Annotated in this window: 58 protein-coding genes and 1 tRNA gene (2 of these 59 running past the window's edge); 26 read left to right on the top strand and 33 right to left on the bottom strand. The window is 40.9% G+C overall.

Going from position 1 to position 57,671, the window contains the following annotated elements; translation table 11 throughout:
* Positions 1–97, top strand: the end of a protein-coding gene (locus BLS32_RS14460; protein WP_091397382.1) for a toxin-antitoxin system YwqK family antitoxin. It extends 335 nt beyond the left edge of the window; only the last 97 of its 432 coding nucleotides appear in the window; the start codon falls outside the window, past its left edge; its stop codon occupies positions 95–97.
* 181 nt (positions 98–278) lie between these two features.
* Here BLS32_RS14460 and BLS32_RS14455 read toward each other — a convergent pair whose 3' ends face one another.
* A complete protein-coding gene (locus BLS32_RS14455; RefSeq protein ID WP_091397379.1) occupies positions 279–1,094 on the bottom strand; it encodes a hypothetical protein in 816 nt (271 codons plus the stop codon).
* Positions 1,095–1,225: 131 nt separating this feature from the next.
* A complete protein-coding gene (locus BLS32_RS14450) occupies positions 1,226–2,467 on the bottom strand; it encodes a glycosyltransferase family 4 protein (RefSeq protein ID WP_091397377.1) in 1,242 nt (413 codons plus the stop codon).
* A gap of 254 nt (positions 2,468–2,721) precedes the next feature.
* Here BLS32_RS14450 and BLS32_RS14445 point away from each other — a divergent pair, with 254 nt between their 5' ends.
* Positions 2,722–3,825 carry a DUF4407 domain-containing protein gene (locus BLS32_RS14445; protein WP_091397749.1) on the top strand — a complete coding sequence of 368 codons (1,104 nt, stop codon included), beginning with the start codon at positions 2,722–2,724 and terminating at the stop codon, positions 3,823–3,825.
* A 63-nt stretch (positions 3,826–3,888) separates the two neighbouring features.
* Complete coding sequence (locus tag BLS32_RS14440) at positions 3,889–4,785, top strand: phosphatase PAP2 family protein (protein ID WP_245699470.1); 897 nt, start codon at positions 3,889–3,891, stop codon at positions 4,783–4,785.
* A gap of 1 nt (position 4,786) precedes the next feature.
* On the opposite strand, the gene BLS32_RS14435 is transcribed toward BLS32_RS14440, so the two are convergent.
* The 7 genes from BLS32_RS14435 to ruvC all read right to left on the bottom strand — a co-directional run bounded on the left by BLS32_RS14435 (position 4,787) and on the right by ruvC (position 9,249).
* Positions 4,787–5,539 (bottom strand): PH domain-containing protein, encoded by a 753-nt coding sequence (locus tag BLS32_RS14435; protein WP_091397744.1) that lies wholly within the window; start codon positions 5,537–5,539, stop codon positions 4,787–4,789.
* 40 nt (positions 5,540–5,579) lie between these two features.
* Positions 5,580–5,945 (bottom strand): MmcQ/YjbR family DNA-binding protein, encoded by a 366-nt coding sequence (locus BLS32_RS14430; protein ID WP_091397373.1) that lies wholly within the window; start codon positions 5,943–5,945, stop codon positions 5,580–5,582.
* On the bottom strand, positions 5,942–6,301 hold the full coding sequence (locus tag BLS32_RS14425; protein WP_091397371.1) for a DUF4260 domain-containing protein: 360 nt from the start codon (positions 6,299–6,301) through the stop codon (positions 5,942–5,944). Before BLS32_RS14425 ends, BLS32_RS14430 begins: the two co-directional genes overlap by 4 nt.
* Positions 6,298–6,699, bottom strand: coding sequence for a GNAT family N-acetyltransferase (locus tag BLS32_RS14420; RefSeq protein WP_091397741.1), 402 nt, complete (start codon positions 6,697–6,699; stop codon positions 6,298–6,300). The genes BLS32_RS14425 and BLS32_RS14420 overlap by 4 nt, the downstream gene beginning before the upstream one ends.
* On the bottom strand, positions 6,692–7,459 hold the full coding sequence (locus tag BLS32_RS14415; RefSeq protein WP_091397368.1) for a cyclase family protein: 768 nt from the start codon (positions 7,457–7,459) through the stop codon (positions 6,692–6,694). Before BLS32_RS14415 ends, BLS32_RS14420 begins: the two co-directional genes overlap by 8 nt.
* Positions 7,460–7,470: 11 nt before the next feature.
* The gene (gene hemW / locus BLS32_RS14410; RefSeq protein WP_091397365.1) at positions 7,471–8,601 is read right to left on the bottom strand and encodes a radical SAM family heme chaperone HemW; all 1,131 of its coding nucleotides are present in this window, start codon (positions 8,599–8,601) and stop codon (positions 7,471–7,473) included.
* A 93-nt stretch (positions 8,602–8,694) separates the two neighbouring features.
* Positions 8,695–9,249, bottom strand: coding sequence for a crossover junction endodeoxyribonuclease RuvC (ruvC, locus tag BLS32_RS14405; RefSeq protein WP_091397362.1), 555 nt, complete (start codon positions 9,247–9,249; stop codon positions 8,695–8,697).
* Between the two features lie 22 nt (positions 9,250–9,271).
* On the opposite strand from ruvC, the gene BLS32_RS14400 reads away from it, so the two are divergent.
* Both BLS32_RS14400 and BLS32_RS14395 read left to right on the top strand, forming a co-directional pair.
* Positions 9,272–10,216 carry a lysylphosphatidylglycerol synthase transmembrane domain-containing protein gene (locus tag BLS32_RS14400; protein WP_091397359.1) on the top strand — a complete coding sequence of 315 codons (945 nt, stop codon included), beginning with the start codon at positions 9,272–9,274 and terminating at the stop codon, positions 10,214–10,216.
* A complete protein-coding gene (locus tag BLS32_RS14395) occupies positions 10,213–11,334 on the top strand; it encodes a glycosyltransferase family 2 protein (protein ID WP_091397357.1) in 1,122 nt (373 codons plus the stop codon). Before BLS32_RS14400 ends, BLS32_RS14395 begins: the two co-directional genes overlap by 4 nt.
* A gap of 165 nt (positions 11,335–11,499) precedes the next feature.
* On the opposite strand, the gene BLS32_RS14390 is transcribed toward BLS32_RS14395, so the two are convergent.
* On the bottom strand, positions 11,500–11,979 hold the full coding sequence (locus BLS32_RS14390) for a hypothetical protein (RefSeq protein ID WP_091397355.1): 480 nt from the start codon (positions 11,977–11,979) through the stop codon (positions 11,500–11,502).
* Between the two features lie 78 nt (positions 11,980–12,057).
* On the opposite strand from BLS32_RS14390, the gene BLS32_RS14385 reads away from it, so the two are divergent.
* Positions 12,058–12,558 (top strand): DUF456 domain-containing protein, encoded by a 501-nt coding sequence (locus BLS32_RS14385; protein WP_091397352.1) that lies wholly within the window; start codon positions 12,058–12,060, stop codon positions 12,556–12,558.
* Between the two features lie 82 nt (positions 12,559–12,640).
* Positions 12,641–13,216, top strand: coding sequence for a hypothetical protein (locus tag BLS32_RS14380; protein ID WP_091397351.1), 576 nt, complete (start codon positions 12,641–12,643; stop codon positions 13,214–13,216).
* Positions 13,217–13,558: 342 nt separating this feature from the next.
* Here the strand turns inward: BLS32_RS14380 and BLS32_RS14375 are convergent.
* The 5 genes from BLS32_RS14375 to BLS32_RS14360 all read right to left on the bottom strand — a co-directional run bounded on the left by BLS32_RS14375 (position 13,559) and on the right by BLS32_RS14360 (position 16,217).
* A tRNA-Asp gene (locus BLS32_RS14375) sits at positions 13,559–13,632 on the bottom strand.
* Between the two features lie 86 nt (positions 13,633–13,718).
* The gene (locus BLS32_RS14370; protein WP_091397348.1) at positions 13,719–14,645 is read right to left on the bottom strand and encodes a DUF58 domain-containing protein; all 927 of its coding nucleotides are present in this window, start codon (positions 14,643–14,645) and stop codon (positions 13,719–13,721) included.
* Between the two features lie 277 nt (positions 14,646–14,922).
* Positions 14,923–15,660 (bottom strand): hypothetical protein, encoded by a 738-nt coding sequence (locus tag BLS32_RS14365; protein WP_091397345.1) that lies wholly within the window; start codon positions 15,658–15,660, stop codon positions 14,923–14,925.
* 2 nt (positions 15,661–15,662) lie between these two features.
* Complete coding sequence (locus tag BLS32_RS18545) at positions 15,663–15,800, bottom strand: hypothetical protein (protein ID WP_170227573.1); 138 nt, start codon at positions 15,798–15,800, stop codon at positions 15,663–15,665.
* A gap of 3 nt (positions 15,801–15,803) precedes the next feature.
* On the bottom strand, positions 15,804–16,217 hold the full coding sequence (locus tag BLS32_RS14360; RefSeq protein ID WP_091397343.1) for a hypothetical protein: 414 nt from the start codon (positions 16,215–16,217) through the stop codon (positions 15,804–15,806).
* Between the two features lie 613 nt (positions 16,218–16,830).
* Here BLS32_RS14360 and BLS32_RS14350 point away from each other — a divergent pair.
* A complete protein-coding gene (locus BLS32_RS14350; protein WP_091397337.1) occupies positions 16,831–17,535 on the top strand; it encodes a LytR/AlgR family response regulator transcription factor in 705 nt (234 codons plus the stop codon).
* Entirely contained in the window at positions 17,532–19,511 is a 1,980-nt protein-coding gene (locus BLS32_RS14345; RefSeq protein WP_091397334.1) for a tetratricopeptide repeat-containing sensor histidine kinase, read from the top strand. The genes BLS32_RS14350 and BLS32_RS14345 overlap by 4 nt, the downstream gene beginning before the upstream one ends.
* Before the next feature lie 52 nt (positions 19,512–19,563).
* Here the strand turns inward: BLS32_RS14345 and trxA are convergent, their stop codons facing one another.
* The 5 genes from trxA to BLS32_RS14320 form a co-directional block, all read right to left on the bottom strand.
* Positions 19,564–19,881 (bottom strand): thioredoxin, encoded by a 318-nt coding sequence (gene trxA / locus BLS32_RS14340; RefSeq protein ID WP_091397331.1) that lies wholly within the window; start codon positions 19,879–19,881, stop codon positions 19,564–19,566.
* Positions 19,882–20,156: 275 nt separating this feature from the next.
* Entirely contained in the window at positions 20,157–20,957 is an 801-nt protein-coding gene (locus tag BLS32_RS14335) for a hypothetical protein (protein ID WP_091397329.1), read from the bottom strand.
* A gap of 5 nt (positions 20,958–20,962) precedes the next feature.
* Complete coding sequence (gene dnaE / locus BLS32_RS14330) at positions 20,963–25,495, bottom strand: DNA polymerase III subunit alpha (protein WP_091397325.1); 4,533 nt, start codon at positions 25,493–25,495, stop codon at positions 20,963–20,965.
* Positions 25,496–25,684: 189 nt separating this feature from the next.
* Entirely contained in the window at positions 25,685–26,056 is a 372-nt protein-coding gene (locus BLS32_RS14325) for an RNA recognition motif domain-containing protein (RefSeq protein WP_091397322.1), read from the bottom strand.
* A gap of 195 nt (positions 26,057–26,251) precedes the next feature.
* A complete protein-coding gene (locus BLS32_RS14320) occupies positions 26,252–26,755 on the bottom strand; it encodes a DUF6252 domain-containing protein (RefSeq protein WP_139171783.1) in 504 nt (167 codons plus the stop codon).
* A gap of 188 nt (positions 26,756–26,943) precedes the next feature.
* Here BLS32_RS14320 and BLS32_RS14315 point away from each other — a divergent pair, with 188 nt between their 5' ends.
* The 12 genes from BLS32_RS14315 (at position 26,944) to BLS32_RS14260 (ending at position 38,078) form a co-directional block, all read left to right on the top strand.
* Positions 26,944–27,525 carry a 30S ribosomal protein S16 gene (locus tag BLS32_RS14315; RefSeq protein WP_091397315.1) on the top strand — a complete coding sequence of 194 codons (582 nt, stop codon included), beginning with the start codon at positions 26,944–26,946 and terminating at the stop codon, positions 27,523–27,525.
* A gap of 14 nt (positions 27,526–27,539) precedes the next feature.
* Entirely contained in the window at positions 27,540–28,064 is a 525-nt protein-coding gene (gene rimM / locus BLS32_RS14310; RefSeq protein ID WP_091397311.1) for a ribosome maturation factor RimM, read from the top strand.
* A gap of 142 nt (positions 28,065–28,206) precedes the next feature.
* Positions 28,207–28,869, top strand: a complete 663-nt coding sequence (locus BLS32_RS14305) for a tRNA1(Val) (adenine(37)-N6)-methyltransferase (protein ID WP_091397738.1) — start codon at positions 28,207–28,209, stop codon at positions 28,867–28,869.
* 216 nt (positions 28,870–29,085) lie between these two features.
* Positions 29,086–30,264, top strand: a complete 1,179-nt coding sequence (locus BLS32_RS14300; RefSeq protein WP_091397307.1) for an acyl-CoA dehydrogenase family protein — start codon at positions 29,086–29,088, stop codon at positions 30,262–30,264.
* 86 nt (positions 30,265–30,350) lie between these two features.
* On the top strand, positions 30,351–31,133 hold the full coding sequence (locus BLS32_RS14295) for a DUF3050 domain-containing protein (RefSeq protein WP_091397304.1): 783 nt from the start codon (positions 30,351–30,353) through the stop codon (positions 31,131–31,133).
* 46 nt (positions 31,134–31,179) lie between these two features.
* A complete protein-coding gene (locus tag BLS32_RS14290; protein ID WP_245699468.1) occupies positions 31,180–31,950 on the top strand; it encodes an SGNH/GDSL hydrolase family protein in 771 nt (256 codons plus the stop codon).
* A 328-nt stretch (positions 31,951–32,278) separates the two neighbouring features.
* Positions 32,279–33,322: a sensor histidine kinase gene (locus tag BLS32_RS14285; RefSeq protein ID WP_091397301.1), complete on the top strand. Its 1,044-nt coding sequence runs from the start codon at positions 32,279–32,281 to the stop codon at positions 33,320–33,322.
* A complete protein-coding gene (locus BLS32_RS14280) occupies positions 33,319–34,014 on the top strand; it encodes a LytR/AlgR family response regulator transcription factor (RefSeq protein WP_091397299.1) in 696 nt (231 codons plus the stop codon). Before BLS32_RS14285 ends, BLS32_RS14280 begins: the two co-directional genes overlap by 4 nt.
* 133 nt (positions 34,015–34,147) lie before the next feature.
* Positions 34,148–34,870, top strand: a complete 723-nt coding sequence (locus BLS32_RS14275; RefSeq protein WP_170227572.1) for a pirin family protein — start codon at positions 34,148–34,150, stop codon at positions 34,868–34,870.
* 99 nt (positions 34,871–34,969) lie between these two features.
* A complete protein-coding gene (locus tag BLS32_RS14270) occupies positions 34,970–35,986 on the top strand; it encodes a T9SS type A sorting domain-containing protein (RefSeq protein ID WP_091397293.1) in 1,017 nt (338 codons plus the stop codon).
* Positions 35,987–36,062: 76 nt separating this feature from the next.
* Positions 36,063–36,572, top strand: coding sequence for a hypothetical protein (locus BLS32_RS14265; protein ID WP_139171782.1), 510 nt, complete (start codon positions 36,063–36,065; stop codon positions 36,570–36,572).
* 108 nt (positions 36,573–36,680) lie between these two features.
* Positions 36,681–38,078, top strand: a complete 1,398-nt coding sequence (locus tag BLS32_RS14260; RefSeq protein WP_091397288.1) for a T9SS type A sorting domain-containing protein — start codon at positions 36,681–36,683, stop codon at positions 38,076–38,078.
* Between the two features lie 68 nt (positions 38,079–38,146).
* On the opposite strand, the gene BLS32_RS14255 is transcribed toward BLS32_RS14260, so the two are convergent.
* From BLS32_RS14255 to BLS32_RS14220, 8 genes are all read right to left on the bottom strand, one after another.
* The gene (locus BLS32_RS14255) at positions 38,147–38,479 is read right to left on the bottom strand and encodes a 2Fe-2S iron-sulfur cluster-binding family protein (RefSeq protein WP_091397285.1); all 333 of its coding nucleotides are present in this window, start codon (positions 38,477–38,479) and stop codon (positions 38,147–38,149) included.
* The gene (locus tag BLS32_RS14250; RefSeq protein ID WP_091397281.1) at positions 38,479–39,531 is read right to left on the bottom strand and encodes an NAD(P)/FAD-dependent oxidoreductase; all 1,053 of its coding nucleotides are present in this window, start codon (positions 39,529–39,531) and stop codon (positions 38,479–38,481) included. The genes BLS32_RS14255 and BLS32_RS14250 overlap by 1 nt, the downstream gene beginning before the upstream one ends.
* A 206-nt stretch (positions 39,532–39,737) precedes the next feature.
* Positions 39,738–39,977 (bottom strand): NifU family protein, encoded by a 240-nt coding sequence (locus tag BLS32_RS14245; RefSeq protein ID WP_091397278.1) that lies wholly within the window; start codon positions 39,975–39,977, stop codon positions 39,738–39,740.
* Positions 39,978–39,994: 17 nt separating this feature from the next.
* Positions 39,995–41,128, bottom strand: a complete 1,134-nt coding sequence (locus BLS32_RS14240) for an Mrp/NBP35 family ATP-binding protein (RefSeq protein ID WP_170227571.1) — start codon at positions 41,126–41,128, stop codon at positions 39,995–39,997.
* 175 nt (positions 41,129–41,303) lie between these two features.
* The gene (locus tag BLS32_RS14235) at positions 41,304–43,736 is read right to left on the bottom strand and encodes an ABC transporter permease (protein ID WP_091397271.1); all 2,433 of its coding nucleotides are present in this window, start codon (positions 43,734–43,736) and stop codon (positions 41,304–41,306) included.
* Complete coding sequence (locus BLS32_RS14230; RefSeq protein ID WP_139171781.1) at positions 43,733–43,921, bottom strand: hypothetical protein; 189 nt, start codon at positions 43,919–43,921, stop codon at positions 43,733–43,735. Before BLS32_RS14230 ends, BLS32_RS14235 begins: the two co-directional genes overlap by 4 nt.
* A 4-nt stretch (positions 43,922–43,925) precedes the next feature.
* Complete coding sequence (locus tag BLS32_RS14225; RefSeq protein ID WP_091397266.1) at positions 43,926–44,636, bottom strand: ABC transporter ATP-binding protein; 711 nt, start codon at positions 44,634–44,636, stop codon at positions 43,926–43,928.
* Positions 44,637–44,777: 141 nt separating this feature from the next.
* Positions 44,778–46,022, bottom strand: a complete 1,245-nt coding sequence (locus BLS32_RS14220) for an efflux RND transporter periplasmic adaptor subunit (RefSeq protein ID WP_170227570.1) — start codon at positions 46,020–46,022, stop codon at positions 44,778–44,780.
* Between the two features lie 155 nt (positions 46,023–46,177).
* Between BLS32_RS14220 and BLS32_RS14215 the strand changes: the two genes are divergently transcribed.
* Positions 46,178–47,533, top strand: a complete 1,356-nt coding sequence (locus BLS32_RS14215; protein ID WP_091397263.1) for a sigma-54-dependent transcriptional regulator — start codon at positions 46,178–46,180, stop codon at positions 47,531–47,533.
* Entirely contained in the window at positions 47,530–48,849 is a 1,320-nt protein-coding gene (locus tag BLS32_RS14210) for a sensor histidine kinase (RefSeq protein WP_091397259.1), read from the top strand. The genes BLS32_RS14215 and BLS32_RS14210 overlap by 4 nt, the downstream gene beginning before the upstream one ends.
* 207 nt (positions 48,850–49,056) lie before the next feature.
* Here BLS32_RS14210 and BLS32_RS14200 read toward each other — a convergent pair whose 3' ends face one another.
* From BLS32_RS14200 to trmB, 3 genes are read right to left on the bottom strand one after another with little or no spacing between them, the layout of a single operon-like run.
* On the bottom strand, positions 49,057–49,386 hold the full coding sequence (locus BLS32_RS14200) for an MGMT family protein (protein WP_091397255.1): 330 nt from the start codon (positions 49,384–49,386) through the stop codon (positions 49,057–49,059).
* A complete protein-coding gene (locus BLS32_RS14195; RefSeq protein ID WP_091397252.1) occupies positions 49,386–50,021 on the bottom strand; it encodes a LysE family transporter in 636 nt (211 codons plus the stop codon). Before BLS32_RS14195 ends, BLS32_RS14200 begins: the two co-directional genes overlap by 1 nt.
* Position 50,022: 1 nt before the next feature.
* Positions 50,023–50,697, bottom strand: coding sequence for a tRNA (guanosine(46)-N7)-methyltransferase TrmB (trmB, locus tag BLS32_RS14190; RefSeq protein WP_091397250.1), 675 nt, complete (start codon positions 50,695–50,697; stop codon positions 50,023–50,025).
* Between the two features lie 93 nt (positions 50,698–50,790).
* On the opposite strand from trmB, the gene BLS32_RS14185 reads away from it, so the two are divergent.
* Positions 50,791–51,861: a glycosyltransferase gene (locus BLS32_RS14185; RefSeq protein WP_091397249.1), complete on the top strand. Its 1,071-nt coding sequence runs from the start codon at positions 50,791–50,793 to the stop codon at positions 51,859–51,861.
* Here BLS32_RS14185 and BLS32_RS14180 read toward each other — a convergent pair.
* Together BLS32_RS14180 and BLS32_RS14175 are read right to left on the bottom strand one after the other, a co-directional pair.
* A complete protein-coding gene (locus tag BLS32_RS14180) occupies positions 51,835–52,878 on the bottom strand; it encodes a sensor histidine kinase (RefSeq protein ID WP_091397245.1) in 1,044 nt (347 codons plus the stop codon). The genes BLS32_RS14185 and BLS32_RS14180 overlap by 27 nt on opposite strands.
* A complete protein-coding gene (locus BLS32_RS14175; protein ID WP_091397242.1) occupies positions 52,879–53,565 on the bottom strand; it encodes a response regulator transcription factor in 687 nt (228 codons plus the stop codon).
* A 182-nt stretch (positions 53,566–53,747) separates the two neighbouring features.
* On the opposite strand from BLS32_RS14175, the gene BLS32_RS14170 reads away from it, so the two are divergent.
* Complete coding sequence (locus BLS32_RS14170) at positions 53,748–56,516, top strand: TonB-dependent receptor (RefSeq protein ID WP_091397240.1); 2,769 nt, start codon at positions 53,748–53,750, stop codon at positions 56,514–56,516.
* Between the two features lie 186 nt (positions 56,517–56,702).
* Positions 56,703–57,671, top strand: the 5' portion of a protein-coding gene (locus tag BLS32_RS14165) for a hypothetical protein (RefSeq protein ID WP_091397238.1). Its footprint extends 240 nt past the window's final position; only the first 969 of its 1,209 coding nucleotides appear in the window; the start codon lies at positions 56,703–56,705; its stop codon lies off the right edge, out of view.

Here is a 57,671-nt window from a genome sequence, read left to right as displayed (position 1 = left end):
CGACTGGTTTTTTTATGATGAAAATGGAAAGCGCATCCGAATTAAAAATTATGTCAACGGCGAATTATCTTCGGATAAAAAAATTGATGGCTTATAATCATGTTGTTTCTTGTTTGCCGTTGGCACGCGTTAAGGATGGAAGCGGCATCCTTTTTTGAGGCACGAAAAAAAGATACAGCGAACAGCCTGGCCCGCAGGGCAACGCCCAAATAAAAAATCCGGCCAAAGACCGAATTTAAACTTTGCAACTTTGCCACTCGAAACTCTAAAACGTTGAACTACTTCATTAATTCAGGAACCGATTTGTAAATGTAATCGGCATGCACGCGCGTAAAATATTTTCCGTATGCCGTGTTGAATTCCTTTCTTTTGGCTTCGTCAGGCATTGCCGCCCTGAACAATTCGCGGTTTTTCTCATTCAGTTTTTCGATATCTCCCATATTGTCTACGACAAAAGTCTCGACCAGTTCGGTATTGTCTGAACCCCAGGCGTGCACCAGCGAATAATAGGATTTTACGAGATCGTTTTTATAGGTTGTCGCGTCAAGGAATTTTGTTGCGAGTGCGCCAAATTCCTTTTCATTGCCATCTTTAGGAAACGCCCAATGGCTTTTTCGAACATAATAAACCATGGCTTTATCTGATTTTGCAGCCGCATTTTTAACGCCAGGCGTGGTTTTGTAAATTTCATCAGAATGGTTTCCGGCATAAAAAGCTTCTTTTTTTTCAAAATAAGCATTTCGTGCTTTTTCATCGGGCCAGGCGGCCATCACCAATTCATCGGATTTTTTTCCTGCTTTTTCAATCGCTTCCCACGATGGATAAGTCGTAATCAAAAGCAGTTCGGAGTTGTCGGCAGTAAAATGGTGCATCAGGACTGTTTGTTCAAGGATAAATTCGTTTTTTTTGGTGACTTTGTCCAAATATTCCTTTTCGAGCGCGATCCAGTCTTTTTGATCGAAATTCAGTTTTTGTAAATTCCAATGCAGGGTCGTTACGGTAACAAAGTTTTGTTTTTGCTCCTGCGCCGCGAGATTGCTGGTCAAAACCAATGCGGCAAATGCTACTAAAAATGTCTGCGTAAATCTTTTCATAATTTCAAATATATTTATTGGTTACTAAAATACGGGTTTGAAATTTGGGGACGAAAATGCCGACAGGGGATTTTAAAAGTACGCTTTTATTCTTTATTTAACTGATTTTCAGAGTTTTATTTTAAATAAAATCAGTTTTTTGAGTTTTTCGCTTCAATCCAACGTGAAAGGTATTTTGTACTTGTCAGCAGATGGTGCTGCAATATGGCTCCGATGAAATTTTGCTGCCGGTGTTTTGCCAGTTTTGACTGGATTTCAGAAATAGCATCGATGAAATTTTTCTCAAAAATATGTTTTGAATAGCGGTTGTTTATGATTGTGATCCCGTTTGATTGCGATTGTTTCCACAGTGTTTCATTTTGGTATAATTCGGCGGCGGCTTTTGCAATTTCCTCGGGATCATTGGCAATTGTTCCGTTCCATGAAAAATTCCCATGCATCGATTCGGCTCCGATTGTAGTGGTAACACTTGGTGTTCCGCACTGCATCGCTTCAATCAGTTTGCCTTTGGCCCCAGCCCCAAAACGAATTGGCGCTAAAACAACGCGTGCCTTTTTTACAACGGCTGTGGCAGATGTCGCTCTTCCGTTGATGTAAAAGTTTTCGAAAGGCTTGTGAAGCTGCAATGCTTTTTGCGATGGATAAGCGCCATAAACCTGAAGCGAAACATCAGGCAACAATTCGTTAATTCGTGGCCAAATGGTTTCTTTTAAATATTGAACGGTGTTCCAATTGGGTTCGTGAAGAAAGTTTCCGATGAAGACAAAATCCTTCCGATCAGAAAAACCGGGCCAGCTTTCTATAACTCGTTCCTTAATTTCATCAACCAAAAAAGGGAGATAATGCAATAGTGAAGCATCGATTTTAAAGTCGTTTTTCAGCAACTCCATTTCGGTTTTAGATATGATCAGCGAAAGGTCACAGCGTAAAATGCTCGCAATTTCCCTTTTTGCCGTATCAGAAAATAAATCATGTGTTGAAAATTCCCGTTTTTCCTTAAATGCCAATTGCCGTGCGAGGCGCAAAAAATGCAAATCTTCGGTATCTAAAATCCGCAAGGCATTTGGGCAATTTTCGGCAACGCGCCAGCCGAATTGCTCTTCGGTCACAAAACGGTCAAACAGCACCATTTGCGGATTCAAGGTTTTTACGAATTCATCAAATGAAGCATCATTCAATACAATCGAAACTTTTCCAATCCCAATCTGAGTGACATCAAAAGCAAATTCGCTGTCGGAAGCGGCGGATGCAAAAATGATCTCACAACCGTTTTGCTGCAACAAGCCGATCAATTGCAGCATGCGGGTTCCGGCCGCAGACGAATTGGGTTCAGGCCAGACCATACCGATAATCAAAACTTTCTGGTTGTTCATCACACTTTTTATACCTGCAAAATAACAGTTTTATATGTGGATTACGGCATGTTTTCGATTCAAAATTACCACCGTAGTAAATGCACAATGCAAATACAGCCAGGCATTTATACCATATTTAATTTTTTGGCGTTACTTTTGTAAGGTCGTAGCCCGATGATTTTCAGGCTAAGGCATCATCAATCACTAATCACCTGTGGCATATCAGTCCCGAACCGTCGGGATTCTATAGCGCCATGGAAAAAAATCAAATCATGCTGAAACAATTCTTCATCCTGTGTTCCGGGGCCGACAAAAATTTGCTCGAAAACTGCTCCGAAGGCGAACAAACCAAATTCTCAGGCATTGGCGCCACCGTTTTCTTCACCGCCGTTATGGCTTTTATCGCGAGTGCTTATGCGCTTTTTACCGTATTTGACAACATTTACCCCGCAATTGGTTTTGGATTGGTTTGGGGATTGTTGATTTTTAACCTCGACCGGTTTATCGTTTCGACCATTAGAAAACGCGACAGTTTTAGTAGTGAATTCCTTCAGGCGACGCCACGGATCGCATTGGCAATCATCATTGCGATCGTCATTTCGAAACCATTGGAAATCAAAATCTTTGAAAAAGAGATCAACACGGTTTTACTGAAAGAGAAAAATGCAATGGCTTTAGCCAATAAAAAGCAGGTCGCCGATTACTTCAAATCCGATCTTGATAAAAACAAAGCCCAAACCGACAGCCTGAAATCGGAAATCACAAAAAAGGAAAAGGAAGTCAACACGCTTTATGAAACGTATATCACTGAAGCCGAAGGCACAAAGGGCACAATGAAATTGGGCAAAGGACCGGTTTTTAAAGAAAAGATCGCAAAGCATGATCTGGCAAAAGCCGAACTCAACGCACTAAGGAAAACCAACCTCGACAAAATCGCATACAACGACAAAAAAGCCAAAACGCTGCAAACCGATCTCGACAAAAAAGTGACCGATACACAACCCATAATCGACGGCTTTGACGGATTGATGGCGCGAATCAATGCTTTGAACAAACTCCCTTGGCTGCCTTCATTTTTTATCATGTTGTTGTTTCTTGCTATCGAAACTTCTCCAATTATTGCGAAACTTTTATCTCCGAAGGGCGAATATGATTTTAAGCTCGAAGATCTCGAAACAGCTCTGAAAGCCACTATTTCTCAGGACAAATACCAGCGGGAACTGCTTGTAAAAACGAGTGCATCGATGCATGATAAAGTCTATGCTGATATTTCTGAAGACAAAAAACTTTACGACCTGCAACGCAGCAAAGCCACCGAATTGCTTGAGCTTCAGGCCGAAAATTTTGTAGCCAAGCAAAAGAAGACTATGCAGTAATTTCTTGAAGCAAAGTGATTAATTCTTACCTTTGGCATTCTTATCCAAAGCAGTAAATATCTAATGCGCAACAGCTTCAAATTCGCTCCCTTTAAGTTATTTTACAGATTTTTTCTGCTCGTTTTATTGCTTTCGAGTTTGCAAAGCACCGCACAAGATACGATTGTCGCAGTGATCGATTCGGTAAAAACCGACAGCATCAATGCTTCGATGTGGAAAAATTTAAAATACGACGGGCGGAATATCTGGGGCGGAATCAAACACGCCTACACCCAGCCTTTCAAATGGCAGAAAAAAGACCTGCTGACTTTTGGCGCGGTCACAACCGGAACGGCGCTTTTGTTTCTTGCCGATGATGAAACGAGTGATTATTTCATGAACCAGGGCAAAGGTGCACCCCGAGACATCAAGCAATTCGGCTGGTATTTTGGAAGCCCGCAAAACAATTACGGCATTACCGGCGGCGTGTATTTATTTGGATTGTTGACCGACAACGAAAAAATCAGGAAAACCGGCGTCTTGTTGATTTCTTCGGCGACCGCTTCGGGAATTATTCAGACTTTCGCAAAAACGATCGTGGGCCGCGGTAGGCCAATCCTTCGCGAAGGCCCGGCTTCTTTCAAACCTTTGTCGGGAAAACCGAGTTACAATTCTTTTCCATCCGGGCATACCGTTTTGAGCTTTACGACCGCGTATGCGATTGGAAAACAGTTTAAAAATCCGTGGATCAAATCTGGAATATACGCCGTTGGCATGGTCGCACCGCTTTCGAGGCTTTGGGCAGGCGCACACTGGCTTACCGATGTGGCTTTGAGTACTGCTTTGAGTGTTGCCGTTGTAGACGGAATTGACAATTACCTCAACAAAGAAAAAAAATACAAAACCGATCCTACTGCCAAAAAGATTTCCTGGAATTTCCAGTTCACCACCAACACGATCGGGATTGCAGGAAGTTTTTGAATTACATGTGGCTTAAGATTTCCTTTTTCAGGTTGTCATATTCGCCTTGTAAAATCAGGCCGTTGTCAAGGAGTTTTTTATAATTCTGCAGCTTTTCGAATAATTCTTCATTTGACAAATCCCCTAAAGATCTTTCTTTTTCAACTTGTGGAAATCCATCCGGATGTTGTTTTTCATCCCGGTAACCGGATTGTGCAACCGGAAGAATCTCGGCAAAGTTGGTTACTTCTTCGGTTTCCATTTCTTCGATCGCTTCGGCTTCTTCGATGATTTCCGGAACTGCAGCTATTGGTGAAACCGGCTCTGGCTGTAAAACTTCCTCAGTTGTAACGACCGGAGCAACATTCGCAAAAGCGCCTTCTTTCAACAATTCCAACTGCTCTTTGGCATACGTATAAATTTTGCGCGCCTGTGTTTTCGGAAGGTAATCGATTGAGACTTGAATGTCGGTTTTGGTTGAAAACGAAAATTCAGAACCCAGGATATTTTCTTTTACGACCGTTCCAACAATATCTTCCCAGGAGTAATCAGTAAAATCCATCGACAAGCCTAAATTTTTGGGCTTGCACATGATGATGCGCTTGTTTGTGAGTACGATGCTGTCTGGAAAAACCGTGATTGCAGGTTTTTTCTGTACGCCAATATATCCGATTTCCTCGTTTTTCATCAGCAAATCGTTGAGTTTTGTCGTGATTTTTTCAATCGCTTTCGGATCTTGCTCTTCGTTCAGGAATTTTTTGATCTGTTCTTTCATGTCGTTTTTAAATTGCATCCAAATTTAATAAAAAACGCAGCTAATGCCCATTTATTTCGTCCTGAATTTTCTTTGTCAGGCTTTTAAAAACCAAATCATACGAATGGTCGATGAGTTTTTTAAGCATCGCATCAGATACATCGCTGTTGATCGCGATTGTGTTCCAATGCACTTTGCTCATGTGGAATCCGGGTTTGATGTCGTCATATTGCGCCCGAAGTTTTTCGGCATATTCGGGATCGCATTTTAAATTGACCGACGGTTTGCCCGATTCCCAGGCGCTTAGCGAAGACAATGCAAACATCTTCCCGCATACTTTAAAGACCAAAGTATCTTCATCAAACGGAAAATGCTCGGTCACGGCGTTTTTAGAAAGGCAGTATTCGAAGTATTGTTGTATGTTCATGATTGTTCTTTTCCTATTTTCCCCAAGTGCGTAAATTGAAATCCGTTTTCATATTTAAGTCCGTAACCAAAAATCCGGTCCAATGAAGCGTGTGAAAATAATATGATTCCAATGAGCTGCAAAGCATTTATTTTCAGATAAATCCCAAGCAGGTAAACCAAAATGGCCAAGCCGCGATGGTGGAATAAATTATAGGAGAAAGCACCGGTTTTATTTCCGAAAGCATATCCGATCATCGAAAAATCAGGCGCGAAAATCAAAGCCAAAAACCACCACCATTGATAATTTAAAAGACTGAAAAGCCAGATTCCAAATACAAACATTCCAAATTCTTCTAACTTAAGCGTTGTTTTCATTTGATTACTTTTTCCATCATTTTTTCGGGATGTGCCAATAATTTAAAGCCGAATTTCTCATATAAAAAATGCGCGTCGGTTGTTGCCAGTCGCCAAATTTTGAGCTGTTGCAATTTCGGATCTTCGAGCATGGCTTTAATTAAAATAGACGAATATCCGTTTCCGCGTTGTTCTTCAGCAATGAAAACATCCATCATATAAGCAAAAACCACATAATCGGTAATCACGCGTGCAAAGCCGATTTGCCTGCCGTCGAGATAAATCCCAAAGCAATGCGAATGATCGATTGTCGTTTGCACTTCTTCAATCGTGCGTCCGGCTGCCCAATAAATATCTTTCAGGAAATTCTGAATAAACGGCACATCAAGCCTGCTTTTATCTGTAGAGATTTCAATCATATTTGTATAAAACGGGTTTGCTTGGGGAAGCGTCATTTTCAAACGAAGCGATTTGCAAATTCAGGAAATAACTGCCATCTGGAATTTCATCCGATACGAAAATTAATTCTGTAATTGTTGCATCCAATCGCGCATCGGCATTTAAAACATCCACATTCGTAACGTTCCAAAAGGCTTTGTGTGCCAGTAATTTTCCTTCGTCACGTTCTTTATCGACACTTGGCAAATCAATCAACAGGTGTTTGATGCCGCTTTCGCGGATGTAAATCGCGGCGGCTTCATCAAGATATGGCGGATTTGTGTTCGAATATTTTCTTGATAATTTCTCGGGATCGTTCGGTAAAGTCCGGATCACAATGGCTTCGGGTGTTTTTCCTTCTAACGCGGCCATAATCTGAATTTTTGTTATCACGTGATTTTCGCCTTGTTCGTAAGGCCGCAGCGTAATGAGTTCTGCCGTAAAGAAAAACGTTTTTAAGCTTTGATTGATGCTGTAAAATTCCTTCGTGATATGTCCGAGACATTCGGTGTGCGTGGCGTGTCCGTGCGGATTGAACTGGATGTTGTTGAAATTGGTAGACGATTTACCTTCGGAAACTTTCCCAATCCAATCGCCAGATTTCACGGGTTCAATTACCGGTTTTTTGAGATACCACGCAATCGGGTTTTGATCTGAATTGGTCAGCGGAATGGAAATGTCAAGCGGATTTGAAAAATCAATTTCAAAATTTTTATTGTTGTGGTGGATCGTTGCTTTCAAGAAATCGGATTTTAATCCAAATTTACCAAAAACAAATCACTTGCAATTCCGTCTGCGAGAAACTTTCCTTTTTTTGTAGTGGTTAAAATGTTATTTTCGATCGAGAGCAATTCGTCCGACAGGAATTTCTGCGCCTGTTCTAACAAATATCCCAGGTATTTTGCCCCGAATTCACTTTCAATCCGACGCAATGAAACGCCCCAGATCGTTCGCAATCCGGTCATGATGTATTCGTTGTAGCGATCTGTAATCGAAAGGATTTCTGCTTCAGATGGCAAGATGTTTTTTTCGATATTTTTAAGATAAATCAAATTGTTTGCGACGTTCCAGCTTCGAGAAATGCCATCGTAACTGTGCGCCGACGGGCCAATTCCGATGTATTTTTTTCCGAGCCAGTACGCCGAATTGTTCTTTGAAAAGTATTTTTCCTTTGAGAAATTCGACAGTTCATAATGTATGAATCCGTTTTGCTGCAAAGTGTCGACTAAAATCTGGAAATGTTCCTGGGCAACTTCGTCTTTTGGTTCTGCGATTTTTCCGGTTTTAATAAGTTTTTTTAATGCAGTTTTCGGCTCGACCGTTAACGCATAACTCGAAATGTGCGGAATGCCGAAACTCAAAGCCGTTTCAATATTGTACTTCCATTTTTCATTGCTCATTCCGGGAATTCCGTAAATCAGGTCGATGGAAATGTTGTCGAAATATTTTGTGGCTAGAGCCAATGATTTTTTGGCTTCTACTGAAGAATGTGCGCGGTTCATCATCACCAAATCATCTTCAAAAAAGGATTGGATCCCTATACTTAAACGGTTTATTGGAGAATTTGCCAATTCAAAAATTCGCGCTTCGGATAAATCGTCGGGATTGGCTTCGAGCGTAATTTCGGGATTTCCGGAAACTTTGTAATGTTCGTAAACGGCATCAATCAAAAATTGCAATTCGGAATTTGTCAAAACACTTGGCGTTCCGCCGCCGAAATAAATCGTTTCAATTATTTCATTTGATTCAGTTTTGCGTAGCTTCAGTTCATTGGCCAAAGCCAAAATCATCGCTTCTTTATTTCTCATGGAAGTCGAAAAATGGAAGTCGCAGTAATGGCAGGCTTGCTTGCAAAAAGGAATATGGATGTAAATTCCGGACATTTTTAATTAGATAATGTGACAATTAGGAAATTAGATATTGAAAATACGCAATTCCGAAAAATTTTCTAATTGCCTCCTTTTCTATTTGCCTAATTATTTCTTCACGCGTTCTTCATTCTGCTTCACAAATGCATCCCAACCCGAATAACTTTTAGCGCCAACGACTTTTCCCGAGTTGAAAAAGTGGCACACTGCAGCGGCCAAACCATCGGTGCTGTCGAGGTTTTTAGGCAATTCTTTCAAGCCGAGCAATTGTTGAAGCATTTTCGCAACTTGCTCTTTACTGGCATTTCCATTTCCGGTGATGGCCATTTTGATTTTTTTGGGTTCGTATTCGGTAATTGGGATCTGGCGCGATAAACCTGCCGCCATGGCAACGCCTTGTGCGCGCCCGAGCTTTAACATCGACTGGACATTTTTTCCGAAAAACGGTGCTTCAATCGCTATTTCGTCTGGATGGTGCGTTTCTATGAGTTCGATTGTCCGTTCAAAAATGACTTTGAGTTTGGTGTAATGGTCGTCGTATTTGGACAGGATCAATTCGTTTAACTGAAGAAATTCCATGTTTTTATTGACCACTTTGATGAGCCCAAAACCCATAATCGTCGTTCCCGGATCGATTCCCAATATGATGCGCTCGTTTGCCAATTTTAATTTGTTATTTTGCGTGATGTTTCGAATTCCCGACAAAGCTAAGCAATTCCTGATTGTGGCGGTCAAACTTTTGGTCGTGGGCGGCGCTTTTTATTTTATCTACAACCAACTCGCGAACAACGATAAACTCGACTGGGAAAAATTCGCGGAAAAATTCCGGGAAAACTGGTCGCTTTTAGGTATTCTTTTTATTTTATCGCTAAGTGTTTTGAACCGTTTTTTTGAGATTTTAAAGTGGCAAAACCTGGTTTCATATTTGCGTCCGATTTCAATTAAAGAAGCGACAAAACAAGTACTAGCGGCTTTGACGGCTTCTATTTTTACACCAAACGGCATTGGCGAATATGCCGGAAAAGCGTTGTATTTCGAAAAATCGGAAACCAAGAGAATCATTTTCCTGAACCTCATCAACAACGGAATCCAGATGTTGTTGAGCACGATTTTCGGAATTTTCGGATTGTTGTATTTTAATGCGAATCATGAAATCATCAAACCGAAAATAGTTGCAGTTATTTTTGGCGTTTTCGTTATTTTGATTCTTGCTTCTTTCATCTTCAAAGGATTTACAATCAAAGGGTATTCGCTTGAAAAATTCATTCATAAAATCAATCAGGTTTCGAAAAAGATTCACCGTAAAAATATATTTTTAGGCATGTGCCGATACTTATTTTTTTCGCATCAATATTATTTTTTGTTTGTAGCTTTTGATGTGCATTTGCCGTATTTCATCTTGATGTCGGCGATTGCTTCGGTATATTTTCTGGCTTCTTCATTGCCGACTTTTCAGTTTCTGGATTTTGCCGTAAAAGGCAGTGTGGCCGTTTTTTTCTTCGGATTGTTGGGCGTAAACGAATGGATCGTTATTTTTATCAGTACGCTGATGTGGTTCCTAAACGTGGTTTTGCCCGTCGCGATCGGCAGTTATTATGTGTTGAATTTTAAACCATCAAGAGCAGCATGATATTTTTAATAGTACTGATTTTCATCCTGATTTATTACGTAACGGTTTTGCAATTGATTTACGGATTTAAGAAAGTGCCTTTGTTTGTTGCCGAAAAATCAACGCCGGAAATCTTTTTTTCGATCGTCGTTCCGTTTCGGGATGAAGCTGAAAATTTGCCCGAACTGCTCGAAAGTTTTAGAAAACTCGATTATCCGGTAGATTTATTTGAACTCATTTTGATTGATGATTTTTCTAAAGACAATTCCGTGCGGATGGTTTATAACTGGCGGATGGCAAACGGAAGTTACCAGGTGACTTTGCTTGAAAATATTAAAATATCCGGTTCACCAAAAAAAGATGCGATTTCAAGAGCAGTTCCGATTGTAAAAAGCGAATGGATTGTAACGACTGACGCCGATTGCGTAGTCAATGCAAACTGGCTGCGGACTTTAGATGCCTTCATTAGAAATGAAAATGTTGCGATGGTTGCCGGATCGGTTTCGTATATACATCCCAAATCATTTTTGCATCATTTTCAGCAATTGGACTTAACAAGTTTGCAGGGCGCAACGATTGGGAGTTTCGGAATGAACTTAGGCTTTATGTGCAACGGCGCAAATTTCGCTTATACCAAATCCTTGTTCCAGGAACTTGGCGGTTTTGGCGGAAATAATAATTTAGCAAGCGGTGATGACGTTTTTTTACTGCAGAAAGCCGTGGCGAAATTTCCTGAAAAGGTGAAATACTTAAAATCAGAAACCAATATTGTTTTAACTAAACCTGAAAATTCCTGGAAAACGCTTTTTAACCAACGCGTGCGCTGGGCTTCGAAAACCGGGTCTTATCAAAGCGTTTTTGGGAAAGATTTGGCTGTGATTGTTTTTACGGCGAATTTATGCTGTACTATGGCTTTTGCCTTATGCCTTTTTTCTAATTTTTGCTGGCTCGAATTCGGGATTTTATTTTCAATTAAATTTTCAATTGATGCTATTTTGCTTTATAAAACGAACCAATTCCTGACTGGGAAAAGGTTGCGGTTTTTGATTCTGGGAAGTTTGTTTTATCCTTTCTTTTGCGTGGCTGTCGCTTTGTATGCAATGTTTGGGAAATATGAATGGAAAGGCCGAAAGTTTTAGATTTCGGTTTCTTATGGAACCTGATGCCATAGCCGCGATTACTTCACTGACTTTTATTTTAATTTGAGTTCAGTGAATGCTTTGCATTTGCAGCGGAAATCCTTTTTGTGCAATGCAATGGAACAAAAAGATTGCAGCGAAAAGCGGGAAATAGCTGCTGAAAAACTACTGTACGTTTAAAATGACCGGAAGGACGAATTGGGTTTTAACCGGAATGCCGCGTTTGAGCGCCGGATGGATGTCTGGAAAATCGACGAGGCGCGTTTTGATGATGCTGTCGATGGCGGCGTGGTTGTAGGAAAGTGAATCGATGCCCTGGGTTTCAAATTCCATGGTCGCGTTTGGCAACACGGTGACTTTGACGTTGATCGTGTCGAGCTTTGGATAGAGTACGCCAAGCGTGTCGATGTTGAGTTTTTGCTGGATTAGTGCGGTCAGATATTCGAAAAAGCATTGTTTTTTTTGTTCTCTATCGGTGATCGAATCGCAGGAAACGACTGAAGGAAATTCGTCGACTTCGTTCCAGTTGATTGCTTTGAGTTCCTTTTGCAGCAAATCCTGTTCAGACGGAACCTGCTTCGGGAAATATTGGCACGAGCCAAAAAGCAGTGGAAAAAGAAGCAGTATCAGGATTTTTTTTCTCATATTCGTCTTGGGAAGCATGCGGTTTTTAAGCGCCTAAAAATACAATTTTAATTTTCAAAAATAGTAAAAAATACTTTTATGGATGTTGCGCTGCTGATTATTGGGTTTGTGTGTATGATTTTGGGGATTCTGGGCAGTTTTTTGCCGGTTTTGCCTGGGTCTGGACTGAGCTGGCTGGGGATTTTGCTGTTGTATCTGACAAATGCGGTTCCGATGAATTACTGGATTTTGGGGATTACTTTATTAATTGCCGTTGTGATCACGGTTTTGGATTATGTGATTCCGGCTCAGGGAACGAAGCGTTTTGGAGGCAGTTCGTATGGCGTTTGGGGGACGAATATCGGTTTGGTCGTTGGGATTTTTGCACCGGTTCCGTTTGGGTTTATCATTGGGCCGTTTGTGGGCGCTTTTGTGGGTGAGCTTATTTACAATTCTACAGATCATAAGCGTGCGCTGAAGGCAGCAACCGGATCTTTTATTGGGTTTTTGGTTTCGGGTTTTGTGCAGTTTGTGGTGGGCGTGGTTTTTTTGGGGCTGTTTTTTTGGGTTGTTTGGGATTATAAATCGGTACTTTTTTAATCACAATGATTGGTTCAAAACACCTTGAAATTTCTAAGATTTACAATTAATTAGAATGGTCAAATAAATAAAACATAAAAATGTGCTAGAAAAAAAACGGCCTATTCTATTTTTACTTGCAATTATAACTTACTCTTGTGGCTGTGTACAAACTAGCCTTACAGAGGGCGAGCTGCAATGGGTCTCAAGCTATAAAAAAGGCGAGCAGATTGTCTTCAAAAGCGATCGTGGAAATGTTGACACGTTAGTAGTTATTGACAAAATAGAATCTTTTACAAATCCTGATTGCAATCGTTTCGGAGTTGGTAAAACACAGCAAAATTTTGTAACGGTTAAGCTTAAACCAAAGGCTTGCAAAAAACGATCATATTGTGACATTCTAATTGATATTAGAAAAGAAAAAGAGGATGAGGAAGCATATTTATTCCTAAGAGTCTACGGTTTAGAATACGCATTCGGTCATGGCGCAGAAAATGACACATTAAATTTGCAAAAAGAAAAAAAATTCGGCTCTGTTTATTATTTTCAAGAAGGGATTAATTGCAAGGGCTATGGATTAAATCATCCAAAATCTTTTCGCTATAACAAGAATAATGGACTTATATCATATGAGAAAAAAGATGGAGAGCTATTTGAGCTTTATAAAAAAATAGAATAAGACGATAACGAATTTCCAATCCGGATAGTCCGATAGCGCGGATTTGCAATTAGTGACTATAAAAAATTAAACATTAAATAGAAAGTTAAAACCCGCTATCGCGGATTTCCAATCCGTGCTCGAAAAGTTAATCAATACAAAAACTTCAAACCCGCCCTAAAAACAAAAAAGCCATCCACAAAAGTGGAAAGCTTTTCATTGGTCTAACTACTAAACCTGAGGCTTTCGCCTCGAAACAACACAACTATTTTGAATGCTTTCCCTTTAAAAGGGAAAAGCATCAGAGGATACTTTTATTGGGCAAAAAAGGTTTCCATCTCTGAAAACCTTCTCCCAATTTAGCGGTCTGGACGGGACTCGAACCCGCGACCCCATGCGTGACAGGCATGTATTCTAACCAACTGAACTACCAAACCTCTGCTTTATTGCGGTTGCAAATATACTACACATTTTGACATCTGCAAACGTTTCTGTAAAAAATATTCATCCTTTTTTTTGACGCTTATCCAAAGGATTGTTTTTCAACCAAATATGTGGTAATAATTTTTTCGAAATTCTCGCCTACGCTCACCGGAACGTACTTTATTTTGTTCTGCGCACAGGTTAAAGCCAATTTTTTGAAGTACTGCGCGACTTGTTTTTCGTATGCTTCTTTGACATTATCGGCAAAAATGTTCACTTCCTCTCCAGATTCGAGGTCGATGAATTTGCGCGGCGCGTTGTCAAAATCAAAATTGAGTTCGGTTTTATTGTCGATCACGTGGAATAAAACCACTTTGTGCTTGTCGTGTTTTAAATGCTGTAGCGCTGTGAATAAAGCTTCTTCGTTTTCTGACTGAAACATGTCTGTAAAAAGCACGATCATCGAACGGCGGTGCATTTTTTCGGCGATCTGGTGCAGGAATTTGATCGTGTCGGTGCTTTTAGACTGCGTTGGGCTGTCGAGCAGGTTTTCGAGCTTGTTCAAAAGCATCCTATGGTGGCGGTCGCTGCCTTTTTCAGGAGCATAATATTCGTAAGTGTCAGAATACACGCTGAGCCCGGCGGCATCGCGCTGCTTTTTGAGCAGGTTCATCAAAACTGCTGAAGCCAATACTGAAAACCCAATTTTATTATGAAAAAACGGTTCGTTGTTTTCAAGTTTTGGATAATGCATTGACGACGAATTGTCGATAATTAAATGACAACGCAAATTGGTTTCTTCTTCATAGCGTTTGGTGTACAAACGGTCGGTTTTGGCAAACAATTTCCAGTCGATGTGCTTGGTGCTTTCGCCGGAATTGTAAACCTTATGCTCAGCAAATTCGGCTGAGAAACCGTGAAAAGGGCTTTTGTGCATGCCTGAAATGAAACCTTCCACGATTTGGCCCGCAAGCAGTTCGAGGTGCGCAAAACCCGAGATCTTTTCTATTTGTGATTCAATCTTCATAAAACCAAAGATATTGAAAGATTGAATGATTAAAAAATTAAAAGCTTCTTAAAAAACGCACGCTTCTGCCCTAGCCCCGATTGCACGGAAATTCTTTTTGCGAAATGCAATGGAGTAAAAAGATTACCTCACAAAATGATAATTTTTAATTTTGTGTTCGGTCAATTCGCTTCGCTCGGGTGTAGGGAAAGCGGAACAAAAGTTTGTTTTGGAAACCAATGCCTGTGCTTCTGAACAAAAAGCCCGGTTTTCACCAGGCTTGATTGTCAACCAAAATTTACAATCGTTTGTATTCGTAAAGTACGGTTGCGGTACCATTTTCTGTACGCTTTGTTGGATAGCCGTCGGCATTGTATTCGTAAACGAAATTACTTACGCAGGTAGTGCAATATTGGCTGGTTCCAACGTTGTTTGCACTTACATCGGGAAACTGAAATTGCCATGGCATCGAACTTTTTACCGCCGGTTTGCCGTCATAATTGGAGCGGTGAAATGTTCCTTCATAAGTTCCGTTTGGGTTTGCTGCGCTTGTGGCGCTGTAGCTTTCGACCTGGGTTACATTTCCGTTTTCAAAAGTGTAGATTTCTTTCCAGCCTTGATTCGTTGGCGCGTAGTTGTAATTATCGGTCACTTTGCTGCCCGCATAAACAAACTGATGCACGCTGTAAATCGTGCCACTGTTGCTTTGTTCAGTCTTTGTGAGCTTGCCTTCGGCATTGTAGAAATATTTCGTAATTGCGGTTCCGGCAACCATTTCAGACAACAGTCCGGCGGCATCATACGTAAAAGTCAGGTGCGTTTCAGGATTAAAATCATTTGCGGTACGGTCGAATGAAATCATTTTGTTGCTTGAATCGTATGCTATGGTTGTGACCAATCCTTCGGTGACATCGTTGATTTTGGTCAGCAGGTTAGCGTGGGTTTCCGGTTGTTTTTGCGCATTGTCATCATCGCTGCTGCAGGATGAAAATCCGATGAAAAGCAATAGAAGCGCAGTGTAAAATGTTGTTTTCATGATTAGTTTTTGTATAAGTTAAATTCGCCAGAAACGGTTCCGGGCTGATTGAGTTCGCCTTTGTTGTAGACTTCGCTTGGTTGTAATTTGATGTTTTTGAACCTGCATTTGATTTCGTTGCCGTTGGTTTCAAAGGTCATTTTTCACGAAGCTTTGTCTGAACTCCAGTCCATTTGATTGTTTGGGGAAACTTCAGAAAACCCGACATAAATGTCTGTTGCAGGTTTTTTGCCTTCGGTCGTGTAATCGCTTTTTTTGATCGTGTAAGTTTTGCCGTCTTCGGGAAACTGATCGGTATTGAAGCTGATCATAAAAACGCGCGAAGGCACAATTTTATCTTTTACGGCAATGATGAGTTCGCCCATAGTTGTGATGCCGCCGCATTCGCCTTCGATGCTCAGCGATTGCTTGCCGCAGCTGAGTTGTATCTTTCCGCGTCCGCTTTGGGCTGTTGCAGAAGTCTGAGCCGCAATCTCATCAACCTGATTTTCAACGGCATCTTCTTTACAGCTTGTCATGAAAATGGCAACCAGGATTAAAAAAAATAGCTTTTTCATAATTGGGTTTTTAAGTTTAACAGGACAAAGTTTCATCGGAAATACTTCTTAAAAAAGCAGCGATCTACGAGCGGGGCTTTAAATAGACAGACAACTTGTGTTAAATGAAAAAGGCCCGAAAACACCAGCCCATGCAGGAATAATCTGTACTTGTTTTAATTGTAGAACAGCTGCGAGCCTGAAAGCAGTCCGTTTGCGCTGTAAGCGGAACTTCCGTAAGAATCAAAATCCATTGGGAGTTGGTAAAATTGACTGTGTATTTCCTTCAACAACGAGTTTCATAGTCCCTGCGACGTCGTAAAATCATCTGCAAGCATTTGGGTTTGTTGCTTGTTGGCACCATATCCAAAAAAAAGCATCTGTAGTTTCCATTTTCGCCAAGGCATTTCCTTCAGCAGCAGCTGTTCCGCCAAAAGTTGTCGTTCTGGTAATAAACTCCCCGTTTTTATATTCAAAGTACTGTCTTGCGATGCAGGCTACGGTGTTGTTGTCTCCAATGCTACAGGAAATGGCCAATGCATTAAAAAACCGCTAATAGCCGAACAGCATTTTAAAATAGACAGGCGTTTGTAAATGTTAAATTTGTTATATATTTGGGTAAGCGCTTGCCAACATGAAAAAATACAATTGCATCATCATCGACGACGACGAGATTGACAGGCTTACTGTCGTTTCTTTTGCAAAGAAGTTCCAGGAACTGCATATTTTGGGCGTGTTTGCTGATGCAGAAGATGCGGGTCCATTGCTTGGAAAAGAATCTATTGACATTTTATTTCTTGACATCGACATGCCTTCCCTAAATGGCCTGGAATTCAGGAAAATGGCAGCCCATGTTCCTGTTTGTGTTTTTATTACGGCACATCCCGAACATGCGGTAGAAAGCTTCCAGCTCGACACGCTCGATTTTATCGTAAAGCCTGTAAAACTGAACCGCTTCACCCAAACGATGGCGCGCATTAATGATTACATGGAACTGAAACTCAAAGCCCAGCTTTTTGAATCGAGCATCGGCGGCGACGTGATCTACATCAAAGAAGGCCATGAACAAACGAAAGTGAAGCTGCACGATATTTTGTATCTCGAAGCTTTGAAAGATTATACGAAAATCGTAACATCTGCCAAAAGGCATTGTGTATTATCTAATATCGGGACGTTATTAAAAGAAGAAAACTTCAACTCATTCATCCGGATTCACCGAAGTTATGCTGTTCAGAAGCAGTATATCAAAAAAATCCTGACGAATGAAGTACTGCTCAACAACGACATTTTAATCCCGATCGGGCGCAGTTATAAAGAAAACCTGAACACTCTTTTATGAAGAAATGGTACTTGTTCCTTTTGTGGATTCCGTTGTTTTCCTTCGGACAAAAAGAAGGACAGGAACTTATTGATTCGTTGTTGACGGTTTTGCCGAAAATGAAGAACGATTCTACGAAGGTCAAAACCTTAAATGACCTTTCGTACAATTACCAATATATCGATCCCAAATCAGGGCAGAAATATGCGAATGACGCATTAACATTATCCAAAAAAATCCGCTGGAATGACGGAATTGCAGAATCTTACCGCAGCCTCGGCATCAATTATTCTGTAGATTCCGATTTTGAAAAATCATTGCTTTATTATGGAAAAGCGCTCAAATCAACATCCAACAAAAAAATCCTCAGCAAAGTTTTAAGAAGCACCGGACTCATTTATACGTATCAAAGCGATTATAAAAACGCCATGGATTTTGATATGCGCGCCCTCAAAATGAGTGAGGAAGTGGGCGATAAAAAAGGGGTCGCTGCAGTTTTATCGAATATCGGGATTATTTATTATGACCTTCAGAATTATAGAAAAGCGATCGAACATTACGATAAAGCCAGGAAAATTAACGAGGAAATGGGCAATAAAGCCTACTTATCAAACAATCTGGGAAATCTCGCGAATGGATATTCTGCGCTGAAAGAATATGACAAAGCCATCGAATATTATAAAAAAGCAATTGTCATTAATGACGAACTTGGCGACATCGGAAACAAATCGATCAACGTTGGTGCGCTTGGAGGCGTTTATTTTAAGCAGAAAAAGTACGATGAAACTTTGGCATACACGCTTCAATCGCTAAAACTCAGCACCGAAATCAATGACGACAGAAACATGGCGCATGCCGAAGCTTTGATTGGCGAAATTTACTATGAAAAGTCAAAGCAAACTAAGAATGAAAAAGTACGTATTGACTATCTCGAAAAAGCCAAAGGCCAGTTTTACAAGGCCTTGCCGCTAGACATAAAACTTCACAACCTTAAGGAGATTTCAACTGATTACCAATCTTTAGCGAATGTCGAAGCCTTATTAAACAATCACAAACAGGCGTTTGAATTGTTTCAGACTGCGGTTTCTTATAAGGATTCGGTTTTCAATGAAGACAGCAAGGAAACGATCAAAAACCTCGAAGACAAACGTGCGATTGAACTCCGCGACAAAAAAATCCAGCTCAATAAAGTCACTTTAGAATCGAAGGAAAAACAGAAATGGTTTTACATTTTCGGGATTTTGCTGTTTGCGATCATCGGAATTTTATTGTTTTACCAAAGTAAAAACCGCAAGAAATCAAACGAAAAACTACAACTTTTAAATTCTGAACTTGACCAAGCAAATAAAGTCAAAGCGCGTTTTTTCAGCATTTTAAACCACGATTTGCGAAGTCCGGTTTCAAGCCTGATCCAGTTTCTGCATTTGCAAAAAGACAGTCCCGAACTGCTGACCAAAGAAAGCCGCATCCGCATGGAAAACAAAACAATTTCCTCGGCCGAAAACCTGCTTGAATCGATGGAAGATCTACTATTGTGGAGCAAAGGCCAAATGGAAAATTTCACGCCGCAATTTAAAAACACTGCCGTTTCAAGCATTTTTGAAGATTTGGACAGGCATTTTGCTTCTATAGAAAACATCAAAATATATTTTGAAAATCCTGAAAATTTAAGCGTGCATACCGATGAGAATTACCTTAAAACCATTTTGCGTAACCTTACCGGAAATGCGATCAAAGCGCTTGAAAAAACACCAAACGCTACAATTATATTAAAAGCTTTCAGACAAGACAACCAGAATTTTATTTTGGTTTCAGACAATGGTCCGGGCGGTACACAGCAGCAATTCCGGGCGCTTTACGACGAAAAAGAAGTTGTCGGCATCAAAACCGGCCTCGGATTGCACCTCATCCGCGACCTTGCAAAAGCGATCAATTCGAAGATCACAGTTGACACCAATCCCGGAAACGGCACCATTTTCACCATTTTAATTCCATAAAAAAAGGCCTGACTTTCGTCAAACCTTCCTTTATTTTGATGCAATCGAATGATTACAATAATGCGTCCAATGAATCAGCGTAAGTCTGTTTTGGAGCCACGCCAACCTGTCTTCCGACTACTTCACCATTTTTAAACACCAATACGGTCGGAATATTTCTCACGCCATATTTTGCTGCGAATTCCTGGTTTGCGTCTACATCGACTTTCCCGATGACCGCTTTTCCGGCATATTCTTCGCTGATCTGGTCAATGATCGGCCCCACCATACGGCAAGGTCCGCACCATGCAGCCCAAAAATCCACCATCACGGGTTTATCTGATTTCAATACGAGTTCCTCAAAAGTCGCATCGGTTATTGCTTGTGCCATAATTATGTTCTTTAAGTTTTAAGACACAAATTTACGGATAAAAAGTTAAAATTTAAGTTAAGAAAATTGGTTTTGGCTATGAATGTATTTTTTTAAATGATTTGAAGCTGTTTCCTGCTGTCCGCTATATCTTTTGTTCCGCTGCGCTACACAAAAGGATGCCGCTTCCCATCAGGGCTAGAATAAAATACCTGACAGCCACTGGCTGCCCTCCTTTTAATTTCAAATCATCAGGGCTATGGTATTCCGAATCGATTGATGCCAATCTTAAATCCTTAATCTATTGTACGTTCGAAATTCTTCCTGTCTTTCAAATTAGGCGTAAAAACACGTGGATCTGTAGCAATATAATCTTTCCGTTCTTGGTTAATCACAGTTGAAGCAAGTCTTTCCACAATAAATTCCAGCTTCTGTTTTAAGGTTAGATGCTCAAGTGGAAAATAAAAAGCGATTTCACCTTCTTTGCCAAAGCCTTTACTATAATAAGGTTTGGCGTTGGCATTTTTTTCTTTTTCAAAAGCCACAACAAATTCTGCAATTCCGGGATTGTTGTCCCAAAGCAAATCGCGTGGACAGCAAATCGAGCCGTAATTTTCGGTATGAAATACTTTAATTTGTTTTGAATAATAATATTCAGGCTTGATAAGTTTCAATTCTGGCTGCTTGTAATCGATTGCAAAACTGTCAATTTTCGCAACATTATCGGCATTGCGCTTCACATGAAAATATTTGAATCTTATTATTGGCCTTAAATGCCTTTCAGGTTCTTTATTATTGGATTCGGAGATTTTTCTATAATAATCCCAATCGCGTGAAATGACAAAAAACTCTTTTATATGAGAAAAAAAATCCCTTGAATTGCAAAGTACCGCATTTGGAAGTTCCGGATTGTTATTCAGGAAACTGATTTTTACAATATTTTCCGGAACTACAACATCAACCAGAAAATCTTTTCCAAAATGCGCGGTATTTTCTTTATCGATCGCTATGGCTTTTTCAAAAACGCTGTCTTTGAATGTTTGTGCACTCAAAATCAGTCCAGAAAAAAAAATCAACAATGACAGTTTCAATTTCATGCTGTTTAATTCAATTTAAAATTGATCTGCATTTTTTCCAGTTCCGATAGCAATTCATTCGAAATTTTGATCTTTAATTTTCGGCTTGGCATCGACAATCGTGTAATGATTTTGGTTTCTTCGATTTCAGTCGCCACCTGTACATTTTCGGTTTGCTCTGGCATTTCCAGACTCGGATCTGCTTCCACATCAGAATCATCAGAAACCACCGTTGCTGCATTCGAAAGCACGGCGTCCATTTCGACCATTCGCTTGATCTTTTCAATTTCCAAAACTTCAAACTGCACCTGGTGGTCGCCTTTGTTCAACTGGAACAATTCGCTAAGGCGCGTGATTGTCTCGGTTTGCAGTTCTTTAATATTAAAATGAATGATGAGTTTTTTGGCAAATGCGGGCAACACATCCTGTAAATATTGCACCAGTGTAAACTGCAGTCGCGGTTCGCCTTTCTTGCCGGTTTCCTTATCGGCCCAGCCTTCTTTGACCAGAACACGCATGAACGTAAAATTATTCTGGATCAAAAAGTGCCTGAATTTTAAATATTCTTCGCCAAAAATCCGAAATTCATAACTTTCATCATAACCTTCAAGCATAAACGAAGCCCAGCCTTTTCCGTTTTTTGCAGTCCGATGCTGCACATTTGTAATGATTCCGCCAAAAGACAGGTTTTTATTGACATGCAGCTCCAAACTTTTGAGCGCTTCCAATTTATGCGTACAGAAATACTGCATTTCAAATTTATAATCGTCAAGCGGATGCCCGGAAATATAAATCCCAACGACTTCTTTTTCTTTTGCGAGTTTTTCCATCGTGCTCCAGTCTTCGCACGGCGGAACGACCGGCTCGGCAATTTGCACTTCACTCGCTTCGCCAAACAAACTGACTTGCGCCGAATTTTCGTTTTCCTGAAATTTTGCACCATAACGGACGGCTTTTTCAAGAAACGTGATCCCGTCACCTTCATCGTGAAAATATTGTGCACGCGTGGTTCCTAAAAAGGAATCAAATCCGCCCGCGAGCGCTAAGTTTTCAAATGCTTTTTTATTTGCAGCACGAAGATCAACACGTTTTGCCAGATCGAAAATTGATTTGTATTTGGTGTCTTTTCTATTTTCAACTATCGTTTTTACGGCGCCCATTCCCACGCCTTTCACCGCCCCGATTCCAAATCTTACGGCATAATTTTCATTAACCGTAAATTTATAAAATGATTCATTCACGTCCGGGCCGAGTACTTCCAAGCCCATGCGCTTGCATTCTTCCATGAAAAACGACACCTGCTTGATATCGCTCATGTTGTTTGAAAGCACCGCTGCCATATATTCTGCGGGATAATTTGCTTTCAGATAAGCCGTTTGGTAAGCAATCCACGCATAACAGGTTGAGTGCGATTTGTTGAACGCATATTCGGCAAATGCTTCCCAGTCTTTCCAGATTTTCTCGAGTTTTACGGCGTCGTGCCCTTTCGCAACAGCCTGGTTTACGAATTTAGGTTTCATTTTATCGAGTACTTCACGCTGTTTTTTTCCCATCGCTTTACGCAGAACGTCAGCATCACCTTTAGAGAAATCGGCGAGTTTTTGGGATAGAAGCATTACCTGTTCCTGGTAAACGGTAATTCCGTAGGTTTCTTTGAGCAATTCTTCACACGCATCAATGTCATACGTGATTTCTTCCTCGCCATTTTTCCGCTTGATAAAACTCGGGATATAAGCAATTGGGCCCGGACGATACAATGCGTTCATTGCAATCAGATCGCCAAAAACCGTCGGTTTCAATTCCTTCATGTATTTCTGCATTCCGGCGCTCTCATATTGGAAAATCCCAACCGTTTCGCCGCGCTGGAACAACTCGTATGTTTTTACATCGTCAATCGGAAATTCATCTGGATCGATGTCTTTTCCGGTTCTGTATTTGACGAGTTTTACGGTATCTTTAATCAGAGTCAGCGTTTTCAAACCCAGAAAATCCATTTTCAGCAAACCGGCGCTTTCTACGACCGAGTTGTCAAATTGGGTCACATACAAATCGGAATCTTTAGCGGTGGCGACCGGAACGAAATTCGTAATATCGCTTGGCGTAATAATCACACCGCACGCATGGATTCCGGTATTTCTTAAATTACCTTCGAGGATTTGCGCCTGTTGCAACGTTTGTCCGCCAAGATCGGCTTGTTTTGCTAAAGCAATCAATTCCTTGACTTTGTCGAAATCTTCAGGACGCAGCGCTGCTCTTAATTTGGCATCGTCCATGGAGAAAATCTTCGCCAGGTTTAAGTTGAACGGAATCAGTTTTGCAATTTTATCTGCTTCGAAAAGCGGCAAATCCAGAACACGCGCCGTATCGCGGATGGCTGATTTTGCTGCCATGGTTCCGTATGTAATAATTTGCGCAACTTGTTTCGAACCATATTTTTTAATGACATAATCCATCACGCTGCTTCGGCCTTCGTCATCAAAATCGATATCGATATCGGGCAGCGACACACGATCGGGATTCAGGAAACGCTCAAAAAGCAGGTTGTATTTCAACGGATCGATATTCGTAATTCCGAGGCAATAGGCAACTACCGAACCTGCAGCAGATCCACGGCCAGGCCCGACGGAAACGCCCATTTTTCTGGCTTCGGCGATAAAATCCTGAACAATTAGGAAATATCCGGGATAACCGGAATTCTGGATCGTTAACAATTCGAAGTCGATTCTTTCCCTGATTTGGTCATCAATTTCGGGATAACGCCTTTTTGCACCTTCATAAGTTAAATGGTGCAGGAATTTGTTTTCGCCACGTTTTCCGGCATCAGAATTGTCTTCTTCAACTAAAAATTCTGTTGGAATTTCAAATTTTGGGAGCAAGACTTCACGCGCCAAACTGAAAATCTCAATTTTATCGACGATTTCAGAAACGTTTACAATTGCATCTGGCAAGTCGCGGAACAGTGTTTTCATTTCGTCACCCGACTTGAAATAATATTCCTGGTTTGGCATGCCATAACGATAGCCTCGGCCGCGACCAATTGGCGTTCCTTGCTTTTCACCATCACGAACGCAAAGTAAAATATCGTGTGCGTTTGCGTTGTCTTTATTGATGTAAAATGTATTATTTGTCGCGATGAGTTTGACGTCGTGTTTGCGTGCCAATGAGATCAAAACCGTATTCACGCGGTTTTCGTCTTCCTGATTGTGACGCATGACCTCAATGTAGAAATCTACGCCGAATTGTTGTTTCCACCAAACTAAAGCTTCTTCGGCTTGGTTTTCACCCATATTTAAAATCTTGTTCGGAATTTCTCCGTAAAGGTTTCCCGACAAGACGATGATGTCTTCTTTGTATTGCTCGATAACATTTTTGTCGATACGCGGCACATAATAAAAACCTTCTGTATAGGCGATCGATGACATTTTTGCAAGATTGTGGTAGCCGTTTTTGTTTTTGGCCAATAGCACAATCTGGTAACCGTTGTCTTTCCGGGTCTTGTCTTTATGGTCTTCGCAGACGAAAAATTCGCAGCCGACGATCGGTTTAACCGGAACTTCTGTTGGCAACTCACCACTTTCAATCAACGCTGCATTTTTAGCTTCAGCCGATTTGTTGTGGTTCAAAATATCGCGGACAAAATGGAATGCGCCCATCAAATTCGCGTGATCGGTCATCGCAACTGCGGGCATTTTATTGGCAACCGTCGCTTTGACAAGCGAAGCCACACTGATCGTGGATTGCAATACTGAAAATTGCGTGTGGTTGTGCAAATGGACAAAATCAACGTCGGCAAGTTGTTGTTGCGTAATCTGGTATTCTTTGGTGAAAGCCGGACTTTGCTGTGTTTGCTTGAATTGCTCGCGAATCGCATCCGAAGCGGCTTTGAGGTTGATGTGCCTTAAACCGATAAGCTGGATTTCGCGTGGGTTTTTATTCTGGAAATCTTCAAAATAATCTGTTGGAACGTCGAGTTCTTCTTTAGTAAAAATGCGTCGGCGGATGAGTTCGAGGAAACATCTGGTCGTAGCTTCCACGTCGGCAGTGGCATTGTGCGCTTCTGAGAATGGCACGTTGAAAAGATATTGATGCAATTCGGTCAGCGTAGGCAATTTGAATTTTCCGCCACGCCCGCCGGGAAGTTGCAATAAAGAAGCGGTAATTTCTGTACAAGTATCTAAAACCGGCATCGTTGCCATCGGCGAATTCACGCCCAAACGGTGGAATTCGCAACCCATGATATTCACATCAAAACCTACATTCTGACCGACAATAAATTTGGATTTGGATAAGGCTATGTTGAATTTTTCGAGTACTTCTGATAAAGAAATCCCTTCGGCTTCGGCAAGTTCTGTTGAAATCCCGTGAATGCGTTCGGCGTCATACGGAATGTTGAAACCTTCGGGTTTTACAAGATAATCCTGATGGTCGATGAGCGTTCCGTCTTCGTCGTGCAATTGCCAGGCGATCTGGATGCAGCGCGGCCAGTTGGCAGTATCGGTAATTGGCGCGTCCCAACGCTTCGGCAATCCGGTGGTTTCGGTATCGAAAATTAAGTACATAGCTGAATTTGAGGGTTTTGAAATCCGAATGGATCGCAAACATTTGATTGTCAAAAATAGGATTTTTTGACCGAAAAACAACCTTCAAGTTATCAACAAAAAAAACCATTCCCGAGAGAATGGTTTTATAAATGCTATAGAAATGACACATCAGAAATGCATCTTTTGCTTCATTTTATGTGCGGTTAATTAATAACCACCACGACTGTTTCCGCCGCCGTAACCGCCACTGTTTCCACCGCGACTGTTTCCACCACCGTAACCTCCGCGTGAATCTCCACCACGGCTGTTGTTGTTAAAACTTCTTCTTTCACCTTCCGGTTTCGGTTCTGATTTATTAACAACGATTGCACGTCCTTGAACAGTTGCACCGTTCAATTCATCAATTGCTTTCTGCGCCTCATCATCATTTGGCATTTCAACAAAACCAAATCCTTTACTTCTTCCGGTAAATTTATCAGTAATAATTTTCACAGAATCAACTGCACCATAAGCCTCGAAAGACTCTCTTAAATCTGCTTCCTCAATACTGAACGGAAGGCTTCCAACAAAAATATTCATAAGTACTAATTTATAATAATTCCAACAAATATAGCTTTAATTATTGTAAACTGCTATGCATTGGTATAATTAAATTGTAAATTAAATGCATTTGGTTTGCGAGGCCATTGAAACACGCAGCCTGCCTGATTTTCTGCAAATTAACACCAATAAAAAACCCGCTTCACGAACGGGTATATTTTCATTTGTTTAAGATTATTGCAAAACTTTCGTTAACGGAACTTTGTAAATAACGCCTTCCTGAAAGTTTACCAAATCATCTTCTTCGGCATCTTCATCTGTATTGTAGGCGTTGAAACGGAAGCTTCCAGAAACAGTGCTGCTGTTGAATTCAGAAATCACAACCTGGCCATCCTCTTCGCTAATGCCGGTTTCATAAACGACAATTCCGTCAGCATTTTGAATCGTAAATGTTGCCTTTTTATTAACGCTTGTGCCTAAGATGTAAGTAATGAATGTATTTTCTTTTAATGGATCGACGATACGGGAAGGCAATGGCACACTTAACGTAAGGGTTTGCTTGTCGTTAACACCAACAATTGTAAGTGTTGTTGGCGAAATTGTTGCTGTTGCCGTAGTCGCTTTCCATGCCGCATTATCTTTAACACCCTGGATCACAGATTCATTGTTAAACTCTATCGATTCGCCGCAGGAAGCCAACACCACCATTACGATCAATAACGAAACTATCTTTTTCATCGGATTTTTTGATTTTGGAAACAAAAATAGTTTTTTATGTGAAAAACCATTAATAAAAAGTCATAAAATCGATAAAGGGCGTGAATCTCTGTAAATTATATTCCGGGATTAGCATTTTTAAAAATAAATAGTATCTTTGCACCCTTAATTAATCGGGGTCGAGTACCTCAAAATTTAATCACAAGATTATGTCTGTAAAAATTAGATTACAAAGACACGGTAAAAAAGGAAAACCTTTTTACTGGGTTGTAGCTGCTGATGCACGCTCAAAAAGAGATGGTAAATACCTTGAAAAAATCGGTACTTACAATCCAAACACAAACCCTGCAACTATCGATTTGAACCTTGAAAGCGCTGTACAGTGGCTTCACAACGGTGCGCAACCAACTGATACTGCAAAAGCAATCCTTTCTTACAAAGGCGCTTTATTGAAACACCACCTTGATGGAGGCGTTCGTAAAGGTGCTTTGACACAAGAGCAAGCTGACGAGAAATTGGCTAAATGGCTTGATGAAAAAGCTGGAAAAGTGGATGCGAAAAAAGACGGACTTTCTTCTACTAAAGCTGATGTGAGAGCGAAAGCGCTTGAAGCTGAGAAAAAAGTAAACGCTGATCGTATCGCTGCTGCCAAACAAGCAGACGCAGACGCAATCGCTGCTGCAACTCCTGCTGTTGAAGAAGTTGTTGCTGAAACCGCAACCGAAGAAGAAGCTCCTGCTGTTGAGGAAACTCCTGCTGCAGAAGAAAACAATGAAGAAGCTCAGGCTTAATTTATCCTGCGATAATGCGTAAAGAAGATTGTTTCTACTTAGGTAAAATCGCAAAAAAATTTAGTTTTAAAGGTGAAGTCCTGATCTATCTTGATACGGATGAACCCGAGTTATATGAGGATATGGAATCAGTTTTTGTCGAATTCGGCAAAAATTTGATTCCATATTTTATTGAAAACAGTTCGCTACACAAAAACGATTTCCTTCGCGTGCGTTTTGAAGATGTAAAAAGTGAAGCTGAAGCCGAAGAATTGCTCGGAAATGCAGTTTACCTTCCTTTGAAAATGCTGCCAAAACTTACCGGCAACAAATTTTATTTCCACGAAGTCATTGATTTTGAAGTCGAAGACAAACGTTTGGGCGTTGTCGGCGTCATTCAATCGATTAATGATTCTTCTGCGCAGCCGCTTTTCGAGGTTTTGAAAGGCGACATTGAAATCCTGATTCCGATGATCGACCACTTTTTAGTTGAAATTGACAGGAAAAATAAAAAGGTAAAGATGGATTTACCTGAAGGCTTAATTGAAATGTATTTATAAAATTAAAATTTTTAACCATTAAGGGATTAAGGAAATTAAGCTAAAACTTAATGAAACTTAATCCCTTAATGGTTTATAATAAAATAATGTTTTGACAAAATTCTCTTTTAAACAATTTAATGTCGAACAAGACAAAGCTGCGATGAAAATCGGGACAGATGGCGTTTTACTTGGCGCTTGGGCTCCGATTGGTAAAAATACTTTTTCGATTTTGGATATTGGAAGCGGCACCGGAATTATTGCCCTGATGCTCGCGCAGCGCAGTGATGCCGATCAGATTGATGCTTTGGAAATTGATGAAAACGCGTATGAACAGGCCGTTGAAAATTTTGAAAATTCCCCTTGGCCCGACCGTTTGTTTTGCTACCACGCGGGACTGGATGAATTTATGGAAGAACCTGAAGACGAATACGACCTGATTGTTTCAAATCCTCCGTTTTATACCGAGAATTATTTTTCTGGTGACGAGCAGCGCGACCAGGCGCGGTTTACCGAATCTTTGCCTTTTGAAGATCTGGTCGAAGCCGCTGATTTATTGCTTTCTGAAAATGGCGTTTTTGCAATCATTATTCCTTTTAAAGAAGAAGAAAAACTGATTGCATTGGCGCATGATTTTGATTTGTTTCCGATGAAGATCACACGTGTCAAAGGAACACCGTCTACCGAAATCAAAAGAAGCTTACTGGCTTTTAGCCGAAATACTACTGAAAACTTTCCGGTGGATGAATTGGTTATTGAAATGGGCAGGCATGAATATACTCCCCAATACATCAATCTTACGAAGGATTTTTATTTGAAGATGTAAGCCCGCAATAGGGATGGAAACGGAAATCCTTTTTGAGGCACGAAAAAAGATTGAAGTGTACAGCCCGGCGCGTTGCACTCAGAAACTTCCTGTTTAAAATACACATTCCGCAACGCGAATTGCCAAAATTCAAATTATCAGCGAAATCGGTTTCGTTTATTTTGATTTGTCATAATTGTTTGCCTACTTTTGCCCCAGTTTTTAAAATTCATTGATATGAAACCAGATTTATTCCAGGCTCCGGATTATTACCTGTTGGACGATTTGCTGACAGAAGAACATAAATTAGTGCGCGATTCTGCACGTGCATGGGTGAAACGCGAAGTGTCGCCGATCATTGAAGAATATGCCCAAAAAGCAGAATTCCCGAAACAGATCATCAAAGGTTTAGGTGAAATTGGCGGTTTTGGCCCGTATATTCCGGTAGAATATGGCGGTGCAGGACTGGACCAGATTTCGTACGGACTGATCATGCAGGAAATTGAAAGAGGCGATTCGGGCGTGCGTTCGACATCTTCTGTTCAGTCTTCGCTTGTGATGTACCCGATCTGGAAATACGGAAACGAAGAACAAAGAATGAAATATTTGCCAAAACTGGCAACAGGTGAATTCATTGGTTGTTTCGGATTGACAGAACCAAATTACGGTTCCGATCCGGGAAGCATGATCACCAATTTTAAAGATATGGGCGACCATTATTTACTCAATGGCGCAAAAATGTGGATTTCGAATGCACCGTTTGCCGACATTGCCGTTGTTTGGGCAAAAGACGAAACCGGAAGAATCCACGGATTGATCGTTGAGCGCGGCATGGAAGGTTTTACGACTCCGGAAACGCACAACAAATGGTCGCTTCGTGCGTCTGCCACCGGTGAATTGATTTTTGACAACGTCAAAGTTCCAAAAGAAAATTTATTGCCGAACAAATCAGGTTTGGGCGCGCCGCTGGGCTGCCTCGATTCTGCGCGTTACGGAATTGCCTGGGGCGCGATTGGCGCTGCGATGGATTGTTACGACACGGCTTTGCGTTATGCCAAAGAAAGAATTCAGTTTGACAAACCGATTGCCGGAACGCAATTGCAACAGAAAAAACTAGCTGAAATGATCACTGAAATCACGAAAGCACAATTGCTGACTTGGCGTTTGGGCGTTTTGAGAAATGAAGGCAAAGCAACTTCTGCACAAATTTCGATGGCAAAAAGAAACAACGTGAACATGGCCATTGAAATCGCACGTGAAGCCAGACAAATACTTGGCGGCATGGGAATTACCGGCGAATATTCTATCATGCGCCACATGATGAACTTAGAATCGGTGATTACTTATGAAGGAACGCACGACATCCACTTGCTGATTACCGGAATGGACATCACAGGAATCGCGGCTTTCAAATAGTCAACAGTTTATAAAATAGTGATAAAATTAGAAAAAAGCTTCCTGCAACCGGGAAGCTTTTTTACTTTTACACAAAATACCACGCTATGAATACCATTACGATTAACGAAAACCTGCAGCCGTTGAAACTACAATTGCTGCAACATCCGCTATACGAAAAAGTCAAAACAATTGAAGATCTGCATACCTTTTTAGAATGTCATGTGTATGCGGTTTGGGATTTTATGTCATTATTGAAAGCGCTTCAGCAGCAATTAACTTCTACGACTACGCCGTGGTTTGCTACTAAAAATCCACAGACACGATATCTGATCAATGAAATTGTTTTGGCCGAAGAAAGCGATTTGACTTTGGACGGAAAACGCTTGAGCCATTTTGAAATGTATTTGAATGCGATGCAGTCTTGCGGTGCCGATACTTCTGAAATCAACTACTTTATTGACGAAGTACAATCCCTGCAGAATATTTTTGTAGCGATCAAACGCAGCAATTTACATCCGGAAATCAAAGCTTTTTTAGATTTTACTTTCCGAGTCATCGAAGAAGGAAAACCGCACCAGATCGCCGCCGCTTTTACTTTTGGGCGCGAAGACCTGATTCCGGCGATGTTTACTGAAATCCTAAAAAACTTCCAGAATAATTTCCCTGAAACCGATTTGTCGGAACTGATTTATTATTTCGAACGCCATATCGAGCTTGACGCCGATGAACACGGCCCGATGGCGATGCAGATGATTGATGCTTTATGCGATAATGACGCACACAAATGGAACGAAGTGCAGCAAATTTCGATTCAGGCTTTGGAAAAACGCATCGGTTTGTGGAGTGCCATCGAAGAAAAAATCATGATGAAAGCAGAAATGGTGTAAACCTTCGTCCGATTTTCATCGTAAGTTACATTTTAATCCAAACACGATGAAAATGATATCCGGAATTTCTGTTTTATTTTGCAGCCTGTTTTTTAGCTTTTGCTCGAATTCAGAAGATGCTGTTGTTCAGAATTCACCGATGACAACGGCGCCAGAAACAACTGTTCCTCCAAATGAAACACCTGCAGACACTTTAAATCCGGTAAATCCGTCAGTTACTTATAAATACCTCGCGTTGGGCGACAGTTATACAATTGGGCAAAATGTTTGTGAAACCTGCCGATTTCCGGCACAATTGAAATCGAAATTGCAATCCGGAATTTCAGGAGCTGCGATAGACTTGAAAATTATTGCTGTTACTGGCTGGACGACAACCAACTTAAAATCGGCGATTGCTTCACAAAACCCATCGAATGACCAGGATCTGGTGACGCTTTTAATCGGTGTGAACAATCAATACCAAAACAAGCCTTTCTCTTTGTACGAACAGGAATTTCCTGAATTGGTCACCAAGTCAATCGCTTTGGCGAAAGGCGATGCGAACAATGTGATTGTCGTTTCGATTCCGGATTATGCGTATACGCCTTACGGCAACGGAAATGCTGCAATTTCGATGCAAATCGAACAATACAACAATTTCGCAAAGAACTATTGCATCGAAAACCATATTGCTTTTGTAAATATTACAGATATTACAAGAGAAGGTTTAGACCAGCCGTCATTAGTCGCTTCAGACGGTTTGCATCCTTCGGAATCGGCTTATGCCCGATTTGTAGAACGGCTGTTTCCAGTTGCCAAACAAATGCTCATGCCATAAAAAAGCCTGTCCAAACGGAACAGGCTTTTTCAAAACAAGGGCAACCTTAAAAACGTATTGTTAGATATTTTGTAGTATTTATTTACATTTTGACCAGCTATGATTTTGTCGATCTGAAACTTTTTAAGCGAATTGCTTTTTTCAAAAGTTTTTCAAATCTATTTATAATCCGTTGCGAAAAGAAAAAAAATAGGTGAATGCTGCTTTTTTTGAGGTGAAATTTTCGAGTCTGAAACCCAACGTTTGTTTACCTCATAAAATCGGCTGTTTGTCGCAAATTTTTCCAACGTTGTCCTTTTATCTTTAGCTTTGTTGCAATTTAAAGATCATGCCTTACAAACTACGCTCGATTATCCTGCACATCCTCGGAATCTTTGCTTTCCTGAGCATTCCGGTTTTGACTTCGCCCGATTTTAGCAGCAACCGCGACATGCTGATGGTTTCGGAATTCAGAAAAGACTTTTTCAGTTACTTTTTACTGCTGCTTTTTTTCTATGCCAACTTTTATTACTTCATCCCGAAATTTTATTTTCCAAAGAAACTGTTTTTATATTTTTCGGTGATCTTCATTTCTTACGCGATTATCGTTGGTTTACCCGATTTCTTTTTCCCTTCCGGATTTCACGATATGGATCCGGGTCCAATGATGCAGCCAGGAATGGACGACCATCCGATGCCACCAAATCAAATGTTTTTCATGCCCCAGGGAGGTTCACTACTCCAGTTTTTACTGGTGCTTTCACTGTCTTTCATCATCAAGATCAACAGCCAATTGACGGAAATCAACAGCGAAAAATTAAAGGCCGAAGTGTCGTATTTAAAAGCGCAGATCAATCCGCATTTTCTTTTTAATACTTTAAACAGTTTGTATGCTTTGACGATTGAAAAATCAGATGCTGCGCCAGATGCTGTTTTAAAATTGTCAAACATGATGCGTTACGTCGTATCTGAAAGCAGCAATGATTTCGTACCTTTAGAGAAGGAAATCAATTACATTAAAGATTATGTCGATTTGCAGCGGTTGCGGATTTCGGATGAATCAAATCTTGAATTTTCAGTGAAAGGAAGCTCAAAAGGCAAAAGAATCGCGCCGCTTGTCGTCATTCCGTTTATCGAAAACGCGTTTAAATACGGGATCAACAGCGAGGAAAACTGGCACATTGCGATTGCAATCGATCTTTCAGGTGATGATTTTTTACTCGATGTCATAAACAATCAGGTTCACGTGCACATTCCTGAAGAAGAAGCCAGCGAGCAAGGCATTGAAAATACGGCCAAACGATTGGAATTCATTTATCCGGGCGAACATGAATTGCAGATCAACGACAACAAAGACAACTTTCAAGTACACCTTAAAATCAAACTGTCATGATTAGAGCCATTGCATTAGACGATGAGCCGCTGGCATTAAAAGTCATCGAAAGTTTTTGCGCCCGCGTGGGTTATATCCAGCTCGAAAAAACATTCACTAAAACTTTTGAAGCACATAAATACCTGCGCAAGCAACCTGTTGACCTGATTTTTTTGGACATTCAGATGCCCATGCAAAACGGAATGGAATTTTATGTCGAGATCGAGCAGAACGTCATGGTGATTTTTACAACTGCTTACAGCGAATATGCCGTAGAAGGCTTTAATGTAAACGCGACTGATTATTTGCTAAAACCCTTTTCATTCGATCGCTTTTCACAGGCAGCAGAAAAGGTCAAAGGCATTTATGAAAACAAAAACCAGGTTTCAAACAGCGAGCAACTATACCTTTTCATCCGTGCCGATTACAGTTTAAACAAAATCCTGATCTCGGATATTTTATTCATTGAAGGTTTGGATGATTACCTTAAAATCCACATTGCAAACCAAAAAACGATCGTTGCCCGAATGACAATGAAAGCAATTCTGGGAAAACTTCCTGCATCGGAATTTGTGCGTGTGCACCGCTCTTTCATTGTTCCGGTTTCTAAAATCGAAAAGGTTAGAAATAAAGTCATTTATATTGGAGCAGAAGAAATTCCGTTGAGCGCCAGTTATGAATCTGCATTTCTTTCCATTATAAATTCAAAATAAAACTGCCTTTTAAGAATTTTGTTAGATAAAAGCAATCTTCACCTCTTAAAAAAACCTATTGACCTCATTAATTTTCTCCTGCCAATTCTACGCAATACATTAGCCGGAATTTCAAAAAAAATTATTCCTCATATTGGAAAAACAGGCACAAATTTACAAAGCCGACCAGCGCGGCTGCTCAGAATCAGAAATCTTCAGGCGATTTTGCACTTTTAATTTTGACGATTATCGTGCCATTTCCCGCCATGCTTTTGGCGCTTTGTATGCTGTAAATGACGAAACCCTCGCAGCCGGGAATAAGATTGTTCGCCACGTTGAAGAGAATTTCGACATCATCCTGTTGCCATTAGTTGGCGGGATTGTTTACAAAGACAGCCTAGGAAATCAGGACATTGTTGGAACAGAAGAAATCCGGATTTTTTCTGCACACAAAGGCATGTCGTATGAAATTACCAATTCGTATGAAGAAGAACTGGTCAATTACATCCAGATCTGGCTTCGCCCTGACAAACCGTTTTTCACCTCGCAATCAAACCAACAGAATTTTAATTTGTCTGAAAGAAATATACTGATTCCGCTTTTTGAAGGAAAAATTTCAGACAGCCCTGTTTTAAAAACAAATGCGACAGCCGATGGGTTCATCGGAATTTTTGACGGCAGAAAAGAAGGAAAATACAAACTTAAAAATCCGCATAACGGACTTTTTACTTTTGTGATCAACGGCGCATTTGAATTCGAAAACAGGCTGATCGAATCGCGTGATGCCCTTTCAATCAGCGGGATCTCCGAAATAGCATTTGAAGCTTTATCCGAAAACGCAATTCTTTTAATTCTTGAAATCCCGTTAAAACGGTAAACTAAAATATATTCACCTCAAAAAAATTCCCATTTACCTCATCTTTTTTTTAATCAAAAATAAGAGCCTTAGGTTTGATCCAGATTTAATTTCGAAACTATGGAAAGGAAAGATTTTATCAAAAACGGACTGGGCTTTTTAGGCATGGCCGTTGCGGCACCAACATTATTGAGAAAGCATTTGCCTGCTTCAAATGCAACTGAAAATACTGCAGCTTGTGGAAATACCAACAGCGAAACTGCCGGGCCATTTCCCACGCACACGCCGTCATCGCTTATAAGCAGTAATATTATTAGTGACCGCCCCGGAATTCCGTTTGCGATTAACCTGACCATCAACAATACCAATGCGGGCTGTGCTGCTTACGAAGGCGCAATCGTTGACATCTGGCATTGCGACAAAGACGGAAATTATTCTGAATATGGTGGCACCGGAATACAGCCTACTAATTACACAACCGTGCATTTTTTACGCGGGAGACAAACCGCAAATACCAATGGCTTGGTCCGTTTTACCTCGATTTTCCCTGGTTGGTACACCGGCCGTGCCACGCACATTCACGTTCATGTTTACAATGCAGCCGGAACTTCGCTACTGGTGACGCAGATTGCTTTTCCTGAAGGAACGAACAGTGCTGTGAACTTAGTGAATGCATCAACGGCAAATGGTTATACGAAAGGAATGACCGGATATACTTACAACGCTTCAGATAATGTTTTTTCAGATGGTGTAACCAACGAGCTTTCATCTATTAGTGGTTCTGTCGCCGATGGATTCACACTGAATCATACCATTTTTGCTGCCGGGCCAACATTGGCAATTAACGATGCGACTGCCGTTTTATCGCAATTGGGCCAGAATTACCCGAATCCGTTTCATGATAAAACGACAATTCCGTTGCAGCTGCTGCTTGCGTCAAAAGTCACATTACAGATTTATGACTTGAATGGAAGAATCATTGGAAAGCCGATTGAAAATCGATTTTCATCCGGAAACCAATCCATTGTATTGGAAAAATCGGCGCTGAACCTCAGCAGCGGCTATTATATTTACAAGGTCAAAGTAGAAAATGCCGATGGTATTTTTGAACAAAATAAAAAGATGTTGGTCGATTAAAAATTGTTTTTTATTGGTTGGTTGTTGAAAAAAGAGGGAATCCGTTTCTCTCTTTTTTCTTTTTAAAATGAAACTCATGAAACACGCAAAAATACGCCTTGCTTATAGGATTGTGATTGACAGCAATTCGGCTGTTGTTTGGGACAGATATGTTTTTGAAGATACGCATCGCGAATACAAAATGCAGCAACAGCTGTTCAATTCAAAAGAAAATCCGAAACAAACTTTCAGGGAATTATTGGCCGAAAATGAAAAGGCAGAACAGCTTCATTACCTGACCGGAATTGCCGCCAACAATTACATCCAGCAACTCAAAGGGAAATTGCACCGCGTGGCCGACGTGCTTGGAAACCAGTTTTTTCCATTTGTGAATTACCGGCTCGACATCGTCAATTCAGACAGCAATGACTTCAGCAAACACAAGATCGGGATTACTTTTTACTCACCGTTGCTTACATTGCTCGACATTGTAAACAACTGCTATCTGATTTCGGAAAATACCGAAAATAGTCCTGGATTCGAAACGATGATGTTTCCGATACAACCCGGTCTTGCCATCTGTTATCATGAAAGAAATGGAAATTGACCGCTAAAAAAATAACTTTCACCTCATTTAACTTATTGCATGCTGAAGTTTTCAATTATTGGTTTATATTCGCCCGCTATTAAAATTTAATATAAATAAATACCACGCATGAAATTTAATTTTACCCCAAAAGCAGCTTTGCTTTTATTTCTGTTGCCACTGTTTTCTGTTGCACAAACAAAAAATACCGCACGAACCATTTTTGGGCAAACCGTTCAAAGTGTAAATCCTAAAAACGGATTCATCAGATGCGCTTCTACAGAATACGAACAATCTTTACTCGAAAAAAATCCTTTGAGAGCCAATACCGAAGCCTTTGAAACCTGGCTTGCGCCGAAAGTGGCAGCTGCCAAAGCAAACATCCAGAACAATAAGGTAAATGCCGTAGTGCAAATCCCTGTAGTTGTTCACGTGATCCACAATGGAGATGCGGTTGGAACCAGTGAAAACATATCCGATGCCCGCGTTTTATCTCAGATTACAGTCTTAAACCAGGATTTCAGAAAAATGACAGGAACTCCGGGTTATAATACGAATGCTGTTGGTGCCGATATGGAAATCGAATTTGTAATGGCTGTCAGAAAACCAGACGGAACTGCAACAAACGGTATTGATCGTGTTAATCTGAGCCGCGCAAGCTGGGCGTCTGAAACGTTGGTTGAAGGCACTTTGAAACCACAAACAAGCTGGGATCCGACAAAATATTTCAACATTTGGGTTTGTGCGTTCAGCGACAGCAGCAGCGCAGATTTGTATGGCACTTTAGGTTACGCACAATTTCCAAGCAGTTCAGGCTTGGGCGGATTGGAAGTGAACGAAGGCGAAGCCAATACTGACGGTGTAATTATTGACTGGAGGTGTTTCGGATCATCTGACTATGTTACCGGAAATTATTTCTTTGACGATTATGACAAAGGAAGGACCGCTACGCATGAAATTGCACACTGTTTTGGTTTAAGGCACATTTGGGGTGACAACACTTCTTGTGTGATCAACGCAACAGACAGCAGAAAAGATTATTGCCCGGACACACCGGCAGCAACCGAAGAACATTACGACTGTGCACAGGTTTACAACACCTGTACGGCTGCAGCCGGAAATGACATGACTGAAAACTACATGGATTATTCAAACGACACTTGCATGAACATTTTTACGTTGGACCAAAAAGGAAGAATGATGGCCGTTTTGCAGAATTCTCCAAGAAGGCTTGATCTTTTGGCTTCAACCGTTGCGCAAACCCTGGCAACAGCTTCATTTGACAAATTATCAACGATCCGCTTGTATCCAAACCCGGCAAGTACGGTTGTAAATATTTATTCCAATGCTTCAAACCTGCCAGATTCTTATGCAGTTTACAACAGCCTAGGGCAAATGGTAGCGAATTCAAAAGTAGTTTCTGTCGCAGATTTAACCATCAATACTTCTGCTTACAACAGCGGCGTATATTTCATCAAAGTTTTAAAAGATGGCGCTGTAAAAACATTGCAATTTGTTAAGAATTAATTGCGGCACCAACAAACATTAAATTAAAAAGGCGGAACAGATGTTCCGCCTTTTTTATACTTTTATTTTTAATATTCTGGTGCCAGTTCAATTTCTAGTCCTTCGAGATCTTCGGTAATCGGGATTTGGCAACCAAGCCTGCTGTTGGGTTTCACGTAAAATGCTTCAGAAAGCATCGCTTCTTCCTCATCACCCATTTCGGGCAGATCGAAATCATTTAACACATAGCATTGGCACGAAGCACACATGGCCATGCCGCCGCAAACACCGATCGTTCCTTCGGGAGCGAGTTCGCAGGCACGGCAAACTTCCATGATTGTCATCGCCATATCTGTTGGCGCCTGGATTTCATGGACAACGCCTTCGCGGTCTGTGATTTTTATATTGACATCCTGAGCCATTAGTCGATTGCTTTTACCACTGCTTTTTCAGCTTCTTTCCGGGTGCCGTCAAAACCGTCAACGCCAGCTACAGTCGTATATTTCATTACATATTTTTTGCCTGGATTCATGCGTTGGTACACACTTTGGCACATTAAGGTCGCTTCATGAAAACCGCAAAGGATCAGTTTTAATTTGCCCGGATAAATGTTGACGTCGCCAATGGCGTAAATCCCGGGAATGTTGGTTTGGTAATCCAAAGCATTGTCGACTTTGATTGCATTTTTTTCAATTTCGAGTCCCCAGTTTGCAATTGGGCCGAGTTTTGGCGACAATCCGAAAAGCGGAATAAAATAATCGGTTTCGATTTTGCGGTGTGCGCCGTTTTCTTCGATGTCGAGCGACTCTATATGTTCCGAGCCATTGATTCCGATGACTTCTGCGGGCGTAACCAATTTGATCCTGCCTTCGTTTTTAAGTTCCTGGACTTTATCAACCGAATCGAGTGCGCCGCGGAATTCATTTCTTCTGTGGATCAAAGTCACTTCTGAAGCGACATCGGAAAGGAAAACGCTCCAGTCTAATGCCGAATCGCCACCTCCGGCAATCACAACGCGTTTGTTGCGGAATTCTTCAGGATTTTTGATGAAATATTTGACGCCTTTGTCTTCGTAGAATTCGATATCTTGAATAAGCGGTTTTCTGGGTTCAAAACTGCCAAGTCCGCCCGCAATCGCGATCGAATTGGCGTGGTGTTTCGTGCCTTTGTCTGTGGTGACGATGAATGTTCCGTCTTCGAGTTTTTCGATCGTGTCTGCGCGTTCGCCGAGTGTAAATCCGGGTTGGAACTGTTTGATCTGCTCCATTAAATTGGTAACGAGATCGCCCGCTAAAACTTCCGGAAAACCAGGAATGTCGAAAATTGGTTTTTTTGGATACAATTCGGTTAACTGCCCGCCGGGTTGGGGCAAAGCGTCGATGATGTGGCATTTTAATTTGAGAAGTCCGGCTTCAAAAACGGCGAAAAGTCCGGTTGGGCCGGCGCCGATAATTAAGATATCTGTTTCAATCATTTCTTTTGTGCTAAGGTTTTCGAAGGCAAAATAACGCTTAAGAAAACATTCTTAATATGATAATTGTCAGTTTTGAGAAAGTTGTCCCTAAGTAGGCGCGTTAGGGATTGAGGCGGTATCCTTTTTATTGCGCCCGAAAGGCGAAAATAAAAAGATATAGCCGAAAGCCCGGCCGCAGGCAACGCCCAAAAACAAACAAAATTTATTTATGCGATGTTGACCACCGTTTCGATTTGCGGGGCAAATTTCTTGATCGTCGTTTCGACTCCGGCTTTGAGCGTCATTTGATTTACGCTACATGAAATGCAGGCGCCTTCGAGGCGAACGGTCACGTGCTTGTCGTCTTCAATCGAGATCAAAGTGATGTCGCCGCCGTCGGATTTTAGGAACGGGCGAATTTCTTCGAGCGCTTTTTCGACGTTTGTGGTTAATTCTTGTGTATCCATTTTCTTTATTTGAAAATTTATTTTTTATTGACTGCGGAACATCCGGCCATGGTCGTGATTTTAATGGCTTCGCTTGGTGGAAGGCTTTCGTTTCTATTTACAGTTTCCTGAACGACGTTTCTGGTGATTTCCTCGAATACGGTTTCGATGACAGATGCGGTTTGCAACGCTGCCGGACGGCCGTAATCTCCGGCTTCGCGGATTGATTGCACCAAAGGCACTTCGCCTAAGAACGGAACTCCTAAATCTTCTGCAAGGTTTTTTGCGCCTTCTTTACCGAAGATGTAATATTTGTTTTCTGGCAATTCTTCCGGTGTGAAATACGCCATGTTTTCGATAATTCCCAAAACGGGAACGTTGATGCTTTCTGACAAGAACATCGAAACGCCTTTTTTGGCATCGGCCAATGCCACAGCTTGCGGCGTGCTGACGACAACGGCACCGGTGATGGGAAGCGATTGCATGATCGACAAATGGATGTCGCCTGTTCCTGGCGGAAGATCGATGAGCATGAAATCAAGTTCGCCCCAGTCGGCATCAAAGATCATTTGGTTCAGCGCTTTTGAAGCCATTGGCCCGCGCCAGATGACGGCTTGGCTTGGCGCTGTAAAAAATCCGATAGACAATATTTTGATTTCGAAACTTTCGATGGGTTTCATTTTCGATTTTCCGTCTACGACAACCGAAATTGGCTTTTCGTTTTCTACGTCAAACATGATTGGCATTGATGGCCCGTAAATATCGGCATCGAGGATTCCGACTGCGAAACCCATTTTGGCTAAAGTTACCGCAATGTTTGCCGTTACGGTAGATTTTCCAACGCCGCCTTTTCCTGAAGCTACCGCAATGATGTTTTTGATTCCGGGAATGGCTTTTCCTTTGATCTCATTTGCTTTTTCTGGCGCTTCGACTTTGATGTTGACCTTTACTTTTGCATCGGGTGAGAATTTCTCGTGGATCAGTTTGCGGATGTCGTCTTCAGCACGTTTTTTAATGTGCATCGCCGGCGTGTGCAAAACCAAATCTACAATTGCTTCTTCCCCAAAAGTGACAACGTTTGTGACTGCGCCGCTTTCTACCATATTTTTTCCTTCTCCCGCAATCGAAATGGTTTCGAGCGCTTTAAGAATTTCTTTTCTGTCTAATTTCATAATGATTTTCTGTCTTAATTCAGACTGATTTTAGATTGCAAAGATAGCAGGAAAAGTTCAGAAACTAAAGTTAATGGATTGAATTTATCGATGGTAGAATGTGGGTTTATAAAACACAATCGGCAGGACAAAAATTGCCTGCCGACTGGTGATTTTTAACTGATCTGAAAGGCCGCTATTCGTATTTGAGGTATTTTAAAACATTGATTCTCGTGGCCTGATATGCTTTTGTGACTACGATGAAAATCGTGAGTGTACAAAGCACTACAAATCCGATGAGGAAGGGAACGGCTGAAATCGTGATCCGATAGGCGAAATTCTCGAGCCATTTGTTGAGTACCAACCACGTTGGCACGAAGGCGACTATGAATCCGATGATACAGAAAATCAAATATTGCCTTGATAATTCTTTTAACAACGATCCGGTTTCGGCGCCAAGCGTTTTGCGGATTGCGATTTCTTTCATTCTTCTTTCGATCGAATACGAGGCAAGTGCGAACAATCCGAAGAGCGCGATTAGAATTACAACGACATTCAATAGGGAAAACAGGTTTTTTTGTTTGACATAATTTTCATAAGTCCGCGCATATTGCTTGTCTACAAAATCATATTGAAACGGATAGTCGCCATCTACATTTTTTTTCCAGAATTTCTCAATGTCGGCAATGGTTTGCTCCATGTTTCCTGATTTGATCTTTACATGGATTTTATTGGCATTTTGCAGCATCCAATCGATTGTTTTAAAATGAAAGAATACCATTGGCGGCACTTTTTCCTGTGGCCCAAACAGATTAAAATCTTTTACGACTCCAATTATTTTTAGCTTTTTGTCATTCCATTTCACTTCTTTTCCTATTGGGTCTTTTTCGTTCATTTCCCGCAGCGCAGTTTCATTGACCAATATGGAAGAAATTGTGTCTGACGCAAATTTTTCAGACAATGTTCGCCCTTCTTTGATTTTGATCTGCATCATTTCCAGCATTCCGAAATCTACAGCCATATTCCTGCCCTGAATGTTATGGCCGTCTTTGTAGGCAAAACCAGTCGTTGAACCGTCTCCCGTTCCGAAACTAAAAGCGCCAGTCGCTACCTGTTGCACGCCGCTGATTTTAGAGATCTCGGCCTTGACCATATTGTATCGGTTAGAGATTTTTTGCTTGTAATTTTTTTCTTTCCAATTGTACTTATTCCGATAATTGATCGAAAGCACCTGATCACCTTTAAATCCTAAGTCTTTGGTAGAAATGTATTGAATTTGTTCATAGACGATATACGATCCGATGATAAAAAAAGTAGCAATTGCAAATTGGACGATCAACATGCCGTTGCGCAGCCAAATGCCGCTTTTGCTTCGTCCGAAGTTGCCTTTCAGAACTTTTAAAGTTTCAAAATTGGAAACATAAACGGCAGGGAAAACGCCGGCAACAGCAATTGTAAACAGGAAAATACCAACCAGCTGTAGGTAAAACTGTTCGCCATGAATGACCAGTTTTTTATTCAAAAAATCATTGTAATAGGGCAACGACAGCTCTACAATCGCCAGTGCCAACAATATGGCAAATGCTGTTATTAAGGTCGTTTCAAATAAAAACTGTTTGATGATATTGCTTTTAGAAGCACCGATAATTTTTCGCACACCTACTTCTTTGGCTCTTTTGATCGCATTGGCCGTAGCGAGATTGATGTAATTCACGATGGAAAGAATCAATATCAAAACCGACAAGCCAACCATGATCAGCAGCATCTGATAGTTGCCTTTTCCTTCTGCAAAACCATCTGAAATGGAATGCAGCCTTGATATTTTTATAGGTTCCAGAATTACTTTTAAATCGTCTCCGCCATTTTTCTTGAGCCACTGATCGACTGTAATTCCTTCAGATTTTGCCCATTTTACCACCCTGTTTTCAAACATTAAATGCTGAATCCTGGCAACAACTTTGTCTTTATCGTTTGGGTTTTTGAGTTTTATCATCAGTCCGTAACTGAAGTTTCCCCAACTTCCACCATCTTCGAGTCTGTCATCCATTAAATTAACAACCGCTTCGGGCTGTATAGAGGATTTGCCGGGAAACGTATAAACGCCCCGAACCATTAGTTTCTTTCCTGAATAAGTGACAATTTTGCCTATCGGATCTTCACTTCCAAATATCTTGATTGAAGCCTCTTTTGAAATCGCAATGCTCGCATTATCCTTCAAAGCCGTTTTTATATCTCCTTTTATAAAATGAAACGGGAACATTTCGAAAAATGTTTTCTGAGTATTGGTAATCTTGATGATTTCTTTTTTGTTTTTATATTGGATAATTTCTTCGTAATACCAATTATCCATATAACAATACGATTCAATTTCGCTAAAATCGGTTTTAAGATGCGCTTCCAATGGCGCCACATTACTCGCCCAGTAATCTGTCGGGCTTACTCTGTTTATAGACTGGAAAACCCTGTCTTTATAAGGATTCCAGTCGTTGTAAGACTGTTCCTCGTTCCAATATAAGATCGCGAAAATAATTCCCGCAATTCCGATGCTAAGTCCGAGCACATTCAAAATTGAAAACAATAAATTTTGCTTCAATTGGTACACAAATATTTTTATCCAGTTTAAAATCATGACGGCTGGTTTTTTTTGTTGATGGAAAGCGCCGGTTTAAATGCGTGTTTTACGGAAACCGAATCTGAAACAGAGCGTGACATTTCGATTTTGCTGCTGTCGATTGCGATTTTTATATCGGCATCGTAAACCTGAACCAACAATGACGCGAGCACAGCGGTGATTTTGAAGACTACTTTTGTCATGACCTTAATTTTTAGCATCCATAAAAACGTCCATGTTGCGTTGGTTTTTCTTTTCAGAAAAGATGATTCCGTCTTTCATGTGAATCGTGCGTTGTGAAAACGACGCGTCATAATCAGAATGCGTGACCATCAAAATCGTCGCGCCAGCTGCATGAAGTTCTGTCAGCAGTTCCATGACTTCGTTGCCGTTTTTGCTGTCAAGATTTCCCGTGGGCTCATCGGCAAGAATAATTTTAGGCGAATTTACCAAAGCACGAGCCACAGCAACCCGCTGTTGCTGACCGCCCGAAAGTTGTTGCGGATAATGCTTCAGCCGGTGTGAAATTCCGAGAATTCCTGCGATTTCTTCCACTTTTTTAATGCGGTCGGATGCTTTGACATTGTTGTAAATCAGTGGCAATTCAATATTGTCGTAAACTGAAAGCTCGTCAATCAGGTTAAAATTCTGGAAGATAAATCCGATGTTTTCCTTGCGGACAGCAGCGCGGCTTTGCTCTTTGAGGCCGATCATTTCTTTGCCTGTGAGTTCGTAATTTCCGCCCGAAGCACTGTCGAGCAATCCGATAATGTTCAGTAGTGTTGATTTTCCGCAGCCCGATGGCCCCATAATCGAAAGGAAATCGCCTTCATTAATTTGCAGGTTGATGCCGTTTAAAGCAGCGGTTTCGACTTCTTCAGTACGGAAAATTTTTGTGAGGTTTTTGATGGTGATCATGATTTCGTTTTTTGATTGTTTAAAATTAACTGTTTCATTTTTGATTAATGATTGAAATTTATTTGATAATTGGATTTGATGGATAATGGATGATTGATAACTACCTTATATGCAATGTTTCTTTGTGTAGTGCCTTTCAACTTATTCTTTAGTTAAGTTTAAAACTTCTACATCTTTAAAATCTGCATAAGAAGATGTGATGACTTTATCGCCAGATTTCAAACCGCTAATGACCTCATAATAATCGGGATTTTCGCGTCCGGTTTTTATTGGCTTTTTGATGGCTTCGTTTCCGTGGATCACAAAAATCCATTTACCAGAAGTGTCGCTGAAAAATTGGCCTTTCGGCAGTACCAGAACTTTATTTTTTTCTGAAAGCGTCAGTTTAACTCCAAAACTCAAGCCTTGCTGCAAGACGAGTTGGTCTTTTCCAATGAAAGCCAATTCAATCTGAAAGCGCCCATTTTTAACTTCAGGCAAAATTTTAATGACCAAAACTTCAATTTGATTTCCTTTATAATCAACCGTTCCTTTTTGCCCAACAGCCGTTTTTTCGAGGTAAAATTCATCGACATCGGCAACGAGTTTGTAGCCTTTCATGACATCGATTTTTCCAATGCTTTCGCCGCCTTGATACGTTTTTCCGAGAATCGGTTCAAATGAGGTCAGGTTTCCCGAAGCCGGTGCCGTGACCAGGAAATTTTTCTTGTTGCTTCGCAGAATTTCAAGGCTTTTTTCCATCGTTTGGATCGAGCGGTTGATTTGTGAAATCTGGATCTGGTTGGTTTGTTTTTCTTTTTGGATGCTAAGCTGGATGTTGTTTTTTCGTTCTTGCTGGAAACGCAGGTTTTCCTGGATCGTGTTCCAGTCGTTTTTCGAAATGATCTCTTTTTCGTACAGTCTTTTATTCATATCAAACAATCTTTTCGCATCGTTGTAATCGTGATCGATGCTAAGCAAATCCTGAGTTAATGCCAATTCTTGGTTTCGAATGTTGAGTTTTCCGTTGTTCAGGTTGTTCATTTGTTCGATGATCGCCGTTTCCTGCGTCATGTAATTCAGTTCCGAATTCGGGTTGTACATTTTAGCCAGCGCCTGCCCTTTTTCGACATGCGTTCCGTTTTCAGCAAAAATCTCCTGTACCGATCCGCCTTCGGTAATGTTGACAAACATCGCATTTAACGGTTCTACCCTGGCCTGAAAAACCATAAAATCTTCAAAATAGTCATTCGAAACAGTTTTAACCAACAATTCACTTTCATTGACATTGAGGCTTTTCTTTTTCGAAAAAGAGAAATACGCCATCATTCCAAATGCCAAAAAAACAACGGCCGCTATGGTAGCATATTTAATTTTTTTACTTTTACTTTTGATAACGGTGTCCATGATTTATATCGATTTTCGAATGCACATTTAGGAATACTGTGCCACAAAAAATAAAATTGTCAAATCATTGATTTTTAGCCATTTGAATTGAAAATTAAAAACGCCAGCTGTCCAAAAATGAACACTATTGTCCACAATCGGACAACAAAAAACACATGAGAAAAAAACAGGCCTGCATTGTAGTGGTCGACGACCAGGAAGAAATCTTATTTTCGGCCAAAATGGTGCTGAAAAAACATTTCGAAACCATTTTAACTACGAACAATCCAAAAAAAATATACGCGTTTTTATCCGAAAATACGGTTGACGTCATTATGCTCGACATGAATTACCGCATCGGTTTTGAAGACGGCCGCGAAGGCATTCACTGGCTCAAGGAAATTGTGTCGCATTCGCCAAATACCGCGATTATTTTGATGACTGCTTTTGGTAAAATCGAAACCGCCGTTGAAGGCATAAAAATCGGCGCTTTTGATTACGTTTTGAAACCGTGGGAAAATGAAAAACTGCTGCAAACGGTCGAAAATGCGTTGGCCGAAAGCCGTAGAAGACAGAAAAAACCGGTTGCCTTTTCATCTGAAAAGCGATATTTCATCGGCACTTCTCCAAAAATAAAACAAGCGTATTCTGTTGCAGAAAAAGTCGCCAAAACCGATGCGAACGTTCTGATCCTTGGCGAAAACGGAACCGGGAAATTTGTATTTGCCCATTACATCCATCAAAATTCACTTCGAAAAGACAACCCATTTGTTCATGTAGATCTGGGTTCACTGAGTGAAAATTTATTCGAAAGCGAACTGTTCGGTTATGCCAAAGGCGCATTTACCGATGCGAAAACCGACACAGCCGGACGTTTTGAAACCGCTTCGGGCGGAACGATTTTCCTCGACGAAATCGGGAATATTCCGTTGCATTTGCAATCGAAATTGCTGCATGTTCTGCAAACGAAAACAGTCACGCGACTCGGCGAAAGCAAACCGCGGCCGCTTGATGTGCGAATCATTACAGCTACCAATATTGACATTCAATCTGAAGTCAGGAAGAAAAATTTTCGTGAAGATTTGTTTTACCGGATCAATACAATGGAAATCTTGGTTCCGCCATTGCGCGAACGACAAGGCGATATTTTAAAAATGGCCGAATTCTTATTGCAGCAAACCGGCGAAAAATACAACAATCCGAAACTCGAATTCGATCCGCACAATTTGCATTGGCTTGAAAAATATCCATGGCCGGGAAACATCCGCGAGATGGAAAACAAGATTGAACGCGCGGTGATCTTATCGGATCAACCTAAAATTTCGGTGTCGCAACTTGATATTTTAGATTTCAATCCGACAGAAAATAGCGCGTCAGAAGACAATCCGTTATCGGAAATGGAAAAATCGGCCATTGAAAAATCACTCGTGAAATTCAGCGGAAACATCAGCAAAACCGCCGAAGAACTCGGTTTGTCGCGTGCTGCTTTGTACCGCCGAATGGAAAAATACGACCTTAAAGACAAAACATGAAATTCCACAACGCACTTTTCATAAGGATTTTCTTTTTGCTCGTATTGGTTTCGGGCACTTTTTTTCTGTTGCAGAAACAATTGCCTTACAGTTCGATCCTGGTGGGATTTGTCGTTATTTTATTTTGCATCGAATTGTACTTTTTCGTCCGGAACCGGATGTTATTTTACGACAAAACCATTCTTTCAATCTTACACAACGATTATTCGTCGAATTTTCCGCAGCATTTAAAAACCGGGAATTACAGCAATTTGTATCTTTTATACGACAGTTTAAAATCGAAACAATTTGATCAGGCGTCGCGCGAACAAGTGTATACTTCGATTTTGAACAACATTGATACGGCAGTGATTATCCTTAAAAAATCAGACGCCGACTGGGATGTTTTTCTGATGAATGATTATTTTTCAACCCTTTTTGGTGTGCCGAAATTCCGTCATTGGAAAAATTTAAAAGACAAATTGCCGGCTTTTTGTGCGGAAATTGAAAACGGGAATTTTGACGAAATGAAAACCTCGGTTGAAATCCGGATTGACGAACAGGAATTGCAGACCTATTCGATCCAGACTTCAAAAACGCAATCGTTCGGGCAGGAATATTATGTGATCTTGCTCGACAGCATCCAGAAAGTAATCGAGAAAAAAGAAAAACAGGCCTGGATCAATTTGATGAAAGTGATTTCTCATGAACTGATGAATTCGCTAACGCCGATTCGTTCGCTATCGCAGAGCTTGCACGAAACCGTGAGCCAGGATGAAATCAATTCGGAAGATTTAAACGACATTCGCGAAAGCCTTTCGATGATCGTAAACCGAAGCAACCATTTGCAGTTTTTTGTCGAAAATTACCGCAAGCTGACAATGTTGCCGACTCCTGAAAAACATCCGGAAAATATTAATGCTTTGATAAATGAATGTTTGCTTGTGATGTATCCGTTATTGAAACAGGAAATGATTGAAATCAGCAATGAAATCGAGATTCCGATGCCTTTGACTGTAGATAAAAAACAAATCGAGCAAGTGATTATCAACCTCATCACAAACAGCATTTATGCACTTAAAGACAAAGAGAAACGTCATATTTTCCTGGCTTCATCGATCGAAAACAAGCGTGTTTTCATTACGATTTCCGACACTGGAAAAGGCATTGAAAAAGAAATCCGCGACAAGATTTTCCTTCCGTTTTTCACGACAAGAAAAGATGGCGCAGGAATCGGGCTAACTTTATCCAAGAACATTATTGAAGCGCACGGCGGTTATTTGAGTTATGCTGGAGATAATGGAAATACACAGTTTGTGATTGCCCTTTTGGTTTGATTTTTTGTTGAAGGCTGGAATTGCGTCCGCGTTAGATTTGAAATTAAAAGGAGGAAGCCCAGTGGGCTTCAGGTATAAAAAACATTATTTACAAGTCGTCCGCGTTAGGGATTGCAGCGGAAATCCTTTTATTTTATGTAGCGTAGCGGAAAAAATGAAAGATTGCAGCGGAAAGCCCGGCCGCAGGCAACGCCCAAAATAAATCAATTACTCTTCAAATCCAGGGTTCCAGAAGTGTTTTTCGAAATCGACAATCTGGTTATTGACAACCTTGATGCCTTCGCTTTCGAGCAATTGCTGCATTAAATTGGTTCCTTCGAAATGGTGTTTTCCGGTCAGTAATCCTTTGCGGTTTACAACTCTGTGCGCCGGAACATCTTCGTGTTTTCCTGATGAATTCATTGCCCAGCCGACCATTCTTGCAGATCTTGCACTTCCTAAAACTTTGGCAATTGCGCCGTAAGAAGTGACTTTTCCATACGGAATCTGTCGTGCGATTTCATACACGCGCTCAAAGAAATTGTCGTTTTCGGCCATTATTTCCAGTAGAATTGGATGATGTTGATTGCCGTTAAAACCGACACCAAACCAGTCACCGAACCGATGATGTAATTCATGTTTTTTAAGATGAAAGTCGTTTGTTCTTCCATCTTTTTGAAGAAAGCAATGTAGCAGTAAAAGGCGAAAAATGACCCGATTCCGGAACCCAGAACAAACGTATAAATGAAAGATTTTTCAAAGATGAAATAATTGTACGATGCCAGTGTGATGCTGACGAAAACATAAAACGGGATTGGGAAAAAATTCAATGCCGACAGCAGCATGCCCATAAAAAAACGGCTGCGCTTGCTGTGCATTTTGACTTGCTTTTTTTTCGGCTTGACTTTTTTTGCGGCAAGAAAGAAATAGATTGTCAATGCGGTAAAAACAGCCAATCCAATTTCGCGAAGCATGATCACGATCTGCGGATTGTCATCTATATAATGTGCAAAAACCACCGCAATCAATGTCTGAAAAAGTACTACAATTGAAGCACCAGATGCGAAAACCAATGCGCGTGTCCGGCCTTCTTTTAAGCTCACTTTTGCCGCTGTCATGTTGATCAGCCCTGGTGGAATAATTCCGAAAGTTGACGTGAAAAACCCTAAAACCAGCGGCAAGGCAAAAGCCATATTATTTTATTTTGAAACGAATGTACGTAATCGCTTTGTTAATATCCAAATATTGTTTTTCGTAAAATGTCTGGATTCCAGTCACTTCCGGAGGTGCGCCGGCATTGTTGTATACATTGTGGTTTGCATACAACACTTCATGGCCTTCGCCGTGCAGCAAGCCTAAAGTATAACCGTGCATGAATTCGCTGTCGGTTTTGAGGTTCATGACGCCGTCTTTTTTAAGGATTTTTTTGTACAGTTGCAGGAATTCCGTGTTCGTCATCCGGTGTTTGGTGCGCTTGTATTTGATTTGCGGATCGGGAAAAGTGATCCAGATCTCGTCGACTTCGTTTTCGGAAAAAATATGATTGATGAGTTCGATTTGGGTTCGGATGAAAGCGACATTGTTGAGTCCGTCTTCCACGGCAGTTTTCGCGCCACGCCAGAATCTTGCGCCTTTGATGTCGATCCCGATGAAATTTTTGTTCGGATATTGTTCTGCTAAACCAACGGAATATTCGCCTTTTCCACAACCGAGTTCCAAAACTAACGGATTTTCATTTTTAAAAAAATCAGCGTTCCATTTGCCCTTGAGCGGAAAACTATCTGAAACAACTTCTTCTCTTGTTGGCTGAAAAACGTTTGTGAAAGTTTCGTTTTCCTTAAATCTTTTTAACTTATTTTTACTTCCCACGACTTAAATTAATGTTTTGGCAAAATTACGGAAATATATAAGACGCGAAATGTTTTTATCTTGCCGTGGGAAAACTTAACCTTCCGCTTACAAATGGCTCTTGAAAATTCTTTGAAAAACATCTTGGTTGCCCCGCTGAATTGGGGTTTGGGACACGCAACACGCTGCATTCCGATCATTCGGGCATTGGAACAAAACGGCTTTACGCCAATTTTAGCTTCTGACGGAATCGCTTTGCAGATGTTGCGAAAAGAATTTCCGCACCTGACCGCGCTCGAATTGCCTTCGTATGAAATTACGTATGCTAAAAAAGGTGCGAATTTTAAGTGGAAGATGCTGAAGAACATGCCCACGATGATCGAAGCGGTTCTGAATGAGAAGAGACTCGTGAAAAACTGGGTGAAAGAATACGACCTCATCGGGATTATTTCAGACAACCGGTTGGGCGTTTTCAGCAAAAAAGTGCAATCGGTTTTTATTACGCACCAGCTTAATGTGATTACAGGAAATACCACCTGGATTTCGAGCAAATTGCACCAACAAGTCATTAAAAAGTTCGACGAATGCTGGGTTCCGGATTTTGAGGAAAAGCCGAATCTTTCGGGAAAACTCGGCCATCTGAAAAATTACGATTCAAGGATTAAATACATTGGGCCGTTGAGCCGTTTTGAAAAGAAGCAGCTTCCCAAAAAATATGATCTGATGGTAATTTTATCCGGGCCTGAACCGCAACGCACTTATCTCGAAGACATTTTAACGGAAACACTTCCTGCATTCGAAGGAAATGTGGTTTTCATCAAAGGAAAAATCGAATCCGAACAAAAATCTGAACAATCTGGAAATATTACTTTTTATAATTTTATGGCCAGCAAAGAACTCGAACAAACATTCAACGAAAGTGAAAAAGTGCTTTGCCGTTCGGGTTATACGACGATTATGGATTTGGCGAAACTTGGGAAAAAAGCCTTTTTTATTCCGACTCCGGGACAATACGAACAGGAATATTTAGCGAAGAAATTAAAGCGCGACGGTTTTGCTCCATTTGTCAGACAGGAAGAATTTCACCTCGAAAATTTACTGCAGATTGATCTTTTTAAAGGCTTGCCAACGGCCGAAAGCAAAATCCACTGGAAGAATTTATTTTGCCTTTTCGAGCGTAAATGAGAATTCCGATCCGATTCCGAACTGGCTTTCCACATAAATGCGTTCGTCGTGCGCTTCAATAATGTGCTTTACGATCGACAATCCAAGACCTGAACCGCCGGCATCGCGCGATCCGCTTTTATCGACGCGGTAAAAACGTTCGAACAATCTTGAAATATGTGGTTTTTCGATGCCTTCTCCGTTATCGGTGATGCGGACGATGATTTTATTTTCGGTTAGGCTTTCGATGCTGACTTCGGTGGAACCGTTCTCTTTTCCGTATTTGACAGAATTCATCACAAGATTTGTAATCACCTGTTCGATTTTTTCGCGATCGCCGACGACCATGATCGGTTTGTTGTATTTCATGTCGAACAGCAATAAAATGTCTTTTTTGGAGGCTTCCATTTCCAAAAGATCAAAGACATTTTGTACCAATTTGATGATGTCGAATTTTGTAATTTCAAGATTTAAATCACCGACTTCGAGTTTGGTGATCATGTCGAGATCCTGAACAATATAGATCAGTCTTTCGACACCTTTTTCAGCGCGTTCGAGGTATTTTTTGCGGATGCTTTTGTCGTTCATTGCTCCGTCAAGAAGCGTCGACAAATAGCCCTGAACTGTAAAAAGTGGGGTTTTTAATTCGTGGGAAACATTGCCGAGGAATTCGCGTCGGTATTCTTCACGCACTTTCAGCATTTCGATCTCAAGTTTTTTATCCGTTGCGAATTTCTGGACTTCGCGTGTGAGCGTAGCCATATCGGTGGTAATGGGCTGGTTGCGGAAAGTAGAAGATTCGAGCAGCGACACATCGTCATAAATTTTCTTGACGCGGCGGTAGATGAAATGCTCGACACGGTATTGGAGTACGAAAAAAGAAAACATTCCGATTGAAATAGCAAAGCAAATCGTGAATGGAAGCGAGAAATCCAAGAAAAAAAACATTAAAAAAACCACCAGCCCTGTCGAAAACAGCGTAATGTAAAGCGCCGACTTCACGGCGAATTTGTATGTTTTTTTAAAGCTTACTGCCATTTATACCTCAAACTTATAGCCGACGCCTTTAATGGTTTTAAAGAAATCGTCGCCAATTTTCTCACGCAATTTACGAATATGTACGTCAATGGTGCGTCCGCCAACAATTACTTCGTTGCCCCAGACTTTGTCTAAGATTTCTTCACGCTTGAAAACTTTTCCTGGTTTTGATGCTAAAAGGTAGAACAATTCGAATTCTTTTCTTGGCAAAATGATTTCCTTGTCGTCTTTTACAATTTTATATTCTTCTCGGTTGATTTCAATGCCACCAACATTTAAAGTTTCCGAATTTTGCGCTTCGGCTTCTTTCAATCTTCTTAGTAAAGCTTTGACTTTGCTAACGAGCAATTTTGGTTTGATTGGTTTGGTAATGTAATCATCGGCTCCGGCATCAAAACCGGCAACCTGGGAATAATCTTCGCTTCTTGCAGTTAAAAAAGTGATGATGACGTGGCTGAGTTCTGGGATTTTGCGGATCGCTTCGGTAGCTTCCATACCGTCCATTTCGGGCATCATGACATCCATAATAATAAGATGCGGAAGTTCCTTTTTAGCTTTGGCTACAGCCTCACGACCATTAGCCGCCGTTGAAATCTGATAACCTTCCTGTGCCAGATTGTATCCTACAATTTCTAAGATGTCCGGTTCGTCATCGACCAATAAAATCCTGATGTCTTTTTTTTTCATAATAACAAAAATTGTCTTTTGCAGGTGTAAATGTAAAGATAAAACAATCTGCATAAAACCGGTTAACCGTAATTTAATATGTTAACCTTTTGGTAATGATTACCGAACAAAATAGTAATGCGAAGCTAACACCAACTTTACTATCCGGCGGTTACTTTGCCCAAAATTTAACACACACAACGATGAAATTCAGACTCCTATTTATAACATTATTTATTTGCTCGTTTGCTTTTGCGCAAAAAGGTACAGTTTCGGGTGTATTGACAGATAAGGATGCCAACAATGCGACTTTGCCTTTTGCCAACGCGATGATCAAAGGAACAAACGTTGGAACAACAACAGATGAGAACGGAAAATATTCTTTTAAGGTTGACGCCGGAAACTACACGATCATTTTCAGCTTTTTGGGATATGAAAATGTAGAGCAGAATTTTACGATTGCTGCCGGGGAAAATGTAACCATTAATAAAGGCTTGGGTTCGGGAAGCTACAAACTTGAAGATGTCGTGATTCAGGCGACAGCAAAAAGCCGGGAAAAAGAAACGGCTTTATTATTAGACCAGAAAAATGCAGTCGAGATTAAACAAAATATCGGTGCGCAGGAACTTTCGAGAAAAGGCGTTAGCGATGTGGCAACGGCCATTTCAAAAACTACCGGGGTAACGAAAGAAGAAGGCAGCGGAAATATTTTCGTACGCGGACTTGGCGACCGTTATAACGCGACAACCATGAATGGTTTGCCAATTCCGTCAAACGACCCGGAAAAGAAAAATATGAATCTCGAGAATTTTTCTACAGATATTATCGAGTATATTTCGATTGATAAAGTTTACAGCAGCAGGCTTTTTGGGGATTTTGGCGGAGGAAATGTCGACATCATTTCTAAAAACTACCAAGGAAAAGGTTTTTTCAGGGTTGAAATAGGAACAAATGCAAACACAAATGCCATTGGCGACAAAAACTTCAAATTGCAGAAAGGCCAAGACGATTTTGGCTTCAGCGACCACGGCATACCAAACAATCCTTTAAGGCAATACAACTTCAGGACCCTGGAAAAAGAACACAAAGTTCCGTTTGCAGGAAACCTTGGTTTGTCTGCCGGCGATTCATACAACATTGGCGAAAGCGGGAAACTAAGCCTTTTCGGAACCGTTTCTTTAACAAACGAATACGCGTCAAAAAACAATGCTTCTGCAGCATCTAGTGTAAATCCTGCAGCTACAGGTTCAGGCAATGAAATTGGGTTTTACGGGAAGAAATTCTACAAATACCTTTCTTATACCTATGGAACCAATACGACCGCTATGGGAAATATTGGCTACAAAATCAACAACAACCATAAAGTAAGCTTCAACACTTTGTTCATGAACAGTTCTTCTCAAAGCTCTGAAGAATATTACGGGCGCGATGTAGATGCAAATGCCGAGGAAGGAAACGGGATCACAGTGAGAAACCTTTACACTAAAAATACTTTGTTTGTGAACCAGCTTTTGGGCGAACACAAATTAACCGACCGCATTGTGGCAAATTGGGGTGTTTCTCATAACGTCATTGACGGTGAAATGCCAGACAGGACGACAAATAAGCTTACAACCAATGAAGGAAAATATTACGTCGCAGGACAATCAGCTGCAGACAACAACCACTATTTTCAAGGCTTGACAGAAACCGAAACTGCAGTAAGCGCTGCCGTTGATTATAAAATTGGAAAAACAGGTGAAGGAGAATTCAAAGGGAAGATTACTTTAGGGTACAACGGAAAAGTCAAAGCGCGTGATTTTCAGGCCACGCAATTTAATGTTAAATCAGGGAATGCAGAAATCGATTTTAACAATCCTGACAGTTTTTACAACCAGCAAAATCTTGCGGCCGGACTCATAAACATTAGCACATTCAGGGGCGAAACCGGAATCAAAGGCGCGCTTAACCCACAGTTTTATACGGGAGATCAAACCATCAGCAGCGGTTTTGCCAATTTTGAATACAAATTCGGCGCAAAATTTACGGCTTCGTTAGGCGTGCGCACAGACAGGATCACACAGGACGTCACCTGGAACACTTCATTGGATCCTAAAACGCGTGGCAACAATCTTAATAAAAATGCCTTCATGCCAAACGTGATCCTGAAATACGAATTAAACGACAAGCAAAACCTTCGCTTTGGCTTCAGCCAAACTTACACCTTGCCGCAATTTAAAGAAAGAGCGCTGTTTGTTTATGAAGACATCAACGAAGTACACGTTGGTAACCCTAGATTATACGCTTCCGACAATTACAACGCCGACATCAAATGGGAAATGTTCCCAAAAAGTGAAGAACTGATTTCAGTAACTGCTTTTGGAAAATACATCCAAAACCCAATTAACGAAACCACGATCAACTCAGCCACAAACGATATTTCTTATGTAAATTCAGGTGATAGCGGTTATGCCGTTGGAGCTGAAGTGGAATACCGCAAGTCAATCTTCAATATTGGCGAAAACAATGCACGCAAATTGTCTGCAGGCCTGAATGCATCTTACATTTATACAGACCAGGAACTGGATTCTGAAAAAGTAAAAAGAGAAACCGATTATGAAGTTGATTTTACAAACACCAAAGGAAAGTTCACCGGCGCTTCGCCACTCTTGCTAAACGCCGATCTTACTTACCTGCAAGAATGGAACAACAAAGACAGCAACATTTCTGCAACCATAGCCTACAACTATTTCTCAGACCGCGTGTATGCTCTTGGAACAACACAGCGTGGAAACCAGATTGATGAAGCGGTTGGCACACTCGATTTTATCCTCAAATCCAAATTCAATAAAAATCTTGGCCTGGGCCTTGCCATTAAAAATATCCTTGACCCAACGATCAACAGGGTACAGGCAAATGCAGGAGGCGACGTCAATATGTTATCTTATACTAAAGGACTCAATTTAAGCCTTGGGCTAAATTATCAGTTCTAAATAATTTTGAATTAGAGTTAGTAGTTAGTAAGGAGTCATGAAAATGGCTCCTTTTTTCATAACATCTCCCTAACGTTTCCTTAATCATAACATCAGGATTCCTTAATTATACTATGACGTTTACTTAACCTGTCTTTTAAAATCCGAAACGATATTTGCAATGAAATTTAAATCAAATAACTAAACATGAAAACAACAAAAACAACTATCACAAAATTATTTGCAGTTCTTGCCATCAGTGCAAGTTTCTTAGCAAGTTGCTCAAGTGACGACAATAAAGTCGTTGAAGAAGTAATTGAAGAGCCTTCATCAACCTTTTCGGCAAACCCAGCAGATTTTCAAGGAATGATCAATGACGGGGAAGTTACCCTTGATGCAACCAAAGTATATAAATTAACAGGCAAATTACAAGTTAACAACGGCGCTACTCTTACTATTCCTGCAGGTACTAAAATTGAAGGTACAGGTGGAACTTCTGCCTACATCGCTATCGCACAAGGTGGAAAAATCAATGTGAACGGTACAGCTACTGCTCCGGTAATCATGACCAGTGCAAGTGCAACCCCTACCGGTGGAAACTGGGGTGGTTTGGTAATTTGTGGAAAAGCACCCATTAACCGCGTAAACGGTGTGGTTTCAACAGCACAATCTGAGGTAGCCGATTTAACTTACGGAGGTTCTGTAAGCGACGACAACTCTGGATCAATCAACTATTTAGTGGTAGCTTACGCTGGTGCTTCATTTAGTGCAACCAAAGAATTCAACGGAATCTCTTTCTTTGGTGTAGGCTCTGGAACAAAAGTAAACTTTGTACAGTCTATTCATGGTGCTGATGACGGTTTTGAATTTTTTGGTGGAACTGTAAATACTTCAAACCTGATTTCTGTTGGAAACGAAGACGACCAATTCGACTGGACTGAAGGATGGAACGGCACCAACACAAACTGGTACGGTAAAATTGCTTACGGTAAAGGAAACAGAGGAATCGAAGCAGACAATTACGAATTTGGTTTCCCTAACACACCAATCTCTAACCCTACAATCACAAACATCACTTTAGTAGGACCTGGAAGCGGCGCTTCGGCTACAGATTACGCAGAAAACCAAGCTTTTAAATTTAGAAGAGGTACAAAATCTATTGTTTCAAACGCAGCA

It is taken from the genome of Flavobacterium noncentrifugens (assembly GCF_900100375.1).
GTDB lineage: Bacteria > Bacteroidota > Bacteroidia > Flavobacteriales > Flavobacteriaceae > Flavobacterium > Flavobacterium noncentrifugens.
Note: the sequence above shows the minus strand (reverse complement) of the source record. Positions and strands in the feature narration are given on the sequence as shown.

What these genes read in the sequence shown, in the direction of transcription:
- BLS32_RS14270 (WP_091397293.1), top strand. Translation starts at nt 34,970, where the DNA reads ATGGAAAGGAAAGATTTTATCAAAAACGGACTGGGCTTTTTAGGCATG.
- BLS32_RS14260 (WP_091397288.1), top strand. Translation starts at nt 36,681, where the DNA reads ATGAAATTTAATTTTACCCCAAAAGCAGCTTTGCTTTTATTTCTGTTG.
- BLS32_RS14335 (WP_091397329.1), bottom strand. Translation starts at nt 20,957, where the DNA reads ATGAAATTGAAACTGTCATTGTTGATTTTTTTTTCTGGACTGATTTTG.
- BLS32_RS14280 (WP_091397299.1), top strand. Translation starts at nt 33,319, where the DNA reads ATGATTAGAGCCATTGCATTAGACGATGAGCCGCTGGCATTAAAAGTC.
- BLS32_RS14435 (WP_091397744.1), bottom strand. Translation starts at nt 5,539, where the DNA reads ATGAAAGAACAGATCAAAAAATTCCTGAACGAAGAGCAAGATCCGAAA.
- BLS32_RS14400 (WP_091397359.1), top strand. Translation starts at nt 9,272, where the DNA reads ATGTTTCGAATTCCCGACAAAGCTAAGCAATTCCTGATTGTGGCGGTC.
- rimM (WP_091397311.1), top strand. Translation starts at nt 27,540, where the DNA reads ATGCGTAAAGAAGATTGTTTCTACTTAGGTAAAATCGCAAAAAAATTT.
- BLS32_RS14300 (WP_091397307.1), top strand. Translation starts at nt 29,086, where the DNA reads ATGAAACCAGATTTATTCCAGGCTCCGGATTATTACCTGTTGGACGAT.
- BLS32_RS14185 (WP_091397249.1), top strand. Translation starts at nt 50,791, where the DNA reads ATGGCTCTTGAAAATTCTTTGAAAAACATCTTGGTTGCCCCGCTGAAT.
- BLS32_RS14320 (WP_139171783.1), bottom strand. Translation starts at nt 26,755, where the DNA reads ATGAAAAAGATAGTTTCGTTATTGATCGTAATGGTGGTGTTGGCTTCC.
- BLS32_RS14250 (WP_091397281.1), bottom strand. Translation starts at nt 39,531, where the DNA reads ATGATTGAAACAGATATCTTAATTATCGGCGCCGGCCCAACCGGACTT.
- BLS32_RS14420 (WP_091397741.1), bottom strand. Translation starts at nt 6,699, where the DNA reads ATGATTGAAATCTCTACAGATAAAAGCAGGCTTGATGTGCCGTTTATT.
- BLS32_RS14360 (WP_091397343.1), bottom strand. Translation starts at nt 16,217, where the DNA reads ATGAAAAAGCTATTTTTTTTAATCCTGGTTGCCATTTTCATGACAAGC.
- BLS32_RS14390 (WP_091397355.1), bottom strand. Translation starts at nt 11,979, where the DNA reads ATGAGAAAAAAAATCCTGATACTGCTTCTTTTTCCACTGCTTTTTGGC.
- BLS32_RS14295 (WP_091397304.1), top strand. Translation starts at nt 30,351, where the DNA reads ATGAATACCATTACGATTAACGAAAACCTGCAGCCGTTGAAACTACAA.
- BLS32_RS14325 (WP_091397322.1), bottom strand. Translation starts at nt 26,056, where the DNA reads ATGAATATTTTTGTTGGAAGCCTTCCGTTCAGTATTGAGGAAGCAGAT.
- BLS32_RS14170 (WP_091397240.1), top strand. Translation starts at nt 53,748, where the DNA reads ATGAAATTCAGACTCCTATTTATAACATTATTTATTTGCTCGTTTGCT.
- BLS32_RS14315 (WP_091397315.1), top strand. Translation starts at nt 26,944, where the DNA reads ATGTCTGTAAAAATTAGATTACAAAGACACGGTAAAAAAGGAAAACCT.
- BLS32_RS14240 (WP_170227571.1), bottom strand. Translation starts at nt 41,128, where the DNA reads ATGAAATTAGACAGAAAAGAAATTCTTAAAGCGCTCGAAACCATTTCG.
- BLS32_RS18545 (WP_170227573.1), bottom strand. Translation starts at nt 15,800, where the DNA reads ATGACCTTTGAAACCAACGGCAACGAAATCAAATGCAGGTTCAAAAAC.
- BLS32_RS14350 (WP_091397337.1), top strand. Translation starts at nt 16,831, where the DNA reads ATGAAAAAATACAATTGCATCATCATCGACGACGACGAGATTGACAGG.
- BLS32_RS14245 (WP_091397278.1), bottom strand. Translation starts at nt 39,977, where the DNA reads ATGGATACACAAGAATTAACCACAAACGTCGAAAAAGCGCTCGAAGAA.
- hemW (WP_091397365.1), bottom strand. Translation starts at nt 8,601, where the DNA reads ATGTCCGGAATTTACATCCATATTCCTTTTTGCAAGCAAGCCTGCCAT.
- BLS32_RS14345 (WP_091397334.1), top strand. Translation starts at nt 17,532, where the DNA reads ATGAAGAAATGGTACTTGTTCCTTTTGTGGATTCCGTTGTTTTCCTTC.
- BLS32_RS14195 (WP_091397252.1), bottom strand. Translation starts at nt 50,021, where the DNA reads ATGGCTTTTGCCTTGCCGCTGGTTTTAGGGTTTTTCACGTCAACTTTC.
- BLS32_RS14230 (WP_139171781.1), bottom strand. Translation starts at nt 43,921, where the DNA reads ATGACAAAAGTAGTCTTCAAAATCACCGCTGTGCTCGCGTCATTGTTG.
- BLS32_RS14365 (WP_091397345.1), bottom strand. Translation starts at nt 15,660, where the DNA reads ATGAAAACAACATTTTACACTGCGCTTCTATTGCTTTTCATCGGATTT.
- BLS32_RS14175 (WP_091397242.1), bottom strand. Translation starts at nt 53,565, where the DNA reads ATGAAAAAAAAAGACATCAGGATTTTATTGGTCGATGACGAACCGGAC.
- BLS32_RS14235 (WP_091397271.1), bottom strand. Translation starts at nt 43,736, where the DNA reads ATGATTTTAAACTGGATAAAAATATTTGTGTACCAATTGAAGCAAAAT.
- BLS32_RS14425 (WP_091397371.1), bottom strand. Translation starts at nt 6,301, where the DNA reads ATGAAAACAACGCTTAAGTTAGAAGAATTTGGAATGTTTGTATTTGGA.
- BLS32_RS14285 (WP_091397301.1), top strand. Translation starts at nt 32,279, where the DNA reads ATGCCTTACAAACTACGCTCGATTATCCTGCACATCCTCGGAATCTTT.
- BLS32_RS14385 (WP_091397352.1), top strand. Translation starts at nt 12,058, where the DNA reads ATGGATGTTGCGCTGCTGATTATTGGGTTTGTGTGTATGATTTTGGGG.
- BLS32_RS14225 (WP_091397266.1), bottom strand. Translation starts at nt 44,636, where the DNA reads ATGATCACCATCAAAAACCTCACAAAAATTTTCCGTACTGAAGAAGTC.
- BLS32_RS14255 (WP_091397285.1), bottom strand. Translation starts at nt 38,479, where the DNA reads ATGGCTCAGGATGTCAATATAAAAATCACAGACCGCGAAGGCGTTGTC.
- BLS32_RS14370 (WP_091397348.1), bottom strand. Translation starts at nt 14,645, where the DNA reads ATGAAGATTGAATCACAAATAGAAAAGATCTCGGGTTTTGCGCACCTC.
- BLS32_RS14290 (WP_245699468.1), top strand. Translation starts at nt 31,180, where the DNA reads ATGAAAATGATATCCGGAATTTCTGTTTTATTTTGCAGCCTGTTTTTT.
- BLS32_RS14430 (WP_091397373.1), bottom strand. Translation starts at nt 5,945, where the DNA reads ATGAACATACAACAATACTTCGAATACTGCCTTTCTAAAAACGCCGTG.
- BLS32_RS14200 (WP_091397255.1), bottom strand. Translation starts at nt 49,386, where the DNA reads ATGGCCGAAAACGACAATTTCTTTGAGCGCGTGTATGAAATCGCACGA.
- BLS32_RS14180 (WP_091397245.1), bottom strand. Translation starts at nt 52,878, where the DNA reads ATGGCAGTAAGCTTTAAAAAAACATACAAATTCGCCGTGAAGTCGGCG.
- BLS32_RS14450 (WP_091397377.1), bottom strand. Translation starts at nt 2,467, where the DNA reads ATGAACAACCAGAAAGTTTTGATTATCGGTATGGTCTGGCCTGAACCC.
- BLS32_RS14455 (WP_091397379.1), bottom strand. Translation starts at nt 1,094, where the DNA reads ATGAAAAGATTTACGCAGACATTTTTAGTAGCATTTGCCGCATTGGTT.
- BLS32_RS14305 (WP_091397738.1), top strand. Translation starts at nt 28,207, where the DNA reads ATGAAAATCGGGACAGATGGCGTTTTACTTGGCGCTTGGGCTCCGATT.
- trxA (WP_091397331.1), bottom strand. Translation starts at nt 19,881, where the DNA reads ATGGCACAAGCAATAACCGATGCGACTTTTGAGGAACTCGTATTGAAA.
- BLS32_RS14220 (WP_170227570.1), bottom strand. Translation starts at nt 46,022, where the DNA reads ATGGACACCGTTATCAAAAGTAAAAGTAAAAAAATTAAATATGCTACC.
- BLS32_RS14395 (WP_091397357.1), top strand. Translation starts at nt 10,213, where the DNA reads ATGATATTTTTAATAGTACTGATTTTCATCCTGATTTATTACGTAACG.
- BLS32_RS14440 (WP_245699470.1), top strand. Translation starts at nt 3,889, where the DNA reads ATGCGCAACAGCTTCAAATTCGCTCCCTTTAAGTTATTTTACAGATTT.
- dnaE (WP_091397325.1), bottom strand. Translation starts at nt 25,495, where the DNA reads ATGTACTTAATTTTCGATACCGAAACCACCGGATTGCCGAAGCGTTGG.
- BLS32_RS14445 (WP_091397749.1), top strand. Translation starts at nt 2,722, where the DNA reads ATGCTGAAACAATTCTTCATCCTGTGTTCCGGGGCCGACAAAAATTTG.
- BLS32_RS14210 (WP_091397259.1), top strand. Translation starts at nt 47,530, where the DNA reads ATGAAATTCCACAACGCACTTTTCATAAGGATTTTCTTTTTGCTCGTA.
- BLS32_RS14265 (WP_139171782.1), top strand. Translation starts at nt 36,063, where the DNA reads ATGAAACACGCAAAAATACGCCTTGCTTATAGGATTGTGATTGACAGC.
- BLS32_RS14215 (WP_091397263.1), top strand. Translation starts at nt 46,178, where the DNA reads ATGAGAAAAAAACAGGCCTGCATTGTAGTGGTCGACGACCAGGAAGAA.